At 43.9% G+C, this 57,671-nt stretch carries 57 protein-coding genes and 2 riboswitches (2 of these 59 running past the window's edge); of the genes, 30 read left to right on the top strand and 27 right to left on the bottom strand.

The genetic code is table 11. The features are described 5' to 3' along the window. On the bottom strand, positions 1–1,019 hold the 5' portion of the coding sequence (locus H9659_RS10505; protein ID WP_191690241.1) for a sigma-54 interaction domain-containing protein. The gene continues 358 nt to the left of window position 1, outside the view; 1,019 of the gene's 1,377 nt are visible here — the first part of the coding sequence; its start codon is at positions 1,017–1,019; the stop codon falls past the left edge of the window. Between the two features lie 119 nt (positions 1,020–1,138). Beyond that, positions 1,139–1,183, top strand: a riboswitch (PreQ1 riboswitch). An 8-nt stretch (positions 1,184–1,191) separates the two neighbouring features. On the opposite strand from H9659_RS10505, the gene H9659_RS10510 reads away from it, so the two are divergent. The 3 genes from H9659_RS10510 to H9659_RS10520 all read left to right on the top strand — a co-directional run bounded on the left by H9659_RS10510 (position 1,192) and on the right by H9659_RS10520 (position 4,126). Continuing rightward, positions 1,192–1,677, top strand: a complete 486-nt coding sequence (locus H9659_RS10510) for a QueT transporter family protein (protein ID WP_191690243.1) — start codon at positions 1,192–1,194, stop codon at positions 1,675–1,677. Positions 1,678–1,690: 13 nt separating this feature from the next. Beyond that, positions 1,691–1,921 (top strand): excisionase family DNA-binding protein, encoded by a 231-nt coding sequence (locus H9659_RS10515; RefSeq protein WP_191690245.1) that lies wholly within the window; start codon positions 1,691–1,693, stop codon positions 1,919–1,921. Positions 1,922–2,626: 705 nt separating this feature from the next. Then, complete coding sequence (locus tag H9659_RS10520) at positions 2,627–4,126, top strand: BCCT family transporter (RefSeq protein ID WP_191690248.1); 1,500 nt, start codon at positions 2,627–2,629, stop codon at positions 4,124–4,126. Between the two features lie 47 nt (positions 4,127–4,173). Here the strand turns inward: H9659_RS10520 and H9659_RS10525 are convergent, their stop codons facing one another. From H9659_RS10525 to H9659_RS10535, 3 genes are all read right to left on the bottom strand, one after another. Continuing rightward, on the bottom strand, positions 4,174–5,463 hold the full coding sequence (locus H9659_RS10525) for an O-acetylhomoserine aminocarboxypropyltransferase/cysteine synthase family protein (protein WP_191690250.1): 1,290 nt from the start codon (positions 5,461–5,463) through the stop codon (positions 4,174–4,176). 115 nt (positions 5,464–5,578) lie between these two features. After that, positions 5,579–5,693, bottom strand: a riboswitch (SAM riboswitch). A 354-nt stretch (positions 5,694–6,047) separates the two neighbouring features. Then, positions 6,048–6,713 carry a hypothetical protein gene (locus tag H9659_RS10530; protein WP_191690252.1) on the bottom strand — a complete coding sequence of 222 codons (666 nt, stop codon included), beginning with the start codon at positions 6,711–6,713 and terminating at the stop codon, positions 6,048–6,050. A gap of 139 nt (positions 6,714–6,852) precedes the next feature. Continuing rightward, positions 6,853–7,119, bottom strand: a complete 267-nt coding sequence (locus tag H9659_RS10535) for a metal-sensitive transcriptional regulator (RefSeq protein ID WP_191690254.1) — start codon at positions 7,117–7,119, stop codon at positions 6,853–6,855. A gap of 243 nt (positions 7,120–7,362) precedes the next feature. Between H9659_RS10535 and H9659_RS15455 the strand changes: the two genes are divergently transcribed. The 3 genes from H9659_RS15455 to H9659_RS10550 all read left to right on the top strand — a co-directional run bounded on the left by H9659_RS15455 (position 7,363) and on the right by H9659_RS10550 (position 9,918). Continuing rightward, positions 7,363–7,584 (top strand): DUF2187 family protein, encoded by a 222-nt coding sequence (locus H9659_RS15455; protein ID WP_225217776.1) that lies wholly within the window; start codon positions 7,363–7,365, stop codon positions 7,582–7,584. 128 nt (positions 7,585–7,712) lie between these two features. Further along, positions 7,713–8,939 carry a peptidase T gene (gene pepT / locus H9659_RS10545; RefSeq protein ID WP_191690258.1) on the top strand — a complete coding sequence of 409 codons (1,227 nt, stop codon included), beginning with the start codon at positions 7,713–7,715 and terminating at the stop codon, positions 8,937–8,939. Between the two features lie 13 nt (positions 8,940–8,952). Then, a complete protein-coding gene (locus tag H9659_RS10550; RefSeq protein ID WP_191690260.1) occupies positions 8,953–9,918 on the top strand; it encodes a DMT family transporter in 966 nt (321 codons plus the stop codon). A 50-nt stretch (positions 9,919–9,968) separates the two neighbouring features. Here H9659_RS10550 and H9659_RS10555 read toward each other — a convergent pair whose 3' ends face one another. The 6 genes from H9659_RS10555 to H9659_RS10580 form a co-directional block, all read right to left on the bottom strand. After that, a complete protein-coding gene (locus H9659_RS10555; protein WP_191690351.1) occupies positions 9,969–11,057 on the bottom strand; it encodes an ABC transporter substrate-binding protein in 1,089 nt (362 codons plus the stop codon). Between the two features lie 27 nt (positions 11,058–11,084). Continuing rightward, positions 11,085–11,858 carry an ABC transporter ATP-binding protein gene (locus H9659_RS10560; protein WP_191690262.1) on the bottom strand — a complete coding sequence of 258 codons (774 nt, stop codon included), beginning with the start codon at positions 11,856–11,858 and terminating at the stop codon, positions 11,085–11,087. 4 nt (positions 11,859–11,862) lie between these two features. Further along, positions 11,863–12,687, bottom strand: coding sequence for an ABC transporter permease (locus H9659_RS10565; RefSeq protein ID WP_404828979.1), 825 nt, complete (start codon positions 12,685–12,687; stop codon positions 11,863–11,865). A gap of 91 nt (positions 12,688–12,778) precedes the next feature. Next, the gene (locus H9659_RS10570; RefSeq protein ID WP_191690264.1) at positions 12,779–13,858 is read right to left on the bottom strand and encodes an AI-2E family transporter; all 1,080 of its coding nucleotides are present in this window, start codon (positions 13,856–13,858) and stop codon (positions 12,779–12,781) included. Positions 13,859–13,978: 120 nt separating this feature from the next. Beyond that, positions 13,979–14,662, bottom strand: a complete 684-nt coding sequence (locus H9659_RS10575) for a DUF4956 domain-containing protein (RefSeq protein WP_191690267.1) — start codon at positions 14,660–14,662, stop codon at positions 13,979–13,981. Further along, positions 14,631–15,440, bottom strand: coding sequence for a polyphosphate polymerase domain-containing protein (locus H9659_RS10580; protein WP_191690269.1), 810 nt, complete (start codon positions 15,438–15,440; stop codon positions 14,631–14,633). Before H9659_RS10580 ends, H9659_RS10575 begins: the two co-directional genes overlap by 32 nt. 176 nt (positions 15,441–15,616) lie before the next feature. Between H9659_RS10580 and H9659_RS15575 the strand changes: the two genes are divergently transcribed. Further along, positions 15,617–15,739, top strand: a complete 123-nt coding sequence (locus H9659_RS15575) for a hypothetical protein (protein ID WP_263618293.1) — start codon at positions 15,617–15,619, stop codon at positions 15,737–15,739. A 107-nt stretch (positions 15,740–15,846) separates the two neighbouring features. Then, positions 15,847–16,662 (top strand): flagellin N-terminal helical domain-containing protein, encoded by an 816-nt coding sequence (locus H9659_RS10585; protein ID WP_318240719.1) that lies wholly within the window; start codon positions 15,847–15,849, stop codon positions 16,660–16,662. 37 nt (positions 16,663–16,699) lie between these two features. Here the strand turns inward: H9659_RS10585 and H9659_RS10590 are convergent, their stop codons facing one another. After that, positions 16,700–17,107 carry a hypothetical protein gene (locus H9659_RS10590; RefSeq protein WP_191690271.1) on the bottom strand — a complete coding sequence of 136 codons (408 nt, stop codon included), beginning with the start codon at positions 17,105–17,107 and terminating at the stop codon, positions 16,700–16,702. A 230-nt stretch (positions 17,108–17,337) separates the two neighbouring features. Here H9659_RS10590 and H9659_RS10595 point away from each other — a divergent pair, with 230 nt between their 5' ends. After that, positions 17,338–17,517 carry a CsbD family protein gene (locus H9659_RS10595; RefSeq protein ID WP_191690273.1) on the top strand — a complete coding sequence of 60 codons (180 nt, stop codon included), beginning with the start codon at positions 17,338–17,340 and terminating at the stop codon, positions 17,515–17,517. A 169-nt stretch (positions 17,518–17,686) separates the two neighbouring features. Here H9659_RS10595 and H9659_RS10600 read toward each other — a convergent pair whose 3' ends face one another. Further along, a complete protein-coding gene (locus H9659_RS10600) occupies positions 17,687–18,190 on the bottom strand; it encodes a general stress protein (RefSeq protein ID WP_191690275.1) in 504 nt (167 codons plus the stop codon). A 155-nt stretch (positions 18,191–18,345) separates the two neighbouring features. Here H9659_RS10600 and H9659_RS10605 point away from each other — a divergent pair, with 155 nt between their 5' ends. After that, positions 18,346–18,651 carry a DUF3243 family protein gene (locus H9659_RS10605; RefSeq protein WP_191690277.1) on the top strand — a complete coding sequence of 102 codons (306 nt, stop codon included), beginning with the start codon at positions 18,346–18,348 and terminating at the stop codon, positions 18,649–18,651. A gap of 21 nt (positions 18,652–18,672) precedes the next feature. Continuing rightward, the gene (locus tag H9659_RS10610) at positions 18,673–18,912 is read left to right on the top strand and encodes a hypothetical protein (protein WP_191690279.1); all 240 of its coding nucleotides are present in this window, start codon (positions 18,673–18,675) and stop codon (positions 18,910–18,912) included. Positions 18,913–19,283: 371 nt separating this feature from the next. Here the strand turns inward: H9659_RS10610 and H9659_RS15735 are convergent, their stop codons facing one another. Continuing rightward, the gene (locus H9659_RS15735) at positions 19,284–19,580 is read right to left on the bottom strand and encodes a hypothetical protein (RefSeq protein ID WP_404828980.1); all 297 of its coding nucleotides are present in this window, start codon (positions 19,578–19,580) and stop codon (positions 19,284–19,286) included. A 489-nt stretch (positions 19,581–20,069) separates the two neighbouring features. Here H9659_RS15735 and H9659_RS10620 point away from each other — a divergent pair, with 489 nt between their 5' ends. Then, complete coding sequence (locus tag H9659_RS10620) at positions 20,070–20,978, top strand: EamA family transporter (protein ID WP_191690281.1); 909 nt, start codon at positions 20,070–20,072, stop codon at positions 20,976–20,978. An 86-nt stretch (positions 20,979–21,064) separates the two neighbouring features. Beyond that, positions 21,065–22,258, top strand: a complete 1,194-nt coding sequence (locus H9659_RS10625) for an alanyl-tRNA editing protein (protein WP_191690283.1) — start codon at positions 21,065–21,067, stop codon at positions 22,256–22,258. Between the two features lie 61 nt (positions 22,259–22,319). On the opposite strand, the gene H9659_RS10630 is transcribed toward H9659_RS10625, so the two are convergent. Beyond that, a complete protein-coding gene (locus H9659_RS10630; RefSeq protein ID WP_191690285.1) occupies positions 22,320–23,300 on the bottom strand; it encodes a c-type cytochrome in 981 nt (326 codons plus the stop codon). Between the two features lie 597 nt (positions 23,301–23,897). On the opposite strand from H9659_RS10630, the gene H9659_RS10635 reads away from it, so the two are divergent. The 6 genes from H9659_RS10635 (at position 23,898) to H9659_RS10660 (ending at position 29,812) form a co-directional block, all read left to right on the top strand. Then, positions 23,898–25,262, top strand: a complete 1,365-nt coding sequence (locus H9659_RS10635; protein WP_191690287.1) for an alanine/glycine:cation symporter family protein — start codon at positions 23,898–23,900, stop codon at positions 25,260–25,262. A gap of 139 nt (positions 25,263–25,401) precedes the next feature. Then, entirely contained in the window at positions 25,402–26,352 is a 951-nt protein-coding gene (locus tag H9659_RS10640; RefSeq protein ID WP_191690289.1) for an ABC transporter ATP-binding protein, read from the top strand. After that, positions 26,349–27,866 carry an osmoprotectant update ABC transporter permease/substrate-binding subunit OpuFB gene (opuFB, locus tag H9659_RS10645; RefSeq protein ID WP_191690291.1) on the top strand — a complete coding sequence of 506 codons (1,518 nt, stop codon included), beginning with the start codon at positions 26,349–26,351 and terminating at the stop codon, positions 27,864–27,866. The genes H9659_RS10640 and opuFB overlap by 4 nt, the downstream gene beginning before the upstream one ends. 160 nt (positions 27,867–28,026) lie before the next feature. Continuing rightward, positions 28,027–28,743 carry a 3-ketoacyl-ACP reductase gene (locus H9659_RS10650; protein ID WP_191690293.1) on the top strand — a complete coding sequence of 239 codons (717 nt, stop codon included), beginning with the start codon at positions 28,027–28,029 and terminating at the stop codon, positions 28,741–28,743. A 265-nt stretch (positions 28,744–29,008) separates the two neighbouring features. Then, positions 29,009–29,221, top strand: coding sequence for a hypothetical protein (locus H9659_RS10655; RefSeq protein WP_191690295.1), 213 nt, complete (start codon positions 29,009–29,011; stop codon positions 29,219–29,221). Between the two features lie 126 nt (positions 29,222–29,347). Beyond that, entirely contained in the window at positions 29,348–29,812 is a 465-nt protein-coding gene (locus H9659_RS10660; RefSeq protein WP_191690297.1) for a hypothetical protein, read from the top strand. A gap of 128 nt (positions 29,813–29,940) precedes the next feature. Here H9659_RS10660 and yedF read toward each other — a convergent pair whose 3' ends face one another. The 9 genes from yedF to H9659_RS10705 form a co-directional block, all read right to left on the bottom strand. Continuing rightward, on the bottom strand, positions 29,941–30,180 hold the full coding sequence (gene yedF, locus H9659_RS10665) for a sulfurtransferase-like selenium metabolism protein YedF (RefSeq protein ID WP_191690299.1): 240 nt from the start codon (positions 30,178–30,180) through the stop codon (positions 29,941–29,943). Then, positions 30,170–31,378, bottom strand: coding sequence for a selenium metabolism membrane protein YedE/FdhT (yedE, locus tag H9659_RS10670; protein ID WP_191690300.1), 1,209 nt, complete (start codon positions 31,376–31,378; stop codon positions 30,170–30,172). Before yedE ends, yedF begins: the two co-directional genes overlap by 11 nt. 296 nt (positions 31,379–31,674) lie before the next feature. After that, complete coding sequence (locus H9659_RS10675; RefSeq protein ID WP_191690302.1) at positions 31,675–35,886, bottom strand: S8 family serine peptidase; 4,212 nt, start codon at positions 35,884–35,886, stop codon at positions 31,675–31,677. A gap of 246 nt (positions 35,887–36,132) precedes the next feature. After that, on the bottom strand, positions 36,133–36,492 hold the full coding sequence (locus H9659_RS10680; RefSeq protein ID WP_191690304.1) for a protease inhibitor I9 family protein: 360 nt from the start codon (positions 36,490–36,492) through the stop codon (positions 36,133–36,135). 202 nt (positions 36,493–36,694) lie between these two features. Continuing rightward, complete coding sequence (locus H9659_RS10685; protein ID WP_191690306.1) at positions 36,695–37,312, bottom strand: NAD(P)-dependent oxidoreductase; 618 nt, start codon at positions 37,310–37,312, stop codon at positions 36,695–36,697. A 421-nt stretch (positions 37,313–37,733) separates the two neighbouring features. Next, entirely contained in the window at positions 37,734–38,138 is a 405-nt protein-coding gene (locus H9659_RS10690; protein ID WP_191690308.1) for a disulfide oxidoreductase, read from the bottom strand. Beyond that, positions 38,128–38,772 carry a DsbA family protein gene (locus tag H9659_RS10695; protein WP_225217777.1) on the bottom strand — a complete coding sequence of 215 codons (645 nt, stop codon included), beginning with the start codon at positions 38,770–38,772 and terminating at the stop codon, positions 38,128–38,130. Before H9659_RS10695 ends, H9659_RS10690 begins: the two co-directional genes overlap by 11 nt. 52 nt (positions 38,773–38,824) lie before the next feature. Then, on the bottom strand, positions 38,825–39,604 hold the full coding sequence (locus H9659_RS10700; RefSeq protein ID WP_225217778.1) for a M56 family metallopeptidase: 780 nt from the start codon (positions 39,602–39,604) through the stop codon (positions 38,825–38,827). A gap of 72 nt (positions 39,605–39,676) precedes the next feature. After that, positions 39,677–40,090 (bottom strand): BlaI/MecI/CopY family transcriptional regulator, encoded by a 414-nt coding sequence (locus H9659_RS10705; RefSeq protein ID WP_191690314.1) that lies wholly within the window; start codon positions 40,088–40,090, stop codon positions 39,677–39,679. A gap of 358 nt (positions 40,091–40,448) precedes the next feature. Between H9659_RS10705 and topB the strand changes: the two genes are divergently transcribed. Together topB and H9659_RS10715 are read left to right on the top strand one after the other, a co-directional pair. After that, entirely contained in the window at positions 40,449–42,590 is a 2,142-nt protein-coding gene (gene topB, locus H9659_RS10710; RefSeq protein WP_191690316.1) for a type IA DNA topoisomerase, read from the top strand. A 286-nt stretch (positions 42,591–42,876) separates the two neighbouring features. Continuing rightward, on the top strand, positions 42,877–43,746 hold the full coding sequence (locus H9659_RS10715) for a cation diffusion facilitator family transporter (protein ID WP_318240720.1): 870 nt from the start codon (positions 42,877–42,879) through the stop codon (positions 43,744–43,746). 127 nt (positions 43,747–43,873) lie between these two features. On the opposite strand, the gene cls is transcribed toward H9659_RS10715, so the two are convergent. After that, positions 43,874–45,328, bottom strand: coding sequence for a cardiolipin synthase (cls, locus tag H9659_RS10720; protein ID WP_191690360.1), 1,455 nt, complete (start codon positions 45,326–45,328; stop codon positions 43,874–43,876). Positions 45,329–45,525: 197 nt separating this feature from the next. On the opposite strand from cls, the gene H9659_RS10725 reads away from it, so the two are divergent. From H9659_RS10725 to H9659_RS10765, 9 genes are all read left to right on the top strand, one after another. Next, positions 45,526–45,945 carry a MarR family winged helix-turn-helix transcriptional regulator gene (locus H9659_RS10725; RefSeq protein WP_191690318.1) on the top strand — a complete coding sequence of 140 codons (420 nt, stop codon included), beginning with the start codon at positions 45,526–45,528 and terminating at the stop codon, positions 45,943–45,945. A gap of 41 nt (positions 45,946–45,986) precedes the next feature. Next, a complete protein-coding gene (locus H9659_RS10730; protein WP_191690320.1) occupies positions 45,987–47,453 on the top strand; it encodes an MDR family MFS transporter in 1,467 nt (488 codons plus the stop codon). A gap of 115 nt (positions 47,454–47,568) precedes the next feature. Further along, positions 47,569–48,552 (top strand): MBL fold metallo-hydrolase, encoded by a 984-nt coding sequence (locus H9659_RS10735; RefSeq protein WP_191690322.1) that lies wholly within the window; start codon positions 47,569–47,571, stop codon positions 48,550–48,552. Positions 48,553–48,654: 102 nt separating this feature from the next. Beyond that, positions 48,655–49,866 (top strand): hypothetical protein, encoded by a 1,212-nt coding sequence (locus tag H9659_RS10740; RefSeq protein ID WP_191690324.1) that lies wholly within the window; start codon positions 48,655–48,657, stop codon positions 49,864–49,866. A 27-nt stretch (positions 49,867–49,893) separates the two neighbouring features. Then, on the top strand, positions 49,894–51,024 hold the full coding sequence (locus H9659_RS10745; protein ID WP_191690326.1) for an ABC transporter permease subunit: 1,131 nt from the start codon (positions 49,894–49,896) through the stop codon (positions 51,022–51,024). Between the two features lie 39 nt (positions 51,025–51,063). Continuing rightward, a complete protein-coding gene (locus tag H9659_RS10750) occupies positions 51,064–51,954 on the top strand; it encodes an ATP-binding cassette domain-containing protein (RefSeq protein ID WP_191690328.1) in 891 nt (296 codons plus the stop codon). Continuing rightward, positions 51,935–52,633, top strand: a complete 699-nt coding sequence (locus H9659_RS10755) for a hypothetical protein (protein ID WP_191690330.1) — start codon at positions 51,935–51,937, stop codon at positions 52,631–52,633. Before H9659_RS10750 ends, H9659_RS10755 begins: the two co-directional genes overlap by 20 nt. A 266-nt stretch (positions 52,634–52,899) precedes the next feature. Continuing rightward, positions 52,900–53,262: a DUF485 domain-containing protein gene (locus tag H9659_RS10760; protein ID WP_225217779.1), complete on the top strand. Its 363-nt coding sequence runs from the start codon at positions 52,900–52,902 to the stop codon at positions 53,260–53,262. A gap of 15 nt (positions 53,263–53,277) precedes the next feature. Further along, a complete protein-coding gene (locus H9659_RS10765) occupies positions 53,278–54,819 on the top strand; it encodes a solute symporter family protein (RefSeq protein WP_191690332.1) in 1,542 nt (513 codons plus the stop codon). 352 nt (positions 54,820–55,171) lie between these two features. Here the strand turns inward: H9659_RS10765 and H9659_RS10770 are convergent, their stop codons facing one another. The 3 genes from H9659_RS10770 to H9659_RS10780 all read right to left on the bottom strand — a co-directional run. Then, complete coding sequence (locus H9659_RS10770) at positions 55,172–55,570, bottom strand: hypothetical protein (RefSeq protein ID WP_191690333.1); 399 nt, start codon at positions 55,568–55,570, stop codon at positions 55,172–55,174. Between the two features lie 73 nt (positions 55,571–55,643). Then, on the bottom strand, positions 55,644–56,978 hold the full coding sequence (locus H9659_RS10775) for a sensor histidine kinase (RefSeq protein WP_225217780.1): 1,335 nt from the start codon (positions 56,976–56,978) through the stop codon (positions 55,644–55,646). Positions 56,979–57,019: 41 nt separating this feature from the next. Then, on the bottom strand, positions 57,020–57,671 hold the 3' portion of the coding sequence (locus H9659_RS10780) for a response regulator transcription factor (protein WP_191690337.1). 26 nt of this gene lie beyond the right edge of the window; the window shows 652 of its 678 coding nt (coding positions 27–678); its start codon lies off the right edge, out of view; the stop codon is at positions 57,020–57,022.

A 57,671-nucleotide genomic window follows, 5' to 3' on the forward strand; every position in this document is an offset into this window, starting at 1 on the left:
TCCATCCGCTTGTTGTAAAAATGGATGAAGTAATCGACGAACGGTTGAATATCCTCACGGCGATCCTTCAACTCAGGTAATTTCACTTGTAAAACTGCCAGTCGGTAATAAAAGTCTTCACGCAGCTGCTGATTTCGGATCAATTCTTCAGGATCTTCATTCATCGCTGAAATGATCCGTAAATTGACTGGAATTTCTTCTGTCCCTCCGACACGGCGTATCCTCTTGTCTCCGATTGCTTTCAATAAGCGTGCTTGCATCTCTTGCGGCAGTACATTGACTTCATCTAAAAACAGCGTTCCTCCATGTGCTTTTTCAAAAATCCCAGGGATGGACACAGACCCTGTGACGTCCTGGCTTTCTATTCCAAACAGCACGCGGTCCACCGCTTCTCCTGCGAGTCCTCCGCAATCTAGCGCTACAAAAGGCTTGGCGAAACGATTACTTAGATTGTGTATGCTTTGAGCAATTACATTTTTCCCTGTTCCCGTTTTCCCATAAAGTAAAATACTCGTATCACTTTTTGCTAATCGCGGCAATCTCTCTTTTAAGGCAGTCATGATCGGGCTTGTCGCAATCACGTCATCGATTGTGTATTGTGTCCCGTTTTTTCTATAAATAGGATGTCCCGCATAAGCCTCAACATGCTCAAGATCATCTTTATCGAAATAATGGGTAGAAAATTCAATCGCTCCAATTACTTTCCCACCATCCTCGATAGGATATGTGGAACTCTTACAAGTATATGCGCTTCCCGTTTTCGTAATAAGACGTTGCTCAATGTTCGTCATGGCTTGTCCTGTTCGAAGTACTGTCATAACAGTACTATTCGTCGCATCCAGATTTGTGTAAAAACTCAGTATATTTCGCCCGATGAAATCTTCAGGGCGATGTCCGAGCTTCACGAGAATCGATAAATCTGCAATGTCATAGTAAAGGGTCTCTCCTAAATCGTTCACGACCAGCACATTGTCGTAGCCTGACAGTAAATCCAACTGTCCTCCACCTATATGAGTCATACAGCTCCTCCTGTTCCTAAAGCTGTTTTCTTGTAAGTGTACCCGACAATGCACTCGCTAACAATCTCTTTTGCTCACTGTACGAACTCCTTATTAAATGCTAAACTGAGAAGCGTTCAAATTACGTGGTTCGAGACCCTCCCACGAAAAAAAACTAAGGAGCATGTCAGCAATGAAAACTAGAACACTCGCAATAAACGGCATCATCGGCGCACTTTACGTCGCAGTCATGATTGTCATCGCACCATTCGGCTTTACCAACATTCAGTTCCGTCTAGCCGAAATTTTTAACCACCTGGTCGTCTTCAACAAGAAATACTTTGCAGGCATCGTCATCGGTGTCTTTGTATCGAACTTACTACTCTCGGAAGTCGGCCCTATCGATCTTCTGTTCGGTGTCGGCCACACGATTCTCTCATTAAGCATTACCATTTTCCTTATAAAGAACATCTCGAGCCCTGTGAAACGGATGCTGGTCAATACAGCCGTATTTACGACAACGATGTGCATCATCTCTTGGCAGTTGTATCTAGTATTAGGCTTGCCGTTCTGGGCTACGTGGGGATTCCTTGCCATCAGTGAATGTATCGTCATGGCGATTGGAATTCCACTGATGCATACATTGAACAAACGGATATCACTCTCAAAATTGATTTGACGGAGGTTGAAGTATGTATCTGACAATTGAAGAGACTGCTGTCAAACTCGGAATGCCTGTTGAACAAGTACGTCAATATGTGTTGGACAAGCGAATTCGTTCCGTACACGATGGCACGCAGTTTTTGATAAACGAGGAGCAATTCGGTCTCTACTTTGAGCAATTAGAGCAGCTCAAGCAACAAATCGACGAGTGGCGCAACGAGCCGATACCACCCGATCGTGATATTAAAGACGAAGACTAAAAAAGTGCGAGGTAATCAGAAATACTGATTGCCTCGCATTTTCGTTTTCATCAGGTTAAGGTGAAAAGCCTTTTTTAGTCGCTTACGAAGTTCAAGAGCTCCCTGGAGGTTTATGAGCACTTTTCGCCATTTATGAGCATTCCTCCATGTTTATGAGCACTTTCACTGATTTATGAGCATTCCTCCACGTTTACGAGCACTTTTACTGATATATGAGCGTTCCTTCACGTTTATGAGCACTTTCACTGATTTATGAGCGTTCCTTCACGTTTATGAGCACTTTCACTGATTTATGAGCGTTCCTTCACGTTTATGAACACTTTCACTGATTTATGAGCGTTCCTTCACGTTTATGAGCACTTTTACCGATTTATGAGCATTCCTCCATGTTTATGAGCACTTTTACCGATTTATGAGCGTTCCTTCACGTTTATGAGCACTTTCACTGATTTATGAGCATTCCTCCATGTTTATGAGCACTTTTCATGATTTATGAGCATTCCCGTAAGTTGTTGCACCTCGCAGAAACATTAGTTATAGGATTGCCCGTTTTTTGGTTTACCTTCATCGAATACCGTGAATAATAGAAACAGTTCATAAGCTTAGAAACCTACAGTGGCGTGCTGGCGGTACGGTTGCACTTCTTCAAAATCAATAGTATAGTGGTAAACTGCTTGTGAAAACTATCTTCGCTAAGGGGGAACTATGAGAAAAATATCAAATGTTTTTTATATAACGATTGGTCTGATCGTGTTGGCCGTCGGCTACGGAGTTATTGATCCAGAACGTTTTGAAGCGGGAACTGGCATCGTCAAAAACTTTGTATCCACTGCGTTCGGTTGGTACTACATGTTATTAATGACACTACTATTCGGCGTCAGTCTCTACTTGATTTTCAGCCCATATGGAAAAATCCGGCTGGGGAAAGACACGGATCGCCCGCAATTCTCCACAATTACCTGGATTGCCATGCTGTTTTCTGCTGGAATGGGGATCGGACTCGTCTTTTATGGCGCTGCTGAACCACTTTCACATTTCGCCATTGACCCTGCAACTGCAGAGGCTGGAACGAATGCAGCTTTCAAAGAATCCATGCGTCAAACTTTCCTCCACTACGGACTACACGTCTGGGCACTCTATGGAATTGTTGCGCTCTGCTTAGCATATTTCCAATTCCGTAAAGGGGAACCAGGATTAATTTCAGCAACACTGAAGCCGATATTTGGCGATAAAATGAAAGGATTCTGGGGGACAATCATCGATGTTCTCGCAGTCTTTGCAACGTCATTCGGCGTCGCCACATCTCTCGGCTTTGGCGCTGTTCAAATTAATGCCGGCCTGAACTTTCTGTTCGGGTTTGAAATCGGCATACGGTCCCAATTCATTATCATTTCAGTCGTTACCGTTTTGTTCATCATGTCTGCGTGGTCAGGACTAAGTAAAGGAATACGCTATTTGTCCAATACGAACCTTGTACTAGCCCTCGCATTACTTGGGTTCATGCTTATTTTAGGACCTACTTTGCTCATCATGAACATCTTTACAGATTCAATCGGAGGTTATATCTCCCACTTCATCGACCTGAGTTTGAGTACTGCGCCGTTAAATGCAGGAAATCGGGAATGGCTCGATACTTGGACGATTTTCTACTGGGCTTGGTGGATCTCTTGGGCACCTTTCGTCAGTATGTTCATTGCTCGTGTTTCAAAAGGGCGCACGATTCGTGAATTCATGGTAGGGGTTTTACTAGCTCCGAGTATTCTCAGTTTCGTCTGGTTCTCCGCATTCGGGACAACTGCGATTGAAATACAGAAATCCGGCGCTTCAGATCTTGCATCTGTTGACACTTCACTTGTGGTTTTCCAGATGTTTAGCCAGCTTCCATGGGCGACGATTACTTCCGCATTTGCGATTTTACTCATCGCCTCCTTCTTCATCACATCTGCCGATTCGGCGACCTTTGTACTTGGAATGCAGTCTACTTATGGCTCGTTAACCCCGCCTAACAGTGTGAAAATAGTATGGGGGTTCATACAATCCGGAATTGCGGTTATCTTACTCTCTGTAGGCGGTCTATCCGCCTTGCAGAACACGATAATTATCGCGGCCTTGCCGTTTTCGTTCATCATCTTATTTATGGTCGTTTCACTCTTCAAAGAACTGAAAAAGGAAGTTAAAACGAACAAGCATATGAAACATAAATAAGCAAAACACCCGAGTCCAGATGAGGATTCGGGTGTTTTTTTTGCAGATTATGCGTTAATCGGTACAGCCTTTTCAATCGCCTGCGCCAGATCTGCGATGATGTCATCTGCCGCTTCAAGTCCAACCGAGAGACGAATGAGTTCCTCAGTGACTCCTGAATTTTGCAAGTCTTCACCAGACAGCTGCTGGTGCGTTGTGGAGGCCGGATGAATAATTAGCGACTTCGCATCACCCACGTTAGCTACATGTGACCAGACGGCCACATTGTCGATTACCCGGCGCCCCGCGTCGCGTCCGCCTTTGATTCCGAAAACGATAATGGAACCTGCCCCATTTTTCAAATACTTCGCCGCAAGATCCGCCGTTGGATGGTCGTTGAGACCTGTGTAGGTTACCCATTCAACAGAAGGATGATCTTTCAAGAATGTTGCAACCTTTTGTGCATTCTCGCCGTGACGCTGGATCCGCAAATGAAGCGTCTCCAAGCCTTGCAGGAAATTAAATGCACTGTCAGGATCGAGACAGGGTCCGAAATCACGAAGTCCTTGCACACGGAGTTTTGTCGCAAATGCAGCGCCTGCCGTGTCAATTCCATAGCGTAAACCATGATACGATTCGTCTGGTTCTGTGAAACCAGGAAATCTCCCTTGCGTCCAGTCGAACCTTCCTGCATCTACCGCTACACCGCCAATTGTAGTTCCATGACCGCCAATCCATTTCGTTGCAGAATGGATAACGACGTCAGCGCCAAATTCAATCGGATTGCATCCATATGGGGACGCAAATGTATTGTCAATTAAAAGGGGAACGCCATTTTCGTGTGCGATGGAAGCGACTTTTTCAATATCCAGCACTTGCAAGCTCGGATTGCCGATTGTTTCAGCAAATACACCTTTCGTTTTTTCCGTAATGGCACTGCGGAAGTTTTCCGGGTCGGCCGAGTCGACAAATTTCACCGTGATTCCGTACTTTGGCAACGTGGTGGCGAACAGGTTGTACGTACCGCCATAGAGGTTTGCTGCTGCAATGATTTCATCACCGGCTTCAGCAATATTTAAAATCGAAAATGCAATTGCCGCCATACCGGATGAGAGTGCAACGGCTGCAGCGCCTCCTTCTAGTAACGCGATACGTTCTTCAAATACAGCGACTGTCGGATTCGTGATACGCGTGTAGATGTTGCCCGCTTCTTGAAGCGCAAACAAGTTTTTAGCATGGTCCGTATCACGAAATACGAATGAAGTCGTTCTGTGAATAGGAACTGCTCGTGAACCTGTGGTTGGATCGGGTTCTTGACCACCGTGCAGCAAAAGTGTTTCGGGTTGAAAATTCGTCATTTACATAACCTCCGGAAATTAGATTGATGGAACTGCGCACACCGGACGGGTGATGGGGAAACTAAAAAAAATCCCCTTCTACCTAAAGAAGAGGATCTGCCATTACTGGCACTTCCCCTTATCTTTCAGATCCAAAATGGATCTGTAGGAAGTAGCACCTTTGCAAGCTGGTAAGCTTGCCGGTTGCCGGGCATCGCAGGGCCTAGTCCCTCCGCCGCTCTTGATAAGAGTATGTGACTTATTCAGTTTTCCATCTTGGAATTGAGTATACGTGCTTGAAAATAGAAAGTCAACAGTTAAATCTAAATTATTAGATAGTTATGATGTTACAAATCAGACAGGCGCTTTCCGCGGGCCCGATTTGCCGTATTTTTGCGTTCTTTGCAGAAAATTAGGCATCCCATTGCTCCTAACGCTACGCTTTTTCTGCAGGGTCTTCAATCTTCGCTGATTCCGCAGGAGTCGCCGTCTTCCACTACAATCAACGGATTCTCATAGGACATACAACTACATTGAACAAGAAGGATAAAGAAAAACCCGCAAACCAAAGTCTTGGCAGACATCGGCTAGCGGGTGGGTATTAATTATTGAGCTGCGCCGTAGAAGATTTGGCCGCCTTTTAGGTTGATGATTTTGAGCATATTCGTGCGTTTTACGTAGATGCTTTTGAATTGTCCGCGTCCGTTTGCATCTTTTAATAGGATTGTGCGGTTGTTGTAGTTGTCTGAAACCACTACAGGTGTAAGTGTGCTGAGGTTGACGTGTGCTGAGAGTGTTTTATATTCCGGTAGATTGCTGATTACGTTTGCAGGCTTAGTTAGTGATGCATCAGGCTTCACTTCAGGTGCTGGGGCTGGGGCTGGTGCCGTTGTACTTGCTTTCACAGTCGTTTCAAGAACCACACCGCCTTTTAAGTTAATGACTTTGAGAAGCCCTGTCTTTTTCACGAAGACACTCTTGTACTGAGTACGGCCGTAGTTGTCAGAGAATAGAATCACCCGTTTGGACACGTTGTCTTCTGTTACACGCGTAGTGAAGCTAGTGGGGTTGATGACGGAAGCAATTGATACATACTCTTCCAGACCTGTGATGTCCTGGTTCACTTGCTGACCGTAGTTGGAGTTCTGTTGAACGTGTGCGTACGAGCTCTGTGAATTTGTGTTTTGGTCTGCGTGTGCAAATGTCGCTGCTTGAGCACCTCCTGTGGAAATAAGTAGTGCGCTTACTGCTGTGATCAATGTCTTTTTCATCTTGTTCCTCTCCTTTTCCGTTTGGGATACTTATATCATAACCCTCTAGTCTGAGAAGACGCTGAGATGATTATTAGGACTTGATGAGAAAATCGCGAGCGGACTTTAATGTTTCATCCCACAAAAAAAGAGCCTGCTGTTAGCGGCTCTTTACTAATAGGTCGACAGCTTCTTTGACAAGCTCTTCCTTTTTTTGCGGATGATCCGACAATTCTTCGTTTTCCATACAGGCAATCAGGTTTGTACTGACAATCAACCCAATGGTCCGATCGATTCCTGAGCGAGACGCAGATAGCTGCGTAATGACATCTTTGCATTCATCACCAGCTTCTATCATCCGTAGGACTCCGCGAATTTGACCTTCTATTCGTTTTAGACGATTGACTACTTTTGCATCGTATTCCATGGATCTGGCCTCCTCTCTTCATTACCTCCATGATATACCCCTTCCGGTATGAGGTCAATGAATCATCCTCCTTCGACAAGAAAAGCGCGAAATTGTTCGAATTATGCTATACTTATAGAAGTGTTAACATTTTTATTGTTCCCCACCATTGGGCCAACCGCACGACACACTGTCTGTTTTTCTGAATGGCCATGGGTCTTCACAATTCGTAAGAAATCGAAACAGACTAGAGGAGGGATTCGTTTGGCTTTTCCGCGTAAGGAACATCCTGTCTCTGATTTTATCGCAGCGCGTAAGATCGGCGAAAAAATTTCATTCACTCGTAATGATGTTTTCGTTATTGGGACAATCCACAAAATCTTAGAGAACTCAGTAATTGTTGAAATTTCTGAAGAGGACGCCGATCTGATTGGAGCAGCTTCCACGCTGACCGTTGTCGCTCACAAAAATTACACAGTCGAATAATCTAGAGAGTACCGGCTTCAACTCCCGACAGACTGAGTCAGTTCTGTCGGTTTTGTCGTCTGCTTTATTCATGGAGATCGCATGAGAGTACTCTTTAGTACATAGAATTGAAAGGGGATTGTCCTATTATGAAAGAACAATTATTGGAACGTTTCATTCGCTATGCAAAGATTGATACTGAATCCGATGAGAAGAGTCAGACAACACCTTCCACAACGAATCAGTGGGATTTGTTGCATCTATTGAAGGAAGAACTTTCAACGTTAGGTATGGAAGAGATTACGCTCGACGAAAACGGGTACTTATTCGCTACACTTCCCGCCAATACAGACAAGGAAATCCCTGTAATCGGGTTCCTAGCACACGTGGATACTTCACCTGATTTCACAGGGAAGAATGTGAATCCACAGCGTCATGATAATTATGACGGCAGTGATCTGGTTTTAAATGAAGACACAACCCTTTCAGTCAGTCGATTCCCCGAGCTCCAAAACTATATCGGACAGACATTGATTACTACGGATGGCACGACGCTTCTTGGTGCTGATGATAAAGCAGGTATTGCGGAAATCATGACAGCGATGGCTTATTTCCAAGAGCATCCTGAAGTGAAGCACGGTAAACTTCGTGTTGCCTTCACACCGGATGAAGAAATCGGGCGTGGTCCCCACAAATTTGACGTGGATGCTTTTGGCGTCGATTTTGCGTATACGATGGATGGCGGTCCGCTTGGTGAGTTACAATATGAAAGTTTCAATGCAGCCGGGGCGCGGGTCACGTTCAAAGGAACAAATGTCCACCCAGGAACTGCAAAAGGGAAAATGATCAACTCCATTTTACGTGCACAAGAATTCCAAGCGGCAATGCCTGCTTTAGAGATTCCTGAGTTGACAGATGGGCGTGAAGGTTTCATCCACTTAATGGACATTCAAGGATCTGTTGAAAAGACCGTGTTGGACTATATCATTCGTGACTTCGATAGGGATTCGTATGAAGCACGCAAAAAACTGTTCTTTGACACAGTCGCTCAGATGCGATCGGATTATGGCGAAGAAGCGGTGGTACTGGAATTAGAAGACCAATACTTCAATATGGGCGAGAAGATTATGCCGCATATGGAAATCGTCGATATCATTTCAGAAGCATTCAGCAACCTGGGGATTACACCAATCGTTGAACCGATCCGAGGCGGGACTGACGGATCACAGCTCTCCTATATGGGTATACCAACACCTAATATTTTTGCCGGTGGGGAAAACTTCCACGGTCGCTATGAATTTGTCTCTGCCGAAACAATGGAAAAAGCGGCACAAGTGATTATTGAAACTGTAAAGTTGTACGAATCTCGCGCATAAGGGGGACGTTACCATGAAAGGCATCTGGCTCGGCGTACTGGCCGCTGTATTTTTTGCGGTTACATTTGTTCTGAACCGCTCAATGGAGTTATCAGGGGGCAGCTGGATGTGGAGTGCGTCACTCCGCTATTTCTTCATGGTTCCGTTTTTGTTTGCAATTGTTGGCGCACGAAAGGGGCTCGGGGCGGTTAAGCATGAAATGACCACCAAACCGTGGCCTTTTTTTGCATGGAGTTTTGTCGCGTTCGTGCTATTTTATGGTCCTTTGACGTTTTCAGCAGCATACGCGCCCGGCTGGCTTCTTGCGGGAACTTGGCAACTGACGATTGTTGCGGGGGTCCTGCTAGCTCCTCTGTTTTTCATTACTATAGAAACGGCTAACGGTGAACACCGTGTCAGACAGCGGGTTCCCTTACCCTCGCTTCTGATTTCACTGGTCATTCTTGCAGGTGTGGTCTTGATACAAATTCCGCATGCGCAGTCGGTCACAGGAAAAGCGCTGGCATTCGGGACGTTGCCTGTCCTTGTTGCCGCAATTGCCTATCCGCTTGGAAATCGTAAAATGATGGAGTTGCTGGGCGGGTCTCTTGATACGTTCCAGCGGGTGCTTGCCATGACACTGATGACGTTGCCTATTTGGATTGCACTTGCCATCTATGCATGGGCTACCGTCGGGCTTCCATCTTGGAGCCAGCTCGGTCAGTCTTTTGTCGTCGGGGTGAGTTCAGGTGTCATTGCGACGACCTTGTTTTTCATGGCAACTGATCTCGTCCAACATGACCAAGGACGGCTTGCTGCGGTTGAAGCGACACAGTCATTGGAACTCATATTTGCGATGGCTGGCGAAATGATACTCCTTAACCTGATGCTCCCTGGTCCACTTTCATTAGCGGGGGTGGCAGTCATTATTATCGGCATGTCCCTTCATAGTTGGCAAACAGCTGTTGCTGCGAAAAAGCAATTACATGAAATCCCATAAAAAGACTGCCCGAACGTCAGACAACCTGACGTTTCGGACAGTCTTTTTGATCACTTCGTAGCCGCCTCATATTCTCCAAGTAATTCCACTGCCTTTTCTGCTAAAGACGTATCGATCGCTTTATCGAAATCGATGTCTCCAATAATCGCACCATTCGCTTTATACATATCATATTGTTTTTTAATGTCATCCACGAACATTTTGCCATCCGGATCGAGACCCGTTACAAAGACTTTATCCCATAACTCTGCGTCTTTCAGCGCTGTGTGCTTCACCATGATGTCGATGATCGCATCCTCTTCTACCTCTTCGAAAAATGCGTCGTTATAGTCCCGAACCCCTTGTAAGTAGGCAGCCATGAAGCGGAGGGACAATTCTTTGTCCTCCATGAACTGCGGCGATGCCAGAACCATTGCAATCTGTGATTCGGGAGCATAGTCTGTTGCATCTCCGAAACGTACGTGGAATCCTTTGTCAATCCCCTGCGCGATCAATGGCTCTATATTGAGTGCAGCATCGATCGTTCCAGAGTCAATCGCACCGAGCATCGCGCCGAAATCCGCGATGTGGACGTACTCTACATCGCCCTCCGTGAGCCCTGCATGCTTCAGCATTTCCTCATAGATATATCCGTCAATCGAGTTGCGGGATGACACTGCAATCTTTTTCCCTTTAAAATCCGGATAGTCTTTGATGACGTCTTTCATGTGATTGCCGATGACGAAGGAAAAATACGATTCACCTGGCATGTTGTGGCCTTTGTCCGCAATAATCCGCACGTCAATGCCTTGTGCGATTGCGTTGAAGAAAGAAGCGGTGGAAACCCCTCCAGCGATTGAGACCTCCCCAGCCGCGAGTGCCGGAAGCATATCATCACTATTCGCAAAATCGGTAAATTCCACGTCAATGTTGTAGTCATCGAAATAACCACGTTCTTTCGCAATGTAAAATCCAGCTCCAGATGCTGCCCCATCTTCTGCAATGACAACTTTCGTCCGTTTTTCAAGCGGTGTCAGCTGACCTGTTTCAGCTTCTTCGCTAGGCGTTGTAACAGGTTCAGGCTTCGACTGCTCTTTTTCTGCGCATCCGCCAAGTACAGCAGCGACACTTAATACAACTGCAAGCCAACCAACTTTCATCCACTGTTTCACACGCTTCCCCTTTCGTCACGTTCTCGATTTCTGCACTTCTTTTTGCAGATGCTGCCAGATGTCGACAAACTGCGCTGCCAGTTCCGGATCTTTCCGAATCTCTTCGATCTTTCGCGGACGCGGCCGATCGACTCGAACTTCCTGAATGATTTGCCCCGGTTGCGCACTCATGAGCAAAATCCGATCGCTGAGCATGAGCGCTTCGTCGATACTATGAGTGATAAACAGCACCGTTTTTTTCGTTTCTGCCCAAATACTCAATAATTCTTCTTGAAGGATGAATTTATTTTGTTCATCTAATGCAGCAAAAGGTTCATCCATCAGCAAGATCTCAGGATCATTTGCAAACGCACGAGCAATGCTGACACGTTGCTTCATGCCTCCAGACAGTTCACTTGGGTAAAGACCCGCAAATTGTGTGAGCCCGGTTTTCTCCAAATAATAAGCGGTTTGTTTTGCAATGATGTCTTTTGGTGCTTTACGCATCGCGAGCCCGAATGCCACGTTGTCCTCCACTGTCATCCAAGGCAGAATCCCTTTTTCTTGAAACACCATGGATTGCAACGGGCGCTTCGACTGTTCAGCATTGATCTTGAAATTTCCTGCGCTATGTTTTTCAAGTCCCGCTAAAATGCGCAATAGTGTAGTTTTACCACAACCGCTCGGACCGACCAGACAGACGAATTCACCGTCTTCGATCGTGAGCGAAATATTTTGTAACGCTGTCACACTTCCCGTTTTCTTCACGAACACTTTCGTCAAATCTTCAATTTCAATTTTAGGGGGCATCTGTTCACCTCCACGGCAGCAGTTTTTTCTGAAGACCCCTCAACAGCAACGAGAACAAATAACCAAAGAACGAAATCATGATCAACCCGACAAACATATTTTGGAGTAAAAATGCTTTGTACGACGTCCAAATCAGATAGCCGATACCTGAAGTCGCCCCCATCATCTCCGCAGCCACTATCGTTAATAACGCAATCGCCTGCCCCATCTGAATTCCTTCCAGCATGACCGGCAGTGCTCCAGGCAATGCTATTTTAAAAAAGAATTGAGACTTACTCGCCCCATAGTTGTTTGCGACATCCAGGTATATTCTATCGATGTTGAGGACACCCGCAGCGGTATTGATGACAACTGGGAAGAACACACTTCCTGCAATTGTGATGACTTTCGACAAGTCTCCAATCCCGAATAGAATGATGATGATCGGGAGCAGCGCGAGTGTTGGTATTGGCATGAGTGCCATCACAAGTGGCGAGACAAAGTGCCGGATTGGTGTGAATAGCCCCATCATCAGACCGATAATGATACCGGGAATCACCCCTGCGAGAAATCCTAGCGCAATCCTATACAGGGAGACACCGACATGTTGAGCGATCGCTCCGCTCATCAGCAGTTCCCAAAATGTTTGCAGAATGGCGGTCGGCGGCGGGAAGAAACGGATATCCATGACACCGGTTCGGGAGAGGACTTCCCATAGTACGAGTAACAAGACTGGAGAAACAATCGTGAGCAGTTGTTGCAGACGTGCTTTCGTTTGTTGACGTTTCCATTCTGCTCGTTCCACACGCACAGGATCTTGCACAATTTTACCTGATTGAGTCACTTTCACCACCTCACCTCAATCTATGCACCGGCCTACTAGGCTGGGTGGGCAATTGCACAAAAAACCTCCGCATCCAGTTTGGGATGCAGAGGTTTTTTCACACTGTCTTCGTAGCGGTTTTTTGTATGTCTTTTCTTGCTGCGTAAATATTAGTAACGATTACTTTAGCCACTCCATAAACAGGTACAGCTACGATAATTCCGACAAATCCTGCGATATTACCAGCTGCAAGCAGCAGTGTAATGACGGTTAGCGGGTGAATATCGAGAGATTTCCCCATAACGTTCGGGGTGATGAAGTTACTGTCCACTTGGTTGGCGATTAACGTAATCACTGCAACCCAAATGACTAATTTCGGGTCTTGCGTAAATGCGATCAAAATCGCAGGCATTACAGCAATCCACGGTCCGATAAATGGAATCAAGTTCATAAATAATGTGAAAATGGCTATGAGCAACGCATATTGCAGACCAATGATCCAATAACCGATTAAAATAATCGTTGCTAGAATCGCACTTATTAAAAATTGACCTTGAATGTAGCTGCGGAGCACGTGATCAATATCATGTAGGGTTTTCTTGACCCACTCCCGACGCTTCCCGCTGAAGTATTTGTATATTTTAGGAGCAAATTTCTCATGATCCTTCAACATGAAGACGAAGAAGAAAGGCACAAGGACAAGCAAGATGAGCGCTTGGACGAACGATTGCAAAAATGTAACAATCCAACCACCAAATTTCAGCGCATACGACTGGATTTTATCCGCTGCACTGTTTAGAGATTCCTCAAGTTTCGGGGGTAGGTCTTTCTTCTGTTCGAGTGCCACATCTACTACATGGTTAAAATCCTTCGCAAGTTTAGGTCCATTGTCGACCAACGTGTTCACCTGGTCTGTTATGGGAGGCCCGACAACTGCTGAGAACGCATAAACCCCGCCAATCAAAATGACGAAGATGATAAGAATGCTCCCCCATCTCGGCACTTTCCGCTTTTCAAGAAAACGTTGAATGGGTTCGGTCATGTAGTACAGCACACCCCCCAGAACTAGCGGAAGAATGATGGCTTTGGCAATAATGCCGATTGGTGCAAAGATGTAATTGATCTCTAAAAAGAATTTAATAATCAATAGTGCCAGCAAAATGGCAACGCCTGATTGAAACCACAGTTTCTTCGTCAAAACACAGCCTCCTTCCCAATTACTATATTGTTTAGTTGTTATTAGTATACGAGTTTCCGTGCATGGTGTCGAACACGGCACAAAAAAATCATCCCTATTTAAGGGATGACCTCGTTTTGGTTAGTCGCGCATTTCCAAGTAAGAAAGAGAGACTTTCAAGTTGGCATTGCGTTCACGGATTGCATCCAGCAATACTTGGTCTTTTGTATCGACTTTGCTGCGGATTGCGAATGTATATAAGATCATCGTACCTAAATTTGTTGTCTCCACTTGTCGCAACTGATAGTAGTCAGTCTTTTCCTCCAACACATCATCCAACAAGCTCTCGTGGTTTAAATTTTCGGGGACAGTCACTTTTAAAATCTGCGTATCTTTTCCTTTGCCATAATCGACTTTGTACAACAGGTAGAAAATTAGACTTGCGAATAGTGTTAATGCGATTGCGAGCGGAAACTGGAACAATCCCGCTGTCATCCCTACACATAAACCGAAGAATATGTAGGCAATGTCTTTCGCGTTTGTGACGGCGCTCCGGAAACGGATGAGTGAGAATACAGCGAACAAACCAAATGCAACACCTGCATTGCCGCTCACGACGTTCATCACAACAGATACGACAACGCTCATCATAATAATCGTATGGACAAAAGCTTGTGAATAGCGTTCTCCTGTAAACGTGATTTGGTACACTTTCGTAATGACTAAACTAAGTACAAATGCCAATGCCATTGCCGCCAAACTCATCCAGATAGTCGGCGCACCTTCAAACCCATTAGATGTAAACAAGCTCGTGATCTGATCCATCTTCCATTCCTCCAATTGTTGGTTGTTCTAATTCTTTCGGTTCCGAATATCCTGTTTGAGGCAGTACTTCCCCATCCAACAATTCAATACTTGTACAGAACTTGGATGCACTGCGTTGCTCGCAGTTCAAGTCTTGCAAGATTCGCGCCAGCCATAGTGGTACGGCGTGATCCACTTTGACTTCTAAAACAACGAGGTCCTCGTCGATGAAATGATTCCCATAAGAACCGTTTTCGATATGTAAGTCGTCGTTTCGACACTTCAAATCAAAATCGAACGTAATACGTAATTCAGGATCCGTCACACCATGCAGAGCATGACGATGATAACTTACCACCATTTCAGGTTTTAAGTTGTAAAGTTTCTTGAAGTAATCGATTTCCTTCATGACTTGCAGATTGGAGGTTTCCATATCTGACAAATCTCCCTTTGCTTCCCCTTCAAGATAGCGGTATGCCTCTCGAAGCGGCAATAGCAACCGACGTTTGTTGACTACATTTTTGTGTTTCTGTTTCACTTCAAAAAAAGCAGTGCTGTCCAAATCCGCCTCGTCGTACACACGCAAACGTAGTTTTTGACGATACTTCAATTTGTTTTTCGTTTCAAAATAAATCGATTTCTCGGGGCTGTCGAAGTATAAGCTAGTAATAGTATATCTTCCGTCTGTCCCGTTTTTATCATTTCGCATTCTAGTTCCAATACGATCCACCAATTCTTCATACTGCCGGCGTGTGATCAAATATTTTTGTTCTTTTCTGCTAAAGATCTCGATCGCCATGTGAGTCCCTCTCTTTCAACTGTTTTCCCTCTGTACATTCAACTTTACAAGACCGAAATGTGAACTCCATGAAGGATCCATTAAAAAACGGTGAGAACGCGAATGATTTGTATACTTTCTACGAATGTGGGTAGGTTATAGAAGAATCGAATGTTTATGGGAAGGAGTGTTTCATTATGAAAAAGACGGCACTGGTGGCTATCGGTCTTGGAGTGGCATACTTAATGCGCAACGAAGATTCCAGGAATAAGATGATGAATCAACTTGACTCATTTGCAGGAGGCAGTTCTTCAAAGTAAGCTCTGCTCTAGATTCGCTGTAGGCAGCTGGGGGATATCCCTGGTTGCTTTTTTGTGTTCATTATTCAGATTATTGACCGATGTTAAGGTAAAGGAAGGTGAATTCTTTGCTAGGTCAATGGCAATCGACAGGTCTCATGGTCATTCGTAACATGAATACTCAACATTCCATTGCTGCCACCTCCATGCGGCGTCTTTCCACGGGGTTACGCATTAATAGTGCGGCAGATGATCCTGCAGGTCTTGCGATTTCCGAAAAAATGCGTGGTCAAATAAGAGGACTGGCTACGGCACAACGAAATATACAGGATGGAATATCGCTGATTCAAACGGCGGAAGGGGCTCTGGATGAGACACATGCCATGTTGCAGCGCATGCGTGAATTGAGTGTTCAAGCTTCTAATGGAACTCTGACAGATGAAGACCGCAAAATGCTCGATGAAGAGTTCCAGCAACTGAAAAAGGAAATTCAACGAACTTCCAAAGACACGGAGTTCAATACAAAGCCACTTCTAGATGGCTCCCAAACAGATTTAAAGATCCAAGTTGGAGCGAACGCCGGACAAGCAATCTCCATTGGTATCCATTCCATGAGTTCAGTCTCTTTAGGACTCAATGACGTGTCGATTGCGACTCAACAGGACGCGGAAAAAGCGATTGGAATGTTGGATAAGGCAGTTCAAACTGTTTCTTCCGAACGGGGAAAGCTCGGTGCGATCAGCAATCGACTGGAACATGCATATAACAATGCCATGACGATGGAAGAAAATTTGACCAGTGCGGAATCCAGAATCCGGGATGCGGATATCGCAAAAGAAATGATGTCACTGACAAAGGCCAATTTACTTGCACAAGTGGGCCAGTATGTATTGTCTCTTCATATGCAGCAAGCCCAATCCGTTTTACAGTTGTTGAAACAATAAAACCCGCCTGCCTATTAAATAGGCGTTGGCGGGTTGTTTAAACGAATCGATTTTCAAAGCCTAGTATCGGAATACGGTCTTCCTCTACGTTAATACTATGAAAAGGAAGTTCAATCATATATTCTTCACTACCGTATGGTTGCAATTCTAATTTTTTCACAGCAAAAGCGTTATTAGTCACCAGCTTTACCATACCAGTGTGAGAATCGATTCCTTCGATTGCAAATCGATGTCCTCCCAGCATTGCATAAGGCACGATTTCATAAGCGTCTTCTAACTCTTTCAGTTCCACGGGTCGAAGCAGTGAAGTCGTAGAGCCGCCTATAAGTGAAAAGCCATTTCTCAGCTCATCTGGATTTGTCGTTGCTAAGTAGATTTGTTTGTTTCTAGAACTGATTTCGTATTCTTTTCCGTTCCATCGTGCAAATCTCCCTTTGCGAATCATCTCATCACCTCCGAAAAGTCCGTAAAAGTTTAAAAAGTGTATATCTATAAGTATACAAATACTCGTAAGTTTTCAATAGCTTGGTTCGAACTATTTTGTCTTGAGAGTGAAGGCGCATTCTTCAAGGACTTTGTTAGTTGGTAATATCTATACCCTTTTCCAATCGGTGTTTAACCTATCCCAAGCAGGGGTATAAAATAACCACATACAACTTTAGGAGGTTTTTAGATATGGCAGATCATGGTTTTTCAGACAAAGTAAAAGGTGCAGTAAACAAAGCAAAAGGCGAAGCAAAAGACCAATACGGAAATGCAACTGGCGATACTAAAAAGCAAGCAGAAGGTAAACTGGATAAAATGAAGGGCGAAGTGCAAGAGAAAGTTGGAGAAATGAAAGACAACCGCCATTAAGTTAAAAAAGTAGTTGTGAGCAGGTTGGTACTATACCACTTGCTTGCAACTTTTTCATGTAACATTACACTAATGTTCTATAATGATAATGGTTTCCGTTAATAAAGTTTTTCAACCTCACCATATGTTTTCATAACAAAACCCGACTTAATGCGAGTCGGGTTTTGTATTAGAGATGATTCGTATTAATACGCGGGTACCTACCGGCGTTCTCTTCGGTTTCCGCATCTTCACCTGCATTTTCAAGTGGGACTCCACTATCCGAAATCACGCTAGAGCTGTCTGATTTTGGAACCTCCGTCTTAGCGTTCTCACCGGATGGATCTGGAGAGCGCGGCGCTTTCGGATCATCCAATACAAACAATGCTACTCCGCCATCTTTGACTTCATTGTAAAACGCTTGCGTTTGCTGTTCGTTAAAACCAAGCTGCTCTAATGCTTCCTTCGCTGGCTGATCATTAGTAAAGAAGTATTTCATACGGCCAAGAAAACCATCCTGTTCTCTAGTCACCAACACGATATCCGTTTGGTCTTCAAGCATTCGATCGTTATCTTCTAAATTGGACACCGCCAAAATTTCGTCTTTCGCGTAGCCGAACGACTTCAGTTCAGTGATTTTAATCAAGACATTATCAATAGAATGGAATGTCCCCACATACCGTTTTTGCTTCATGACTCATTCCCTCCCTTCGTCACAAAATTGTTCAGTCCCTGTGTTCGTATGTATTCCCCATAACAGCACTTTTAGAAACACTTATTTTGTAAGGTTTATTTTTTGGTGATTAGTCAATACTGTATAGTATCAAATAGAAGGAGTGGACGCTTCCTATGGACGTTAAAGGCAAAGTTGAAGGCGAATTGAACAAAATGGACAGTGAGAAGAAAGAAGACATCCTAAAGAACTTTACATCGTTCAAAGATTATCTCTCAGACAAAGTGCACAAAGGTGAAAAGTTAGGACTCAGTGAGGAACAGCTGACAAAAGCAACGGAATATGTTGCAGGGTACTTGGCTAAGCACGAGGAACCTAAAAATCGCGAGCAATACGTACTTCAAGAACTTTGGAAAGTCGGAGACAAAGAAGAACAAAAAGCACTGTCCAGTCTTTTACTAAAACTCGTCAAAGCGGAGTAACTCCTAAAAGGAGGATTATTCATGAATAACAAGAAGAAGTCTTTTACATCCGAAGATCGAAAAGAGGTTGTTCAACCTTATTTGGATAACCCAGATGCGGTAAAAACTGAAAAAGAATCCCTTTTTGATATGCATGAAGATATGCAAACAGTCGATGCTGTACCGGTTGAAGACTCTCGTATGGAATGGGAAGAAGAAAAGCAAGAAAACCATCGCAAATCTAAAGACCAATCATCGAGTGAAGAAAAGTATAACAGTTAATCATCACAGCATCAGACACCCTCTCAGTTGGAGGGTGTTTCAGACTTTAGACAAAAGGGTTGGGAATCGATTTGATTTCCAACCCTTTTGTCTTTTTGCATCGTTGACTCTGAAAATGAAGGCTAACAGGCCGTTGATCTCCGTTCCGGACGGGCGCTTTCCGGGGGCTTGCCCTCAGCCTCCTCGTCGCTTCGCTTCTGCGGGGTCTTCGCGCTGCGCTGATCCCCAGGAGTCGCCGTCCTCCACTTCAATCAACTGAATTTCCCATGAGACATTCACATCTTTCAAGCAAAGAATGTAGTTTGCGGACTCCTTGTCCATCTAGCAAGTCTAACTAGATGTAACCGAAGACTTGAGAAACCTATATGAAATCAAAGAAGTCTTCGGAAATGTAATGAGATGGTTGAACGCGTCTTCGCCGATGCTAAGGAGAAGCATAGTACGCGATGGACACCCCAAAATGCGCTTAGTGTATTGAATTTATTGAGTACAACAGCATCTATGCTAGGTCTCCCGTATATCGAATATAGTCTTTCAACCAACGGATAAATGAAGTAAAAACCAATGGCTGCATCTATTTTACGAACCATATGGTCTTGCGAAACTACCTGTTCGATCGCAAGCATTTCCATCTGTTCCCCTTCATTAACTTGATTCTTCGTCATCATTTCCATCATCTCATTTGATAGTTGGGAGATCCTGTTGATTGTAGCGGAGAGCGGCGACTCCGGAGGGATCAGCGAAAGCTGTGACGAAGAACAGCTTTTGCGAGTAAAAGCGAAGCGTTAGGAGCACGTGTTTTCGAAGACCCTGGACTGAGCAAAGCGAGGGAGATGAGTGCTGCCTTAATTTCAGCAAAGTTCGCTAAAATACGGCAAATCGAACTCTTCGTGGTTCGATTGACTGAGAGCAAGCCCCTCGGAAAGCGTCCGCTCGCAGCGGAAATCAACTTTTTATTGTTAATTCCTTCGAAAAAGAAAAAAGACTGTAGGTAAGCCCCATGATTTCTGGAGTTTGTCTACAGTCTGAGACACCCTCTCAGTTGGAGGGTGTTTTTTCATGTTTTCATTTCCCGGGAAATACAATGAAGTCTGACATCTAATGTATCAAACTGGTAATCTGCGTGGTATACTAGTTAGCTTAGGAGGAAATGCTTTATGAAATTCTGGATATATCCGCTACTTGTAATCGTTGCTTCCAGCAGTTACGGGATTCTTTCATCTATTGTCAAATTAGCCATTAAAGATGGTTATTCGGCTTCTCAAGCTGTTACTAGTCAGTACTTCATCGGTTTTCTAATCGCTGTTTTACTTTTCGTTATCATTCAACACAAACGCCCCCGCTTTGGCGGAGGCTGGACACTCATACTTGCAGGATGTTTTACTGCTTTAACGGGTATGGTCTACGGAAAAACGATCGAGTATATGCCAGCTTCGCTAGCAGTTGTCATGCTTTTTCAATTTACTTGGATCGGTATGCTGTTTGACTGTATCGCAAGTCGTCGTTTACCGAAGAGGGTAGAAGTGATTTCACTCGTTTTCCTGTTCTCAGGGACAATTTTTGCAGCAGGGATCTTGAATGTCGATTTAAGCGGGATTCCTTGGCAAGGTTGGGCTTTCGGGTTAGCTTCTGCAACAAGTTTCGCCTCATTTGTGATGGCAAACCAGAAAGCAATAGAAGGAATGGATATAACTACCCGGCTGTTATTCACTTCATTTTTTGCAGCAATTGTTGTCCTGTTTTTCCAATCGCCCGAAATCGTTTGGACGGGACAATTATTCACTTCAAGCCTTTTATTATACGGATTGGTTCTCGGCTTATTCGGGATTATCATTCCCATCTATCTCTTTTCTATCGCTGTTCCAAAAGTTGGAACAGCGATGACCTCGATTCTGAGTGCCATGGAACTTCCGGTCGCGATGACCGCTTCTGTAGTATTGGTCGGGGAGCATATTACGTTCTTACAAATCATTGGGATCTTTATTATACTAATCGGGATGACGTTACCCTCTCTTTCCCAACGGAGACTTAAACGTCCTCCACACAAAACGTCTGGACTGCTCTAATGCGGCCCAGACGTTTTTGCATATAGGACAGCAACCCCGTACAATGTATACATACAAAAAGAGTCAAGGCAGAGAGGAGTTTTTGGATGTTACAAAATCGTCTATATTATCAAGATCCTTACCGCACAAGCTTTACGACCACAGTGACGCAGCACGCCATCGACGAACAAGGAAGACCGTTCGCCGTACTGGAAAACACTGCTTTTTACCCTACCGGTGGCGGGCAGCCTCATGACATAGGATATATTGCAGATATTGCAGTCGTGGATGTGGAAGAAGTTGACGGAGAAATTCGGCACTACTTGGAAAGTCCCTTAAGCACTGGCGGAACGATTTCAGCAGAAATTGACTGGTCCCGAAGATTCGATCATATGCAGCAACATACCGGTCAGCATATTTTAACAGCTGCTTTCGTCGAGCTTTTCAACTATCCTACCGTCAGTTTTCATCTTGGGCGAGAACTAGTAACCATCGACCTCGCGACTGAACACGTCTCTGCTGATGAATTACATGCAGCCGAAACACTTGCCAACGCAATCATCCTCGAGAATCGTCCAATTGAGCAGAAATGGGTGACACAAGAAGAGCTATCCGCCTATTCGCTACGTAAACAAGTCAGTGTCGATGAAGAAATCCGTCTCGTGATCATTCCGGATTTTGACACAAATGGATGTGGAGGTACACATCCAAGCTCCACTGGACAAATTGGATCGTTAAAGATCCTTTCCACTGAAAAGCAGAAAAAGAATACACGCGTCCATTTTGTATGCGGCGGACGAGTCCTCGATCAGCTTGGTGCCGTTCATGATGAACTTTCAGTTGTTGCACGACTACTGAGTGCCCCATTAGGACAAGCGGCTGAAGCTACGCAAAAACTGCTGGAAACGCAGCATCTGTTGGAAAAGCAGTTAGAAGCCGCGAATGAACAGTTGCTTGACGTTGAAGCGGCCTCCCTTGCAGCGCGAAAGACTATTGTCATTCGACAAATCTATACAAATCGGTCCATGCAGGAGTTGCAGAAACTTTCCCGTAAAACACTCGCTCTTTGTGAAAAGGCCATTGTTGTACTTGTTTCGGACGATGGAGAGAAGCTTCAATTCGTAGTTTCGCGTACGAATTCTCTTGTACAGGATATGCGTACGGTTTCATCCATCGCCCTGCCTGCAATAGAAGGAAAAGGAGGCGGCTCTGCGTCCACCGTTCAAGGAGGCGGCGCACGAACCATGCCTGCCGAAGATCTATCAGAGTTACTTGAGCGTTCCATTCCGATTCATGCATAATTATCCCATACAACCAAAAACCCCCGCTATCGCTTTATTTGCGTTAGCGGGGGTTCCTTATTCACTCTTTCTTACCAATAACTGCTTCCCAGTCGATTGTGCCGGCTTTAATTTCATCGCGACGTTCTTTTGTCATCGAGTCACTCGGACGTCCGCCATTCGGCCAGTCTCCTTCGTGGTTAGCGAACTCAGGACGATCTTGTGAAAGGATGAATGCAGATACATCTGAGACTTCCTGATCAGAAAGACTCCCTGGGTTTCCAACTGGCATATTGTTATGCACGTAACCTGCCATTTTAGTCAAGCGTGCAATGCCTGCACCGTCATTGAAGGATCCATCTCCCCATAATGCAGGGCCCGTGTTTGAACCTGTTCCACTGCCATCTCCCGCATGACATGTCGCACAGGATTGCTGGTACACCTTTTCCCCATCTGCAACACTCGGAATCGGCATATCGTCTACACTATTCTGATGACGCCAAGGCAGTTCAGCACCGACAGGGATCCCTTCAGAAATGTACGTCATATAGGCAACCATCGCTTTTAAATCCGGGTCATTGCTTTCAAATTTCGTACCATTCATACTTCGTACCATACACCCATTAATACGATCTTCTAAAGATACAACTTTTCCAGAACGCCCGATATACATTGGATACACCGCAGACATTCCTACAAGAGAAGAAACTTCACTGTCTAAGCCTGCTCCTGCATGGCAGCTCGTACAAGATAGTTCGTTCACTAATTTCTCACCGTCTTCCGCAGTCGGCGCTTCACTTCTTAATACAGTTGAAGTATCGTTCACCAGGTCATATCCACGCTTGATAGCATCTCCGAGTTCATCATCCGGCACGTCATCCATGGAAGGTGGATTATGTTGGATTTCACCACTTGCAGCACTTTCCGATCCGGATTCTGTTACATCTGCTATCCCTTCATCCTCAGCTGCTTTGTTTGTTTTTAATTGGAAAGACATAAGAACGATTGTAAGTGCAAAAACAGCTACCAATACAGTTAGTACTAAAGTTGAGGTTTTTCTCATTTTTACCTCCCCCTTTCTTTGTGACTATTGTATCAAAGAGAATACAATTAAGCTATGATATTAAAGTAATTTGGTTAGAAATAGGGAATTCCCTTAGTAGTAGTTTCATTCAAGAAAAATGCTTTTAATGGGGACTTTATAGATATTCCATTCACTTTTTCGTTTCTCCCAATTAATTGAAAACCAGTCAACTGGCTGTTCCTAATTTCTACAAGCGTTTCTATGGACCTATTATTTCAGCGTCATGCTTCCATACTGTTTTCAAATACTCTTGCTCTTGAGATAAGATGAATACTCCGCTACTCCTAGGACTGGAATTGCACCTAGAATTATTTCAGCACAACTTTTCCCATCACCCTTACTTCCTTTCTCGCACTAAATAATAAAATTATTTAAATATTGCATTTTTTAGAATAGCTTTTTTATAACTGGAACAATAATAGACAGTATATTCTGTTATACATAAATAATTGACAACTCTTTTATTATTTCACTAGTATAGTATTTAAACCAATTGGCAATTCCAAATTCACCACTAGTTCAGTAAATACGATCGGCAACTTCCACGCACGATTTCAAGCAAAGGGGATGGTAAATTTGAATGCGTTTACAAAATGGGTAGAAGTTATTTCAGATTTTTTATGGGGAGCACCGATTATTGTACTGCTGATTGGCGGAGGACTTTTTCTAACCATCCGTCTCGGTTTCTTTCAATTCAGGTACATGCCGCACATTCTTCGGCAGACTTTCGGAAAGATCATGTCGAAAGGCTCTGGAGACGGAACACTAACGCCGTTTCAGGCGACAACTTCAGCACTCGCTTCTACGATGGGCGCTGCTAACATTGTCGGGGTTCCTGTTGCGATTGCTCTCGGGGGGCCAGGCGCAATTTTTTGGATGTGGCTTGTTGCCCTCATCGGGATCGGCACAAAGTATTCCGAAGTCGTACTAGGTATCAAATATCGAGAAAAGAACAAAGCTGGGGATTATGTAGGCGGTCCTATGTATTATATTAAAAAAGGACTTGGCTGGAAAAAGGTTGCGTATATTTTTGCTTTTGCATTGATGATCGAAATTATTGCCAGTACAATGGTTCAATCCAATTCGATTGCCACTACAATTGAAAGCTCGTTTGGATTACCTCCTTACATTACCGGAATTCTTGTTGCACTTTTAGTAGCACTTGTCTCCTTCGGAGGAATTAAAGCAATTGGACGTGTAACAGAACGACTTATTCCTTCAATGGTGGTCTTATATATTGTCAGCGCACTTATTGTAATAGCTTTCAATATCACAGAAGTGCCCGCGGCATTCGGACTCATTTTTACATATGCGTTTCAACCGTTATCTGCGGCAGGAGGATTTGCAGGAGCTGGTGTTGCGGCAGCCATCCGGTGGGGGCTGGCACGGGGGCTATACTCAAATGAAGCAGGGATCGGAACCGCACCGATTGCACACGCTGCTGCAGTGAATAATCATCCGGCGAAGCAAGGTTTTTGGGGTGTATTTGAAGTCATAGTCGATACACTCATCGTTTGTACCATGACGGCGATGGTAGTATTGACTACAGGTGTATGGAAAGTCATTGACGCTAATAATGCTTCATCCATGGTGACAGAAGCGTACAGCACAGTTTTTGGGGCAACTATTGGCGGGATCATTATTTCTGTTGTCCTTTTCCTTTTCGTCATCACAACCGTCGTTGTCATCGTCTATTACGGAGAAAAGCAGGCGGAGTTTCTATTTGGTACTGGATTTTCAAAAGTGATGCGCCTCGTTTACATTATCGCCATTATCGTTGGGGCACTTGGCGGACTCCAATTCGTCTGGAAATTCCTTGATTTGCTGCTCGCAATCGTTGTCGTACCAAACGTTATTGCTGTATTGTTCTTGAGTGGAAAAGTGCGTGAAGTGACAAATGATTACTTTACGAACCTCTATCCGATAGAAAGAAAAAAATAATAGCATAGATTCCTCCCTCCAGTCGTACAACTATCTGTACGATGGAGGTTTTTTTTATACATTTAAGGATATAGGTATATAGAGCACTTTCTAGCCAATAGAGAGTAAGAGAGTTTGTGGAAAATAAGGAGCGGTGCCGATGATTCAGTTTAAAGATGTATCTAAGTCCTACGATGGAAAAACGAACGTCGTAGAATCAGTGAATTTCGAAATTGCAGAAGGAGAATTTTTTGTTCTGATCGGACCAAGCGGCTGTGGGAAGACCACGACACTAAAAATGATCAATCGTCTTATCCCATTGTCAGACGGAACCATTCGTATTCATGATAAAAAGATTAGTGACTATGCCATTCACGAACTCCGCTGGCAAATCGGGTATGTCCTGCAGCAGATCGCCTTGTTTCCTCACATGACAATTGAAGAGAACATCTCGATTGTTCCTGAACTGAAACAATGGAAAAAAGACCGTATCCACAAGCGCGTGACTGAATTGCTGAATATGGCCGGGTTGGATCCCGATACATACAGAGGACGTAAACCTAGTGAATTATCCGGTGGACAGCAACAAAGGATCGGAGTTGTACGAGCGCTTGCTGCAGATCCCGATATTGTTTTGATGGACGAGCCGTTCAGTGCACTTGATCCAATCAGCAGATTGAAGCTGCAAGAAGACTTGCTGCATTTACAGAGGACGATTAGAAAAACGATTGTATTTGTTACTCACGACATTCAAGAAGCGATGAAACTAGGAGATCGGATCTGCATTATGAAGGACGGCAAAATCGAACAGCTCGGGACACCTGAAGAGATTACAGCAGCCCCCGCTACACCGTTTGTCCAACAATTTATCGGAAGTGGCGGCACTCAACCGTTTGTCATCCGGGACCACATGACACCTGCGTCTGAAATCCCTGCACCCGGGGCTCCATCGTTAGCAATCGATGCTGGATGGAGTACTGTGCTGGATACACTATTGGTCACCGATGTGGTGGCTGTCGTAGACAATGAATTCATCGTCGGCACGTTATCCCGTGAATCATTGCTCGCCTTTTTAGCGGCACAGGAGAAAGAAAGGACGGCGACGGTATGAGCCATTTCTTTGAAGTGTTCCAAGATCGAAAAGGAGAATTGGCCGGTGCGCTATTAGAGCATATTCAAATTTCCTTGATTGCACTCGTTTTTGCAGTCTTGATATCCATTCCACTCGGAATATATCTAACGAACAAAAGACGGATTGCAGAGAGCGTCATCGGTGCAAGTGCAGTGTTACAGACCATCCCGTCCCTCGCCTTGCTCGGATTACTTATCCCGCTTCTCGGTATCGGGAAAGTACCTGCCATTATCGCACTCGTTGCATATGCGTTATTGCCGATTCTGCGCAATACATATACGGGGATCAAAGAAGTCGACCCATCATTGATAGAAGCTGCCACTGCAATGGGGATGACGACGTGGAAACGACTGATCAAAGTGGAACTTCCCCTTGCGATGCCTGTCATTATGGCTGGTATCCGTACATCGATGGTGCTTATCGTCGGAACCGCTACGCTTGCTGCCCTTATTGGAGCGGGTGGACTAGGTGATTTGATCCTTCTTGGGATTGACCGGAACAACCCGTCACTTATTATAATGGGAGCGATCCCTGCGGCACTTCTAGCACTCGCATTCGACTTTTTGCTTAAGAAATTCGAGGGTCTTTCATTCAAACGGGCTGCTACCGCTCTCATCGTATTTTTCGTTGTTGCCTTGCTCGTCATTGTGTTGCCATTTTTGTCAGGACGTTCGAATAAGCAATTAGTGCTCGGTGCGAAACTCGGTGCTGAACCGGAAATCCTCATTAATATGTACAAACTTCTTATCGAAGAAGAAACTGACCTGACTGTCGAACTGAAACCCGGGCTAGGTAAAACTTCGTTCGTATTCAATGCGCTCAAATCGGGCAGCATTGACATGTATCCCGAATTTACGGGGACAGCTCTTTCAGAATTTCTGAAAGAAGAAGCTGTCAGCAATGATCGCAAGGAAGTGTACGAACAAGCGCGTGATGGCCTTGCCGAACAATTTGACATGACACTGCTTCCACCGATGTCGTATAACAATACGTATACATTGGCGATTTCCAAGCAGTTTGAAGAACAGACCGGTGTGAAGACCATTTCGGACTTGGCTTCAGTCAAAGCGAATGTAAAAGCTGGATTCACTCTTGAATTCAATGACCGCGAAGATGGCTATAAAGGAATTCAAAAGCTCTATGGTCTGGAGTTCCCTTCCGTGAAAACGATGGAACCGAAATTGAGGTATCAAGCGATTGAAACCGGTGACATCAACTTAATGGATGCCTACTCGACGGATAGTGAATTGAAGGAGTATGAAATGACAGTACTAGAAGACGATCAGGAACTATTCCCGCCCTATCAAGGAGCCCCTCTCTTGTTGGAAAAAACGCTCGAGAAGTATCCAGAGTTAGAAGATGTATTAAATAAGCTCGCAGGAAAAGTGACGGATGATGAAATGCGGGACATGAACTTCCGCGTAAATTCCGACGGGGAAAATCCAGAGGACGTGGCGCGTGAGTTTCTTGAAAACGCCGGATTACTGGAGTAAAGAACAGGATAGTTCCTCATCCCAAGACAGTCGGTTTTTAAGTCACACCCCTTGTCGTCAACGGAAGAATGAGATGGCAACCAAGCCATTTCCTTAGTATGCATCCATCTCATTTGCTATACTTCATAAGTCAGAAATACAGATGAAAAGGAGCAAATCCATGCAACCCATTACAGGTAAGAATGCCATCATCACTGGTGCAGGACGAGGTATCGGACGTGCTACGGCAATCGCATTTGCAAAAGAAGGAATCCATGTTGGACTAATCGGAAAGACCGTAGCTAACTTGGAAAAAGTAGCAGAAGAGTTGCGTCAATATAACGTGAACGTTGTATTCGCTTCGGCGGATGTGTCCGATCAGGAATCCACCACAACGGCCGTTCAGCATATTAAATCAGAACTTGGACCGATCGACATCCTTGTGAATAACGCAGGTATCGGGAAATTCGGGAAATTCCTGGAATTGTCTCCAGAAGAATTTAAAAATATCATCGATGTTAACCTAATGGGCGTTTACTATACGACTAGAGCGGTACTGCCTGAAATGATTGAAAGACAGTCTGGAGACATCATCAACATCGCCTCCACTGCCGGTCAAAAAGGAGCTCCAGTTACAAGTGCTTATAGCGCATCTAAGTTTGGAGTCCTCGGGCTTACTGAATCACTTATGCTCGAAGTTCGTAAACACAATATCCGGGTCAGTGCGCTTACTCCAAGCACTGTTGCAACGGATTTGGCATTTGACGAGAAATTGACAGATGGGAATCCGGAAAAAGTAATGCAGCCGGAAGATTTAGCAGATGTCATGGTCGCACAGTTGAAACTTCACCCGCGCGTATTATTGAAATCCGCGGGACTGTGGTCTACGAATCCATAATCGATGTAAAAAAGGACCCACAGCGGGTCCTTTTTTATAGAAAACATTTCATCTGCCATTGCTGTTACAATTTCAAAAGCAACTTCCGCTTCATAATCCCTGCTCTGCTGACGTCCCATTTTTTGAGCAGGAGTTTGGTTTATTTATTACTACGTTGAAGAGGAACCATAAGGCGTAATCTCTCTTGGCACTTTCTCTTCCTGTAACTTGGATTACTCTGCAATTCGTTCTATTTTTACGGTATACTGGCAGGTGATTCAGATGGATGCATCCACTCGTGTTATTCCAAGTGATGAAATACTTGCCGACACGCGGAACACCGATATCTTGGCATATTACAATCTTTTTGCAGTATTTCATAACGGTTATTCTATGCTATCTTATCATCTGGTTCTTCCACCGTTTCGTCCCTTTTGCAAGCTTCATCTTCGGAAAATTACCGAAGGATGCAAAATTGTTCTGGCAGATTAAAGAATAGCGATGGTCGCACAGCAACTCAACTCCTGTGAAGATATACTCTTCACAGTTTTTTTGAGGACCGACCCCATTCTTCAGTTTTCTTTTTACGCAGAATTGATTATCATTAACTAGGGAGGCGATGAAAATGAAAAAAGCAGTCATTTTACTAGTAGCAAGCATCATGCTTGCTGCGTGCAACAATGAGGACAAGTCTGAGAACACTTCAGATTCCAATAAAAAGCCGGCAGCTACGGAATCATCGCAGGAACAATCAGGTTCGGAAACAGCAGATGAGGAGCAGGTTGGATTGGAAGAAGGATTAAAAGGAGATTCTACTGAAGTCGAGTATGAAGACATAGCCAAAGGGGACGTCCCTGCTAATAAAAAAGTAAGTTTTACAGGAACGGTTTTTAAGGTGGAAGAAGGACGATACGGACTGAAAAAGGACATCACCGATTCTTCTGAAGAGGTACTTTGGGTCGATGATCTCCGTTTAGGTGAACGCACCGAAATTCCCGAAGGCACTAATGTGACGGTTTTTGGTAGTTATACCGATACGGATGAGCAAAATGCGCCTAAAATGCGCGCCGTATTCATAGACATGAACTAATTTGAATTTAAAAAAGGTGAACCTCCATTCCCCTGCTTAGTCGTTCGGGTTTTGTGAGGTTCACCTTTTTTTGATCATCCAGTCCGCCACTTTCCTCTTTTGGACTTCCGAGGGGTCACGGTTTCACATCAAGCATAAATATAAAAAAGATACTCTTGACCGTTCTTAATAGGATCTTGTGCAAATGTGTAGCCATGGGCAATCGCTTCTTCCGGTACATTACGGAAAGAGCCTGGACAATCCGTGATGACTTGTAATAACTCTCCTTTGTTCATGCCCTCCAGTGCTTCAAGTGTATAAATGACCGGATAGGGACAGGATTCCCCTCGTAGATCGAGTGTGAAATCGGCTTCTTTGTTAGCTTGCATGTTGTTTCCCTCCTCTTTTCATAGCCAATTGGCGATGATAGCGTTTTTCCCGATACACCGTTAATGCATATAGTACGCCTAACATTGCGAGTGTTGCAAGGATAGCGCCGACAGGGCCAAACGAATCCAGCAGATTAATTTTCGTTCCACTTTTGACCAAAGTATTATAGACGCCTAGATGATCCCAAGCATACGCAAGCAAAGTGGCACCAATGACATTCCCCGCAAATACAGGTAAGAACAGGACTTGTCCTTCCATGAGCCGATACATCATACCGGTTTCACATCCAGAAGCCATGACAATACCGAGACCGAACAATACGCCACCGACAAATGTGCTTAGCGCTGCGATTTGAGTGATTGGCGTTAAGTCATATACGGAAATAATAATCACCGTTAGTACAGAACTCATAGCCATACCAACGATAATCGCTTTTGCCATAACACTGCGTCCTACGAGGAACAGATCACGGAAAGCGGAAGTGAAACAGATTTGACCGCGTTCAATGAGAATTCCGAATGCGAGTCCGAATAGCGCACCTAGCCCAAGCAATTTTTGTCCAGTTGCGAAGAAATAGATCATCAAGCCAAGATAGACAATTGCAATCGCGACTCCCACATAAGGCTGGATGACCCGTTTTTTCACTTTAGTTGGTTTGGCAGCACCGCGCGTTAACGTCGGCTTGCCTTTCCACCAGCGCATCTTTGTCAATTTGGCCCCAAAGAACGTTCCGATTCCAGTCGCCACGATGAAAATCCAAGAGTGAAATGAGAACTGAGGAACTCCTGTGAAAAATGCAGCCAAGTTACAGCCGAGTGCCAGACGTGCACCGAATCCCGCAATGATTCCACCGACAAGCCCTTGGACATATCGGCGTTTCTGTTGCGGAAGCCGGATTTTGAAGTTATTGCTTAATAACACCATCATCAAAGCACCGATAAACATTCCCCAGACAATCCAGCCATCCGGGCGGCTCCAAGTCGTTCCTTTCAGGTGCACCATGTCATAATATGCCCATCCGGAAATATCCACCCCGAACAGTTTCAGGAGATCCCCCCCGAGTCGAGTGAATTCACCAGTGACAGCCCAAACTGTTGAAGTCAGACCAAAATATAAGGCACTCAGAACCCCTGCAATGAGTAAAACGACATAAGGATTCCAATACCGTTGAAAAATAGGTCGAATTAAAGTTTTCATATAATGGTTCTCCTCCAATAAAGTACTTTTCTATTTTAGTCCTTATCAAAGAGAAAGCAAGTTTCGGAAAATTCTTCTTATAAACAGAAGTGACGTGGAAGGATTCATTGAGTTGGTTTCGAAACCTTGCTTCCTTTTGAATGGAATGATTTCCAGGAGTATCACCAAGGTTTTCGGCTTTTCGTGTTGCCATACAAATTATTTGGTACGAATCGTTGTTAGATCTTATCCTAGCAAGACAGGCAGCCCCCATTGGGGGCTGCCTGTCTGTTTTCATACTATATAAAGCACTTTTTTCACTTCATAGGCTCAAGTCCTAATGCCTTTAAGAAATCATTCAAGCCTTTTGAACCGAGTTTTTCAAGTGGCTTCTTGTTTTTGGCATCGTCGCCGACTTTCAAGAAATTCTTTTCAATGTAGCGAATATCGGTTTCATCTACAATTCCATCCTTATTAATGTCTGTACTCAGATGGTTCTTACCGTATTGTGCAACCACACGCATAACATCATTTATATCTATAACACCGTCATTGTTAACATCTCCAGCAGGTGCTGGCACAGCATTCACCCAAAACTCTTCCCCCACAAATTCACCATTGTACTCGACTCCAGGACGGATTGTCCGTTGTTTGTTCAAATGACCTGGTACTTCAAAGTAAACAGTATATTGTTTGTCCGATACGGGCATATCGTAGAAGAAGTATTCACCGTATTCATCCACTTTTGCATGATAGATTTTTCCACTTTCAGCTTTTGCATATACTTTGGCGCCCATTTTGTCATAATCTTGTATATCCAAAAATCCGTCATGGGTAAACGCTTCCGGTGTGATGAAACCTGACAATATGGAATGCTTGGGTACGACTTCAAATGGATTTGCAAGAAATACCGGTAAATCTTGCAGTTCTGTTTCACCATGTTTCTTATATTTGAAGGCATCAACACCTAATGCGCCTGCACCTTCATAATACGCATCACTGACCATTGTAAACGTCACGTCAATGAAGGGACTGTCTCCCGTAAACCCATTGAATTCCTCACTGGATTGTAGGGTCGCTCCAACGTGAAGCATGTCATACCAATGCCCTTTATCAATCTTAGGGTCATCTACCTGAACTTCAATACCATTTTCATCTGCAAACTTCTTAAATTCATCATTCAACGTCAAACCTTCAAACTTAAAGATTTCGTGATCATATTCCACTCCAAATGTTCCTGACAATAAATTCTCAACTTGTGACAGATTCAACGTCATCGTAAATCGATCATCGAGATATAATTTTTCTTTGTCGTATGTCTGTAACGCATATGAAGTCCCTTTTTTAATGACCGTATACCTCGTTAGACTTCTCGTATCCGCATTCGAAGCCAAGTCCACAGGTGCTAAATCGATTACAACAGGACCCTCTTCAATTTCCTCCGGCAATACACCAAAACTCATGGCACCATCCGGAGCAACTCCAAGTGCACTTGGAAACGGGCTATTTTGATAAACTGTGACAATGTTGCCAGATTGGTCGTATGTTAAACCTTTCCCATTCAAGAGATCCACCGTCGAGTCATAAATATTTGTGTGAACCCAAAAAGCATCGAGACCAAATTCTTTTGTATACATGGATTCATCAACTTCAATAATGCCTGGTTGATGATCTAGGAATTCTATTTCAGGTGGCGTGTTGTCTACCACTACCACTCTTTCCATTGAGTATTCGGAACCATCTTTATCCGTACCCATTAGTTCATAGAGATAATCGCCTTCAGGTAAGCGGACCCACTCAGTGCCAATTGGGTTCTTGGAATCTCCCGTGAATGGAAGAATGTTGCCCATGAAACCTTTGGATGAAATATAATCCAGGTCCGGCTTCAAGTCATAAAACGTACCAACTATTCCTAGCGGCTCGTTTGTTTTAGAGTCTTTAATAACCAAGTCAACCGTTTCCATTGGGCTTTTTAAGTTCAACTTCAAACCCATAAATGGAAGCAAGAACGGATGATACTTCCACACGTTCGGAACTGCTGGTCGATCGAATTCCATGGAAGCGAATCCTTTGCTGGAGATACGAAGCGCAAATGGAATTTGGTGGGTTGCACCGTCCCCATCTGAAATTCGGAGATACCCCTCATACGTTCCGAATGCTGCTTTTTCAGAAGCACTAATTTCCGCTTCAAATTCCACCACTTTACCGCCTGCTACTGTCATCTTATCTGGAACATTCAATACGACGCCATTGGCAGCTGCATCTTGTCGATTATCATTTGCTTGTAAGAAATCCACTTCAATCGAATAGGACTTCTCCGCGTCTGCATGGTTAGCTAATTTGACTTTTTTCGTATTCGTAATGGCTTCACTTTCAGAAATATAATAACTACCGAAGCGAAGAGATCCTGTTTCGTGTTCCAGTGTAGTCGGTTCATCATCCTCGACCATGCTGATTTGATCCACCACAGTTACAGCTGTGTCTGCATATACAGCATCGTACACATTGATACGCCCTGCTCCCACTTCGTAGACTGAATAATCCTCTTTCATATCGACTGAACTGTTCATCAATGCCGCCTTGACTTCGAACGGCGTGTAATCAGGATGATGTTGCAAGATAAGTGCTGCAGCTCCCGCCACGTGTGGCGCCGCCATTGAGGTTCCTTGAATTCGTGCATAAGCACTCTCATAGTTATTGTCAATGGGATCGTTTACATACGCTGGGTATGTAGAGAAAATGGATACCCCAGGTGCAACAAGATCCGGTTTGATATCATAACTACTTGCGACAGGTCCTCTGGAGCTGAACCCTGCCAAATAATCTCCTTCAGATTTGATATTGCTCAATTCTCCAAATGTAAAATCACTATTTTTCTTGGCGGACTCTACTAATTTCAGACCGTCTTCATTAGATACCCGGAAGGAAGGTAAATAGGACTTGTTTTCTCCCACGTAATAAGGTATTTGACCTTCTGAATCATTGAATACAATGACTGCTTTAGCGCCTGCATTCTTTGCATTCATGAACTTTTCACCAAACGAAAGCTGCCCTCGTTGAATCAATGCAATTTTCCCTGTTACATCTTTTCCTTCAAATCCATCTTCCCCACCAAAACCTACATAAACTAACGGATACGATTGACCTTGAAACTCCTCAATCTTATCGGAAAAGTCTTTTGCCAATAATCTCACGTCACTAAACGATAATTCTTCAGTCGATGCAGCATACGTTGGCGAGATTTGTGCTACATCACTTGCTCCAACAGAAATCGGGAGTGCTGCAGTTCCTGGTGCTCCCACTGTTTGTGCATTAGGTCCAGCGTTTCCTGCTGCTACGACACTGACTACACCGGAAAGCATCGCATTATTCACTGCAATTGACACAGGGGACAATGGGTCGTTCGCTGAAGTTCCTAGAGAGAGGTTGATGACATCCATTCCATCACGGACCGATTTGTCGATTCCACCCATTACCCCAATCATGTCACCCATTCCGTATGGTCCTAAGACACGATAGCCGTATAACTCGATCCCCGGTGCGACACCTTTAACGGCGTAGTCTACGTCGTTTTCTTGTTGTCCAGCAACTGTCCCAGAAACGTGTGTACCGTGGGATGTATAATAACTGCTTTCATACGGGTCAAATTCAGGCTGACCTGATTTCAACCAGTCTTTATAAGTGGTTTCCATTGGATCTGCATCATCTTCTACAAAATCCCAACCTTTTACACTATCCGGGTCGATTGTAGCCGAATCTTTCCCCTCTGCAGACTGATAGCCATTGTAGACACTTGCTAAGTCCGGGTGATTATAATCGATTCCTGTATCAATGACACCGACTTTGATACCTTCGCCAGTAATCCCATCCGCGTGCAATCGATCCACACCGATCTGAGGGATACTATCGATCATTTTGGGTTCAATTGTTTCTTCTTTAATTTCAGGTAGATCTACCTTCACTTCTTCGTTTTTCCATACTCTCTTCACTAAACCAGTCTTCAGTATTTCCTTTATCGCAGTGCCAGGCATCGTAACAGCCACTCCATTGAACGCATCACGATATTCTCTCGTAATTTCTACGTTGTTCTTCTCAATAGAATGAGAGCCTAACGTATTGTAAGGCTGCTTTTCCAAGCTCTTTATCACTTTCTTAAATTCACTGTGGGACGCCTCCACTTTGTTCTCTGCATCCTTTAAAGAGACAGCGTTTCGTTTTTCCTGAAACTGACCTTTAGCGACTGCTACCTTAGCAGGATCTTGTTTGAATTCAATAATGAGCTCTACCTGCGCTTCGCTTTTTTGATTAATTGCCGGATGAACCGTAAATCCAACTTCTTTATCGAGTTCTTGGATGGCTGCACGCTGCTCTTTAGTTAGATTGCTCAAAATTTCCCTTGCGCTGTTTGCGCTGTTTGCACTCTGTTTTGCTTCAATCGGAAGTGCATGTGTCCCTATTAATGAAGCTGTAACTAGAAATGTAGACATAGCCACTGTCATAAAACGCTTCGTCATTCGTTTGTTCATCATCTTCTTCCTTTCTGATTTCAGAGTTTTTTTACGTTCTATCCAAAATCACTTCTTTTAGATCACACCCTTTTCTAGTAACAATTTGGATACTCCTATGTTAAGCGTACCAATAATCGTCAGCTTGTAAATTGGGGTAATTTATTTAATCCGAATATTCCATTATCAACAAGCATTTTAACCACACGAAAAACCCATCTGTGTGTATCTTCACATCCAGATGGGCTATTTCTTATCATGTATGATTTGTCACATTATAGAGCTTTTAGGTATCCTCATTTCACGATTTGGATAAATGGCTTTGATCACTTGAGAAGATAACAGTTTCTGGATCGCGATTCCTTGAAGTTCTAAAGCGACACCATTTAAACTGTTTTTATATAGGTGCATGATTGTATATGGATACTGATTCTCCGCCAATATTGTGGCAAGCTCGCTCTGAAATTCTTTATGGCTGTGGTCGACTTGTTCTTCCGCTTCTTCCAAAGGCAAAAAAGGATCCACTGCTGCAGCAACATGTGCAGGACTTATCCTGAATTCAATGATGACTTGAACAAATGCCTTCGTATGCAAATCCACGACCGGATCGATGTAGATCATCGTGTTCATTCACTGTCCCTCCTTATGTGTTCTCAAGCTGTATTCTATTAATCCGTAGCATATCCAAAAAGTTCTCCCAGCCTTCTAATTGCTCGCTCAAAGAATCCGTCTTTTGCATACGATGCATCATTAATAGATGAACCACTCAAAGGCCAAGTACTGGCACATCCCTAAAATGTGTTAGTACTTGGCCTTCTACTTTTCTTGCTATCTAGTCGCTTAAAGCAACAGACTGATGGATAAATTCTTCATTAACAATAGCCTGGTATAAGAAGTCGGCGACATCCGCACGAGAAATTGTGCGACCGCCTTTAGGAACCCCAGTTGCCTCTTTGCGATATGACCCTGTCAACGGTTTGTCGTTGAGTCCTAGAGGTCTTGCAATCGTCCATTGTAAATCATTATCTTTTAACACAGCCACTGCATTATGATGATCGTCCAGTACATTTCCAAGCAATTTCATCGTAATTTTTCCGATCATCCCTGGTATTTCTTTATCAATTCCCGCGGAAGCCATGTAAGCGATTCGCGACACTTGCTGTTCCTTCATACCTTGAACGATGTTTTGCGTCATTTCATGAAGTAATGTCGATTTTCGTAATCCAGTCTCCGTTCCAAGTGTTGAAATAACAGCATCATGCCCAAGAATCGCTTTTTTTACTGCTGATGCATTTGTTGCATCTCCCTGTATAATCGTAAGGTTCGGATTTGAAATGTTTAAGTTACTTGGGTTTCTTACGAATGCTGTGACCATATGGTTGTCAGAAAGCGCTTGCTCAACAAGCAACTTCCCCGTTTTTCCAGAAGCTCCAAATACGATGAGTTTCATATGTTCCCTCCATCACCCATTTAGTTACTTTCTATTTGATTATTAATATTCAAGAAATGGAAGCATCCCCACTCCTATAGAGGAAATGAAGGTGTGAGGCAGTTTGGAGAGATATTTGAAAATAAGGATACATTTTCAAGCACCAAAACTTTCTACTAATTCTAGTGAGTCAGGAAACAGAAAGGAGTATCGATGTATGCCAACTACTAGAAAAGAAAGTTTTTATCTTGGGAGGAGTAAAAGACTTCTTTCCATACAATTATTCAGCAACCTCAAAATATTCTTTAGCAATAAGAATTGATGTCAATTGCTCTTCTGGCACCTCATCTTCAAAATAGATGGTTTCCACAGGACAAATCCCTATGCAATCGCCCGTCAAGTGCAGCAGCTGCACTTGACACGAAAAACTGCTAACGAGCGATCACTTCCGTTTCCAGAGGACGAGCATCATAATTGTAATAAATACAAAAGCTATCAGCGACAAAAAAGGAATTGTTACAAATCCGAACCAATTTATATATTGCCCTGAACAAGGCACTCCACTTGTACATACACTAAACTCGTGTAGTGAAGGAATCTTTTGATAAGCATAATGATAACCAGACATTAGCACACCTATTAACGACATTGGAAGTACATACTTAACAATATCCCGATCGTTCCTATAGAATGCGATGCCTAGGAAAAGAACGAGAGGGTACATCAAAATACGCTGATACCAGCAGAGCGTACAAGGAACGAACCCCATCTGTTCACTAAAAAACAAACTTCCAATCATCGCGGTGAGCGATGCTAACCAAGCAAATAGCAATGGTTTACTTACCATCCGCAGCCGCCTCTTCCACCATTTTTGTAAAGTCATTCATAGTGCGGCCCTTAAATTCTTTTCCACCAATAAAGATCGTTGGGGTTGAAGACACTTTCAGACTATCTGCCATTTTCATATCTTTCTTCAACGCTGCTTCACCTTCATGATTCTGATACGCGGAAAGTACTTTTTCCACCTCTTCGGAACTTGCGACATCAGCCAGAAGTTCTTTCAGAAATTCTTCGGTGAAATAGTTGATTTGTTCAGCATCTGGTTGTTGATTTTCGAACAATAATTCATGGAACTCCCAAAATTTTTCATCTCCAAGCTCTTGATAAACCGACTCTGCAAATTGAGCAGCTGTCGTTGAATCAGCAGCTATAAATGAATAATTCATAAAGTACAGTTTCGCTTTTCCAGTTTCAACTAATTCTTTGTAAATAATCGGTAAAAGATTATCATTAAAATCTTTGCAACTTGGACATTTATAATCACCGAACTCAACAATTTCAACTGGCGCAGACTCTTCACCTAAAAAAGGTTGACCCTCATAATCCAACACAACCGACTTTTCGCTAACATCGGTTAAAACGATAATCCCTATGATACATACAGCCACTAACCCGATAATCCAAAAAATTTTCTTCGACAACACAAACACTTCCATTTCAAACTACATTTAGTAGTGTATTTAAGTAAAGAATTTACAAAAGCACAAAAACAAAGAGCATACAAATCAGACTAAAAACTAAAAATGAAAGACACGCGATTTTCACCGGAAGCTTCATCTGAAATTCCATAAACGGATTTAAAAGATATTCGATCCGATAATTAACTGACGTATCTGCAAATGATGCATGGACAAAAGGAATTTTTTCTTGCTTGCCCACTTTCAACATTTTCAGAAGTGCACTGCCTAAATTCACAGATGTGGCTTGTTTTTCAATTGCAAATTCATCTGCCAATAGTTCTTTAACTATTCTATATTTCTGATTAAACCACTTCAGAATAGGGATATACCATAACGTCGATGAGCATAGTGACATCAAAAAGTTTTTTAGCGGATCTCGATTTTCTTTATGATACATTTCATGATACATAACTGCTGTAAGTTCATCATCAGTCAAAATTTTTATCAAACCTGTTGATAGGACGATTCTAGGCCGAAAAAGTCCCATTGTAATTGCAATTGCCGCTGGATGTGAGATCACCAGGAAAGCATTTTTTCCACTGCTGTATGACTCATTCATCTCGATTGTGAGCGCATTTTCTTTATATAGCTCGAATCGTTTTTTCATTCTCATTGTATGGAACCCATGCGATGCCATCTTCCACACCAAAAATAACAGCGTATATATAACAAACACATCAAGAACGTATTCAAGAAAAGATAGACCGATTACTTTAAGCCAACTGTGACAAACTGCAACAACATTAAATCGGACGTTCCAGCCTGCAAACATCGAGAGAATGTAAATACTCATTTGAACTATTATCATTCCTGAGATGATAAGTGATCCGAGAAGCATAAGGGTTGAGTGACGTTTGGACATACTTTAAACGTCCTTTTTCAATTCTTTAATTTTTTTTTCAAGCTGTGCAACCAGATCATCATCCACGTCTTCAAGCGCATCAAGCATATGACTTACAACAACCGATCCAAACTCCTCCATCAGCTCATTTGTCATCTCTTTTGACTGCGTATTCAAAAACTCGGTTCTCGAGGTAACCGGTTTATACAAGGAAGATCTCCCCTCGGGTCTTTTTTGAAGAATCCCTTTCTCTGTTAACCGATTCATCACTGTCATGACTGTATTGAAGTTTGTCGGTTTTTCTTTTTCAAGGACTTGCTGAACTTCTTTAATTGTCCGCTCACCGTCATTCCATAAGACGTCCAAAATCTTCGCTTCAAGGGGTCCAAAAAAGCGGTTCAATCCACTTTCATTGATTTTAAACTTTCTTATCCTCACTAGCTTTTCACCTCACATTACTCATTGTAGTGTGAAGTAATTAACCCGTCAAGTATACTTAGTTGAAATTATTCCATCCATTGAGCAGTATATCTTTTCAATAAAATCCTGTTTCACCCTAGGCAGCGAGTACTTGCATTTATACTTATACTGCAGTTGTTCCTTTGTAAACCCGATGCGCTTCGGCAATGTCGACGGTCTCTATGTCAATGGTCGGTTCCTGTATGACCATGCTGTAGCATAGATATGTAGTGTTGCATGAATGTAACTATATAAGCTGAATAGCAACCCCTTTCAATATGTGAGATAATCAATCTAACAGAACCAACGTACTAAACACGAAAATCGAGGTGCCACCATGAAACCCGTCATACTAGCCGAAAAACCATCCCAAGCAAAAGCCTACGCTGATGCCTTCACTGCCCGCAAACACGAAGGCTACATGGAAATCCACCCATGCCCGACGTTTCCGGAGGGGGCTTTTTTGACGTGGGGTGTCGGACATCTGGTGGAATTGAAAGAACCGCATACCTATAATCCTTCCTGGAAACGCTGGTCACTCGGAAGCTTGCCGATTTTGCCGGAGCGCTACGAGTTCCAAGTATCGAAGGGCAAATTCAAGCAGTTCCAAGTCGTGAAGAAGCTTATTAAGGGAACGGATACTGTCATTAACGCATGTGACGTGGATCGCGAAGGATCCAATATCTTCTATAGTATTTACGATCAGACGGGAGCTCGCGGACAGACTATAAAACGCTTGTGGATCAACTCCCTTGAATCCGATGAAGTGATTAAAGGGTTTGAGAACTTGCGTGACAATAAGAAAGACTTGCAGATGTATGAAGAAGCGAAGTCCCGCCAGATCAGTGATTGGCTCGTTGGCATGAATGGTTCTCGGCTGTACACGTTGTTATTGAAAGCGAAAGGAATCGAGGAGGTATTCCCGATCGGGCGCGTTCAATCTCCGACCGTCTATTTGATTTATCAGCGGCAGCGTGAAATTGAGACGTTTGTGTCGGAACCATTCTTTGAAGCAGAGGCACTATTTACAGCGGCGAATGGAACGTATAAAGGGAAAGCCAAGTTGAAAGAGCCGAAGCGGGAACTGATTGCAGACGCGCTGAATAGTCGCGGTATCACGAAACGGACACCGGGTACTATCTCGGAATTGAAGACAACGGATAAGCGCATGCCGCCGCCCCAGCTGCATTCCCTTTCAACGCTGCAGGCAACTGCCAATCGACGCTGGAAAGCAAGTCCGGCCACTGTGCTGAAGACGATGCAAACGCTCTATGAGAAGAAACTCGTGTCGTACCCTCGTACGGACACGCGGCATATCACGCCGAGTGAATTTAATTACTTAGCGGCGTCCGTCGAGAAATACCAAGAGCTCATCGGCCAGCCTTTCGAAATCGCTTCGAAGACACCGAAAAAGCGGTTCGTTGACAGTTCCAAAGTACAGGAACACTATGCCATTATCCCGACGAAAAAAGTTCCCACGGCAGCCGCGATTGCAAGACTGGCCCCATTGGAACGCAACTTATATGAAGAAGTCGTACGGACTGCACTCGCGATGTTCCATCGCGATTATTTATATACAGAAACAAAAGTGACGACGGACGTCAATGGACTTCCCTTCTTTACAACCGGGAAAACGGAGGTGGACAAAGGATGGAAGGAACTGTTTGCTGCACCTCCGAAAAAGGGGAAGGAAGCGGAAGAACCTGCTCTGCCGCCTCTCGTTCAGAACGAAACGGTTCAAAGCGAAATCGGGATTAAGGAAGGGGCAACTCAGCCGCCTAAGCCCTATACGGAAGGTCAGCTGATCGCGATGATGAAAACATGCGGAAAGCTTGTGGAAGACCAGACGGAAACGGATATTTTGAAAGAAATCGAAGGGCTTGGGACGGAAGCGACGCGCAGTAACATTATCGAGACGATTAAGAAGCATGGGTATATTTCTGTTACGAAAAACATTGTGTCGATCACCGATAAAGGACGCGTCCTCTGTCAGGCAATTGAAGGCAGCCTGCTTGCGAGCCCCTCAATGACCGCCAAATGGGAAACTTATTTGAAGAAAATAGGAAATGGCGAAGGGACCGGCCAACACTTTTTAGGCAGCGTGTCGAAGTTCATCTATAAACTTCTCGAAGACGTTCCGATACAGCTGGAACAACAAAAAATCGATATTGTGCTGCCCCCGTCGAAATCATCCAGCCGCAGATCCTACACTGCTACTGAAGTGGCCCCGTGTCCGAAATGCGGAAATGGGATGATCGTCGCGAGAAAAGAATTTTACGGCTGCAGTAACTATAAAAACGGCTGTAAACAGACGTTCCCCGGATTGTTTTTGAAAAAGAAACTGACACAAGCACAAGTCAAACTGCTTTGTACAACCGGTAAAACGAATGTGATCAAAGGATTTACAAATTCCAGCGGCCAGAAATTCGATGCCATGCTTGAATTGAAAGAAGGCAAATTGAACTTAGTGTTTGTTTAACCGCAGAATACAATTCGTTTCTGTTCATTTAAATTGCCTACTGTTCCTGCCCGTGCTAGAATTGTAAAACGCCTCAACTCAAGAGAGTGATAAAAATGAGACACGTGACATCTGACCTTAACCTATATTTTAAATCTCCTAACCCTCGACTATTATCAGTCGAGGGTTTTTGTTTCGTGAGGGAAAGAATTCGGCTACAACTATTATATTCGTAAAATGAGGTGATCGTACAATCGTCTAAGACATAGCTTGTTACCTATTGAGTGACTAGAACGGAGTGAACGTATTGGAAGATCAAAAGTATAAAGACCTTAAGTTGGGCGAACGCGGGGCTATGATCAGTATTATTGCATATATATTTCTTTCCATAGTGAAGCTGGTTTTCGGATATATGAGTGACTCGGCTGCATTAAAGGCAGATGGATTGAACAATGCTACTGATATCGTTGCCTCCATTGCTGTTTTCGTAGGATTGAGAATGTCCCAAAAACCCGCCGACAAAGATCATGGTTATGGTCATTGGAAAAGTGAAACAATCGCTTCCATGGTCGCTTCGTTCATTATGTTGGCCGTTGGTATTCAAGTATTGAATGATGCATTCTCCTCCATGTTTCAGGAGGGGAAAGAAAGTCCAAATATTTGGGCTGCGTACGTAGGTGTTTTTTCTTCAATTGTGATGTACTTTGTATACCGGTATAACAAACATTTAGCCGAAAAAATTAATAGTAAAGCAGTGATGGCAGCTGCAAAAGATAACATATCAGATGCTTGGGTCAGTATAGGAACAGCTGTAGGTATATTCGGCTCACAATTGAACATGCCATGGCTGGATACGCTGACCGCGATTATTGTCGGCCTATTAATATGCAAAACTGCTTGGGATATCTTCAAACTCGCTTCGCACGAACTTTCAGATGGATTTGATATAGATAAAATCAAACTATACCGTGTGGTGATTAACGAGGTAGAGGGCGTTGCGGCTATTAAGGGAATCAAAGGCAGATACTACGGAAACAATGAAGTACTGGATGTTATTATTATCGTGGACTCCTCTTTGAATATTCAAGAAGCCCACGATATTGCCAGCCAAGTCGAAAAAGTGATGATAAATGAATATGGTGTGTACGACGTTCATGTCCATGTCGAACCAGAATAATTCACCAAGAGACTTTTACCGATTTGATACACATTGTTTGAATCCTATTTATTCCATACCTCCACGTACGGAAAAACCCGGAAGCTACTCTTAAATAGAGGACAGCTTTCGGGTTTATGTCTTAAGCTTATAGCACCGGAGACAGAAGACGAGAAATACCTTCTTTGAATTTGATGACGATTGACCGCTCTGCATACCGTTCAGGCGTCAGTTCCGAACTGACTTCCATGTCTTTCAAGAACAATACAGATAGCTGTTTCGCTACGTTTTCATCATAGACGATTGCACTCACTTCAAAGTTCAAATGGAAACTCCTCGAGTCGATGTTCATTGTCCCCACCGCCGCCACTTCCTCGTCAACGACAATTGTTTTCGCATGCAAGAACCCATTTTCATAAAGCAGAATCTTTGCTCCGTAATCCAGCAAATCTCCTGCATACGCCCATGTTGCCCAATAGACAAAGGGGTGGTCGGGTTTACACGGAATCATGATTCGCACATCGACTCCGGACAACAGCGCTATTTTACACGCATCCATAAAGCTCGTATCGGGAATGAAATAAGGTGTTTGGATATAAATACTTTTCTTTGCGGACACTATCAGTTTGATGTACATATTTTTCAAGTGCTCCGTGACTGAATCCGGCCCGCTCGAAACCACTTGGATTGGGCTCGTCCCCTGTTCCGGCACTTGACTGAATGTATACTCTCCCCATTCACCTGGCTTGTTATCACCAGCCCGATGCCAGTCCAATATGAACTTACCTTGAATGTGATGGACGGCTTTCCCTTGGATGCGAAGGTGGGTATCCCGCCAGTACCCGAACTTTTTGTCCAGCCCGAGATACTCGTCCCCTACATTGAATCCGCCAATGTATGCAATACGACCATCGATTATGACCAGTTTCCGGTGATTCCGGTTGTTCACACGGAAGTTGATCAATCTGAAAAAGGATGGGAAGAATACCTCGACTTCCCCACCGGCCGCCCGCAGTTCATCAAAAAATTTAGGCGATGTCTTTTTAGACCCGACCTCATCGTATAAGAGCCGAACCTTCACTCCCGCCCTCGCTCTTTCTGTCAAGGCATTACGGAGTCTAGTTCCCAATGCGTCTGATTGGATGATGTAATACTGAATATTAACTTCCTTCTCAGCTGCTTGAATATCTGCGATGAGGGAATCGAATTTCTGATGGCCGTCATCAAAGATCTGAATTTCATTATTCGTGGATAATAACGCATCCGACGATATCAAGTTCATATGTATCAATTCAGCATGGCTCTTAAGCAATGGAGACTGTTGTATGGTCTCTAGATAGACTGTCGATAGCTGCTGATCGACTTCCGTATCAATTTCCAATCTCTCTTCATCCGTCAGCTTGTAGAAGTTCTTCTGCTTCATATTTCGTCCGAGGAATAAGTAAATGAAAAATCCGGCGATGGGGATAAACACCATCACTAATATCCATGCCCATGTATTTCCTATATCCCGTCTTTCAAAAAACAATACTCCTATCAATAATAAAAGATTGATTACAATCGTAACGGATAAAAACAACGAAACTATGTATCCTATTCCCATCATTACACCTTCCTTCTCGTTTTAATTTCTTTTTATTCGTAAAGTACCTTCTATGGATAGTACTAATCACTATAACACGTACTCTTTGAAAAGAAATATGATCCTTATAACTATTTTTCTACTGTCCTACTTTAAAACTTGCAAAACTTCGTTAAACGATTATAATTAGTTTCACTTAACAACCAGGAGGTGTGCACGTGAAACTATTGCATGCGTTAGACGAATTTTATTATGAGCAAATCTTGAAAAACCTCCGGGAGATGAACCAAAATAAGGTATATGGGAATTTGACTTATAATAGTTTGCTGTATTTGGAAATCATATTGTACAACAAAAATTGTACGGCTAGTTTTCTTGCGGATACACTGCACGTCGCGCGCTCTGCGGTAACTGTAAAAGTAAATGAATTAGTGTCCAAAGGGATTGTTATAAAAACACCAAGCAGCACTGACAAGCGCGTCAGCTATTTAACTGTCAGTCCTGAAATTGCGGACGATTACAAACAAATGGACCAACCACTGAATCAGGCTATCGCTGAAATTGAAGAACGATTTTCAGAAACGGAAATTGCCTCTTTCATTGAAATGCTAGGGATTATCCGAAAGCATCATCAATAGGAGTTGCGCCAAAAAAACACAAATATGAAAGAGGTCTTTGCATGGAACAGAAACAATATGAGTACTTAGCGGATAACCCGAATGTGAAAGTGCTTCCCATTATGTTAACGCTCATTATCGGCGCATTTTTCGCCATTCTAAACGAAACATTATTGAATATCGCTCTCGTCACCCTCATGGATCAGTTCTCGATTTCGTTGAGTACTGTTCAATGGATGGCAACTGGATTCATGCTCGTCATGGCCATTGTCATTCCCGTTTCTGCGTTGCTTCTTCAATGGTTTACAACGAGGCAGCTGTTTTTAGGAACGATGGCTGTGTTTACGCTAGGTACCATTATTTGCGCGAGTGCTCCTACATTCTCGATTTTACTCGTTGGGCGCTTGATCCAAGCTGTAGGAACTGGCTTATTGATGCCAATCATCTTCAATGTCTTCCTATTGATTTACCCTCCTGAACGACGGGGAAAAGTGATGGGGATGATCGGGCTCGTCATTATGTTTGCTCCTGCCATTGGACCCACACTATCCGGCGTCATTGTTGAATATTTAGGTTGGCGCTATTTGTTCATCCTCGTCATCCCATTTGCGTTATTCTCGATTGTGTTTGCCTATAAGTATTTGGTCAATGTTTCCGAAGTTACGAAGCCTAAAATCGATGTCATTTCCCTGCTATTCTCGACAATCGGATTCGGTTCCATTGTCTATGGCTTCAGTTCCGTCGGGGAAAGTAAAGAAGGATTTGCAAGCCCGACTGTTTGGCTGTTCATCGGCATGGGAATCATCGGCATCGCACTGTTCGTGTGGCGTCAGTTGAAGCTGGACGAACCGATCATGAATATGCGCGTATTCCGTTATCCGATGTTTTCACATGCTGTCGTGATGTTTTTGATCATCATCATGGCGATGTTCGCCTCGGAAATCATTTTGCCGATCTATATGCAAGGTCCGCTCGCTCTCACTGCAGCGACAGCCGGATTGGTTTTGTTGCCGGGAAGTATTTTAAACGGCATCATGTCGCCATTCATGGGCGCTCTATTTGATAAATTCGGGCCGCGCGTCTTAATGATCCCCGCTACACTCGTGTTAAGCGGCACGATGTTCATGATGAGTCAATTGACTGTCGATACACCTGTATGGGTTGTGGTGGTCAGCTATATCCTCATCATGCTATCCGTTTCTGCCATCATGATGCCTGCTGAAACGAATGGACTGAACCAGTTGCCGAAACGTCTCTATCCGCACGGGACTGCCGTGATGTCGACACTGCAACCTGTTGCGGGTGCCATTGGGGTTTCCGTGTTCATCAGCATCATGAATGCACGCCAGTTACATGTGTTACAGAAATCCTCGACTCCGACAGATCCTGCAACAATCAATCTAGCGTTAGTATCAGGTGTTGAACTGGTATACTTCATAGCGTTTGCGATGTCGCTAGTCGCTGTTGTTCTGTCGTTTGTTGTGTACCGTGCGAAGCCGAGTGAAGACGAGGAAACTTCAGTCCTATAAACTGTAATGGAAGTAGCAGGTGCCCAAATTGGGTGCCTGTTTTTCTGTTTACTGGGTTCCACATGCATGTAATCGACAAGTCGACTACACTTATTTGTAGAAGGAGTGGTGACAGATGAATCGAAAACGATATCGGAACTTAGACCCGACAGCACGCCCCGCCACATTTAGTGAATTGGTGCGCTGGCAAAAAGAGCGCTTTAAGAAACAGAAAGATATGAGCTTCATGATTGGACAGGCTCCCGATAAGCAGCAGGCATTGCTACACACGAATCAGGATAAGTTAACGATTACTTGGATCGGGCATTCGACGTTTCTCATACAGCTTGCTGGTTTGACGATTGTGACAGATCCCGTTTGGGCGAGCCGTATGGGGGTTGGTCGAAGGTTGGAAGAGCCAGGCCTCTCGCTGGATGAAATCCCGCCAGTCGATATTATTTTGCTCTCACATTCGCATTATGATCATATGGATGTCCCCTCACTGAGGAAGCTGAAAGGGACTCCTGCCGTACTCGTTCCTGAAGGACTTGGTCGTAAAGTACGCAAGCTGATGAAGGCAAATCGAGTGTACGAACTTCCTTGGTGGGGGCAGGTACGCATTGGTCTTGTAGAATTCCACTTTGTACCGGCTCAGCATTGGACGAAACGTACGTTGACTGATACGAATACATCGCATTGGGGGGGTTGGATCATTCAACGGCATAAGAAAGATTCGTCTGAAGCGATACATGGACATGGATCTGAATCGGTTTACTTTGCCGGTGACAGCGGGTATTTCCAAGGCTTCCGTGAAATCGGCGAGAAATTCCCTGATATTACATACGCACTCATGCCGATTGGGGCGTATGAGCCCGAATGGTTCATGGGAACACAACATATGACACCTGAAGAAGCGATACAAGCTTTTATGGATGTCGGCGCTTCGGTGTTCATTCCGATGCACTACGGATCTTTCTATCTAGCTGACGACACGACTGAAGAAGCTCTGAATCGCCTACTTACTGAATGGATGCGACGTGGATTGGAAAATTACCATTTAAAGATGTTAAAGCATGGCGAGACGCTCATCAACGTTTTCAAAAATAAAAATTGCAACTGATTCGGAGTTGAAATTTTTAGAATACACTGTATAGTTAATACATGGATTTCCATTATACTTACAGTGAACCTATGATGAGTTTACTAAAAAGGGGAAGCTCGGATGAATCGCACCTATTTAATGCATGAATTTTTACTGACCGCCAAAAGCAAGCGAACGATTCCTTTTCTTCTGTTCATCAGTGTGTTACTTATCAGTTATTGTTTCCTCCTCGTTCCGAATCGAGAAACTAAGGAAACGTTCCACCCTGAAGAAATACAGGATTACTTAACCGGGTTGGAAGTGGAGCAGAACCAGCGCTTGAAGAGTGGAAATACTGGAATTGTTTTAATGACGGGAGATCCCGTTTTTGCGAGAAACGATTATCACCATGGATTGTTCAGTGCACTGCTCCACTCCTATGAAGATCGTAATTATCTTCGCTATCTCCACTTGCGCGCCTACTATCTTGAGTCTGATCCTTCCGTATATCTGCAAGACGAAAAACTGTTCAAACTTTCCCCATATCCCGGCAAAGACCGGGAGCATCTCTATCATCAGACGATGCTCCGCTATGAAGATTACTTGATGAATAATCGGCGCATTACGGAAGCTCTGCTATTTGAAAGGACAGGGTTCCAATCGCTGCAGACATTTCTGCATACGTATGGGTATTTTTTCTTCTTATTTTGTGCCGTTTACTTCAGCAGTGATATTTTGTCACGCGATCGCTCCCATAGGACGGTGTTACAAGGGCTGCCCTTATCCTGGTATCGACAGTTGAATCTGAAATCACTGGCTTCATTTAGTTATACACTTCTTGTTTTAGTAACTGTGCTTCTTACAGGCTTTTTAGTCTTATCCTCTCAATTTGGATTCGGCTATTCCAATTTGCACGTTCCCATTATGACTGCCCAAAGTACATTCTCTGCCGATGACTATGACGTAATGAGCATTGGGAAATTTGTAGGTATATCCCTCTCCGCTCTACCCCTATTACTATTTCTTTTCATACGTCTCAACGTTATATTCAGTTTGCTCATGAAAAACGAATGGCTCGTACTCTTGTCTAGCACATTAGTGATCTTTTCAGAGCGTCTTTTCGATGTCAGGACGACTCGGGAAATTTTAGGGATTGATATCAGCTATTTTCCGCAAACATATTTTGACTTCGGGAAAATTGTGACGGGAGAAAAGAACTTCTTATTAAACACAGAGACGATTAGCTTGGCTAAAGGCGTTGTTGTTCTCCTAGTAACAGCTGCAATCATCGAAGCAGTTCTATTTGTCCTCTCTCGTATAGTCAACAAACGAAGGCTCTATCGATCTCGATGAAATCATCTGATAAGGAATGAGACAACTATGAGATGGAACTACATCCTTTTTGAAATAAAAATGTTAGTGCACAATCGGAAGAATTGGTTACTCGGAATCGCAATGATCCTCTTCTTCCCGATTTACTATTTGCAATACAGTCAAACTGATATCAAAACGCTGCAAGATCAGAAAAACGAGGAAGCAGAGCAATTCCACTCTATTTTCAAAGCCTTTCCTGAAGAGATGCGAGAGACGAAGGAGGGGCAGAAGATTTACGATAACCTAACCGAGCAAGCCTCTCTCATCAACATGCAACGCTTCTATCTTTGGGATGAAGAAGACAACGACTTATACATTACGGACGGGCTTAGGCTTAATGAACTCCGGCTCGACTTGCACGAAGCTGGAAACAAAGGGATCCATCCAAATTACATTGTCGCGAAAGAAGAGATCCATAAAGAAGTGGCGTTGTTGGACTATTACCAGAAGCACCATATTTCCATCGTTCCCGATCCGTTCGTTGCAAGTAATTACATACCAGCTGCACTCGATACAATCAGCGGATTGCCATTTGGTCTCATTGTCCTGCTAATCGGCAGCAGTATGCTGTTACATGACCAGCAGAATCGCTCTCTATTGATAGGCCTGCCTGTCTCATTCTTACAGAAAGCGGTCAGCAAAGTGGGAATTCATCTGTTCCAAATCCTCGCTTTCCTCGTTGCAGGAATTGGCGCTTGCAGCCTGTATGTGGGATTGAAAACTGGTTGGGGCAGTTTCATCTCACCAGTTCTCCTCTATTCAAATGGTGATTTCACAGCCGTTTCAACTGTCCATTATGTACTTTTACAACTTCTGGCGTTTCTACTCATCAGTTTGCTGTTATTAGTAGCTTCCGTCTTAGTAAGCAGTATCACTAAAAACATGTACACTACCGTTTTATTCATCGTTTTCCTGTTACTGCTGCCCTCCCTGCTTCTTTCAGCAGGCATTGATGGTAGTTGGCTGCGACCGCTTGCCATGATTGATATCGGTGCTGTTTTAAGCGGAGAGGCTGCTATGAGGTTCGCAAGCACATCTATGGATTATAAGCATGCCTTCTCATGGTTCTTCGGCTTAACACTTACCGTGAATGCTGTGCTGTACATGAAGAACAAACTACAATACACCCCCCGTTGATCAGGACACGATAATTCGAACTAAAAAGGAGGGACGGCATTGCTGAAGCTTACAAATCTATCAATCGCCTATCAGAACAAAGTTGTACTGGATCACCTGAATCTCAATGCTGAAAAGGGAGAAATCATAGGGGTCGCGGCCCCGAATGGTACAGGAAAGACGACATTATTCAATATTATCGCGAATTATACAAAACCCGATTCCGGCCAGGTAGTTTTTGGGGGGAAATATACGTACCGGAATGAGAAGGAAGAGGTTTTAATCCATAAACACTTGACGACGTTTCCTGAACAGAAGGATTTGTTTGATGAACTGTCTGGCACCGATCATTTGAAACTGTATGCATCCATGTGGAATGGCACGTCAAAACACGTTCCCGCAGTCATCGATAAACTACAAATGAGGCATTACGTAAAAAAGAAAGCAAAAACGTATTCACTCGGAATGCGCCAGCGGCTCTGCTTTGCGATGATGATGGCTGCAGATACAACGGTGATGCTGATGGATGAAGTGATGAATGGACTCGATGTTACGAATGTCGCCCTGATTTCAGAGTGCTTGCTGGACATGAAACAAGAAGGGAAATTAGTTTTCGTTGCCTCTCATTTGTTGGAAAATCTTGATCTATATGCAGACCGGGTCATCTTCTTAAAAGAAGGTAAAATTGTCCACGAACAGCGTTTTACAGAAGATCGTGAAATCTATTTAAAGGCAGAGATGAACTCCTCTGATTACCATGAACTGAAAACGAAAATTGAACTTCCCGCTGCACATATGTACATTGCAGAGCATTTGCTCTGTATCCCTATGGGCGGTCTAACCTTATCTGAACAAACACGATGGATTGAGCGAATACTTAGCCTTTATGGGCATAATCTGACTGTAGGACCACTTGGGACGGTGGAGTATTATGAAAAATATTTTTCGTAATAGGGGCATGATGTTATTTGTCTGCTTGCTTGTAGCGGGTTGTCAGGCAAAACAGATCCCTATCACTGACCAAACAGTTCGATATGAACAGAACTCCGAGCTGACAGGTGATGAAAAAGATGAACTGATCAAACAAGTGAACCCTTCAATCTTTACGACTGTGGATCGCAACAATCGTGAAGCTCAGGCGATATCGGTTCCTGTTGTCCCTAAGTCCGGTAAGGATTTGAAACTAAAGACTGGTCGTTATATGATTACAGGCTATCCTACTGGTAATATTTCCGTTTTGGATTCCAAAGGTGAGCTGATTCTACGGGAGATTGTTGGAGATTATGCAGGTGCTAGAAGCCTGACAGTGTCTGTGGAAGAGTCCTATACTATTCGAGTGGATGGAGGATATGACTCTGTAGAAATTATTCTTTCACCCACATCTCTGATTACTGAACTGACTGCCGGCGTCTGGGAAGTAGGAACAGACATCCCAGCCGGAACCTATACGATATCTTTGGACCACGGCTATGGTTATTTACAAATACTCGAGAAAGAAAAGAATACGATATTATATGAGTTGATTGGCGGGACGATGGGCCGCACCGAAAGCACAGTGAAATTGAAAATGGGTCAGTGGCTACGTGTCACTGATACTTCGTTAATCACCTTCCGTCCCCGAAATCCTTAAATAAGCGAATGATTTTATTCTTAAGTGCTATGCTATTTTTTTGTTAGACCCGTGAATGCATTTTCCCAAGGCATTCACGGTTTTTAAGTCTCTTATCTGATGACAGCCACCCATTTTATATAAAAATAATATTGCTTATTTTCTGTCTATTTGATACGTTGGACAGACAGGATTGTTGGAAAGCGATTCACTGTTTGGAATTCATTGGGGGATGGGTTCTAAAGAAATCCAACTAATTCAAACAAATCTGTAAAGGGGATGGAGAATTGACGATCGAGTTGAAAGAATCGAAGTTGCGGAACGAACACGAGTTGCCGCGTACGACCGATGGGAAATTGGACTATGAACGAATCATAGAAACTCCTGAGTTTAAGCATCTGATCAAAAAGAAGAATCGTTTTTTAACGCCCTATGTCATTGCATTTTTCGCAATCTATCTCATGCTGCCTATTTTAACAGGATACACGTCAATTTTAGAAACCCGTGCTGTCGGCTGGATGACATGGACATGGTTGTACGCATTCGGATTGTTCGTGATGGTGTGGGTCTTTACTCAAATCTATGTGAAAAAAGCCCGTGATTTCGATAAAGATGTTGATCAGATTATCAAAAAACACGTTAGGGACTAAGGGGGGATTCCGTTTATGAGTTTTATTTCCATTGCAATCTTTTTTGCTGTAATTTTATTGACACTTTATATTACGTACTGGGCTGCGAAACAAACGCAGACTGCCAGTGACTTTTATACCGCAGGTGGTTCATTGACCGGCTGGCAGAACGGCATGGCCATTGCTGGCGACTATTTGTCTGCTGCTTCGTTCCTTGGAATTGCCGGTGCAATTTCACTGAATGGTTTTGATGGGTTTTACTACAGTGTCGGGTTCTTGACAGCATACCTTGTTGTGTTGTTCCTAATTGCCGAGCCGTTGCGAAACCTTGGCAAATATACGATGGCAGATATGATCGGTTCGCGTTTTGGTGCGAAGAAGGTCCGCGGAGCTGCTGCACTGAATACGATCACAATTGTGCTGTTCTACATGCTTGCACAGCTCGTTGGCGCAGGCGCGCTGATCAAGTTATTGTTCGGCATCGATTATTGGATTTCCGTTCTCATCGTGGGCATTATGATGCTCATTTATGTATTGTTCGGAGGAATGACCGCTACCAGCTGGGTTCAGATTGTTAAAGCCATTTTGCTCATGATCGGAACGACTGTGATTTCATTCCTCGTGCTGATGAAATTCAACTTTAACTTTGTAGGCATGTTTGACATTATGCGGACTGCGACTGACCACGGGGAGTCGTTCCTGCACTCAGGGGTTGTATATAAAGATCCGATCGGTTTGATTTCCGTGTTGCTTGCACTTGTGCTAGGAACTGCGGGTCTTCCTCATATTCTCATGCGTTTCTTTACGGTGAAAGATGCGAAGACTGCGCGTTCGTCTGTTGTCTACGCAGTATGGATTATAGGAATCTTCTACGTGCTGACAATTTTCCTTGGCTTTGGTGCGGCGAAGTTTGTTGGATCGAAAGCGATCATTGCAGAGAACGCGGCAGGTAATATGGCGGCGCCGATGCTTGCAGGCGTACTAGGCGGCGATGCCCTGGAGTCATTCGTTGCAGCAGTAGCATTCGCCACAATTCTCGCAGTAGTGGCAGGACTCGTGTTATCCGGTGCTTCCGCCATTGCCCATGACCTATACGCCGAGATTATCATGAAAGGTAAAGTGACGGAGAAGCAACAGGTGAAAGCGGCTCGTATCGCCGCAATCAGTGTCGGAGTCGTATCAATCTTGTTGGCACTTGGTTCTGAAAAACTGAATGTAGCCTTCCTAGTATCGCTTGCGTTCTGTATCGCTGCGTCCGCGAATGTACCTACGATTTTAATGACGATCTACTGGCGCAAATTCAATACGACAGGAGCGGTTGCATCCATGCTGACAGGTTTGATCACCGCGCTCGTGCTCGTTGCTGTCAGTCCTAACGTGATTAACCCTGTTCCAGGAGCTGCGTTCTTCGTGGGAGAACCACTCTTCCCGTTCGTAAACCCCGCGATCATCTCGATTCCAGCTGGATTCCTAGCTGCTATTATCGGGACATATATTGGAGCAAAACGTCATGAAGAAGCTGAAGTTGCATATGCAGAAGTTCGTTTCAAGGCGGAAACTGGATATCGCGGGTTGTGAGTTTATGGCGTATGTGAATAGATAGTTGAATACCTGAGAGTCTGTCACTGTTTCGTGATAGATTCTCAGGTGTTTTTATTTTGGGTAGATTTGAGGGAAATGAGCGGGTTCCCTTGCGTTACGAGCGGGTAGCGGACTGAAACGGGCGGGTTCTCTCGTGTTACGAGCGGGTAGCGGACTGAAACGGGCGGGTTCCCACAAGTTACGAGCGGATTCCGGATCGAAACGGGCGGGTTCCCACAAGTTATGAGCGGATTCCGGATCGAAACGGCCTATAACAGTGAGACTCCCCCTTTGCCGATACGTATTAAAAAAGCCACCCCAACAAATAGGGGCGGCCCAATAGGTTAACTTATCGTTTCTCTGTACGATCTATTAAGAATGTCATAACTACGAATAGCGCAAAAGCGAGTAATAGAATCGTGCCGCCTACGATGTAAAAGACAAGCGCGAATGTCTCATTGATGTCAAACGGACGGATGAATTGGAACCACATCCCTGTAGTCAATCCAATTGATCCAATAATTGCTGTCCAGCCATGAACTGCCACTAGTTTCGCTGCACGAACGCGGTAAATTTTATAAAACACGCCCCATGAAAATACGGATAGCCAGCCTACTAGTAAGATGTGTGCGTGAATTGGTTTGAATGCATACGATCCTGATCCCGCCATGTGTGAACCAAGCACCGTTCCAACCAATCCGAATATCGCAGCAATTCGTATTAAGCGTATACTCCATTTTTCCTGCATATCGCATTCCTCCTGTGTCGTTCTGATTATCTTCATCATACCTTCTCAACATGAACGCAAGATGTACAGCACATTACAACTTGGGAAGGACAATCGTAAAAATGGTACCTTTCCCTTTTTCACTTGTGACCGTGATTGTGCCATTATGGAGCTCAATCACTTGCTGGACAATAGATAATCCAAGACCTGTCCCTTCAGCAGCAATTGTCCGGGAATCGTCTTCCCGATAAAAACGATTGAAGATATGCGCAAGGTTCTCTTCTGCGATGCCAATCCCGGAGTCACCGATTTCTACAGTTATCGAGTTTTCATCCGCCACTAAAGATACTTCAATTGTGCCATAATCCGGCGTATACTTCAGCGCATTGGACATCAAGTTCTCCCACACTTTCTCAAGAAATGCAGGATCTCCGGTCAGCTCTGCGTCCTCAATTTCCATAGAGAGTGAAATCTGTTTTTCTTCAAGAAGCCAACGGTATTTGCGCACAGTCTCTCTCAGTTGTTCGCTCACGTCATACATACTAGGTTTCAAAGGACTCATCATCTGATCGAGTGACGTTAAAAGCAGCAGTTGCTTCGTTAAAGATGATAACCGATCGGTCTCTGACTGGATAACTTTTGCGTATCCCGCGCGTTCATCAGCAGGAAGTGATTCATCCATCAGCAAGCCTGCATATCCCTTAATGTTCAGTAACGGGGATTGAAAGTCGTGGGAAACGTCACTGATGAACTTCTTGCGGATCAAGTCATTCTCTCCAAGCCGCTCTGTCATTTTTTGAAAACTTTCTGCGAGCTGGCCAATTTCGTCTTTCTGATGAATCTGTAAGATGCCACTGAATTCTTCTTTCCCGACTTTCTTGGTCGCTAGCGTCAGCTGTGTAATCGGGCGGATAAGCCTCTTTGCAACAATCAACATCGCTAGCAGACTCGCAATCGCCATTACTATGACCATGCCACCTAACAAGAAATGTACTTCTGTAAAGAGCAGCTTGATATCCGGTCGCAAAAACAGGGCATACTCTTCCCCCTTATATGTAAATGGGACCCCGACTGTATTCGCGGTTTCATCCGAAAAAAATCCTGTGACGAACGTTTCAGTAGGGAAGTTTTTCATACCGTGATAGTCTCCCCCTTGGAGTACGGACATCACGTCCCCTTTATCCAAGTTATCGAGACGAAAAGACTGACCATAGCGCTGACCTTTTAAGTCTTCGTTAACAAGCAACAACTTGTATCCCGCTGCCGCTTGAGTTTTTAGGTAACGATTCAAATCTTCAGGCGATGTTTCTTCAATGTAACTTGCAAGCTGTCGCACGATATTCATATTTTTTTCATCATTGGATCCTTTTAAGTTTTGATGATAATACGTATTGACCGCTAAAAACGCTGTAAGCGCACTGAATGCCATGATCCCTGCTGTATACAGAAGAAACTTTCCATAGAGCGACCTCATACAGATCCCGTGTCCAGCTTATAGCCGACACCACGTATGGTCACGATGTTCAATTGTTCCGGCAGACCTTCCAACTTGTCCCGCAATCGCTTAATATGCACGTTCAGCGTCTGTTCGTCCCCTTCATAGTCGTATCCCCACACTCGATCCAACAGAACTTCCCGTGTCATCACCTGATTCGCATGGGACGCTAGAACAGACAGTAGTTCAAACTCTTTCAAAGGCAGCAACAACACTTTTTTCCCAATAGACACTTCATAAGTTTGCCGATTAATGGACAACAGTCCTGCTTGGATAAAGACATCGACCGCTTTGTCATAACGTCTAAGGATGGCACGGATACGGAACAGCAATTCCTTCGGCTCAAATGGCTTCACAAGATAATCATCAGATCCTGCTAGGAACCCCTTTTCCTTATCCTCCAATTCCCCTTTTGCCGTGAGCAAAAGAACAGGAATATCCCATTCCGAACGTAATTTCTTCGTCAGTGTATAGCCGTCCATCTCAGGCATCATGACATCGACCACCGCTAGATCCGGTGCCTCTCGATCCATAAGTTCAAGCGCTTCCCGTCCATTTTTCGCTTTTATCACCTTATAGCTGGCTGCTGATAACGTAATGCGTACCAACTCTAAAATATTCGGATCA

The organism is Sporosarcina gallistercoris, from assembly GCF_014836415.1.
Taxonomy (GTDB): domain Bacteria; phylum Bacillota; class Bacilli; order Bacillales_A; family Planococcaceae; genus Sporosarcina; species Sporosarcina gallistercoris.

Bases quoted from the DNA above. Each gene is read 5' to 3' on its own strand.
- H9659_RS10595 (WP_191690273.1), top strand. From the start codon at position 17,338: ATGGCAGATCATGGTTTTTCAGACAAAGTAAAAGGTGCAGTAAACAAA.
- H9659_RS10600 (WP_191690275.1), bottom strand. From the start codon at position 18,190: ATGAAGCAAAAACGGTATGTGGGGACATTCCATTCTATTGATAATGTC.
- H9659_RS10525 (WP_191690250.1), bottom strand. From the start codon at position 5,463: ATGACGAATTTTCAACCCGAAACACTTTTGCTGCACGGTGGTCAAGAA.
- H9659_RS10660 (WP_191690297.1), top strand. From the start codon at position 29,348: ATGAAAAAAGCAGTCATTTTACTAGTAGCAAGCATCATGCTTGCTGCG.
- H9659_RS10575 (WP_191690267.1), bottom strand. From the start codon at position 14,662: ATGGATCAGATCACGAGCTTGTTTACATCTAATGGGTTTGAAGGTGCG.
- yedE (WP_191690300.1), bottom strand. From the start codon at position 31,378: ATGAAAACTTTAATTCGACCTATTTTTCAACGGTATTGGAATCCTTAT.
- H9659_RS10530 (WP_191690252.1), bottom strand. From the start codon at position 6,713: ATGAAAAAGACATTGATCACAGCAGTAAGCGCACTACTTATTTCCACA.
- H9659_RS10655 (WP_191690295.1), top strand. From the start codon at position 29,009: ATGCATCCACTCGTGTTATTCCAAGTGATGAAATACTTGCCGACACGC.
- H9659_RS15575 (WP_263618293.1), top strand. From the start codon at position 15,617: ATGAAAAAGACGGCACTGGTGGCTATCGGTCTTGGAGTGGCATACTTA.
- H9659_RS10625 (WP_191690283.1), top strand. From the start codon at position 21,065: ATGTTACAAAATCGTCTATATTATCAAGATCCTTACCGCACAAGCTTT.
- H9659_RS10620 (WP_191690281.1), top strand. From the start codon at position 20,070: ATGAAATTCTGGATATATCCGCTACTTGTAATCGTTGCTTCCAGCAGT.
- H9659_RS10535 (WP_191690254.1), bottom strand. From the start codon at position 7,119: ATGGAATACGATGCAAAAGTAGTCAATCGTCTAAAACGAATAGAAGGT.
- H9659_RS10770 (WP_191690333.1), bottom strand. From the start codon at position 55,570: ATGCAGGAAAAATGGAGTATACGCTTAATACGAATTGCTGCGATATTC.
- H9659_RS10740 (WP_191690324.1), top strand. From the start codon at position 48,655: ATGAATCGCACCTATTTAATGCATGAATTTTTACTGACCGCCAAAAGC.
- H9659_RS10605 (WP_191690277.1), top strand. From the start codon at position 18,346: ATGGACGTTAAAGGCAAAGTTGAAGGCGAATTGAACAAAATGGACAGT.
- yedF (WP_191690299.1), bottom strand. From the start codon at position 30,180: ATGCAAGCTAACAAAGAAGCCGATTTCACACTCGATCTACGAGGGGAA.
- H9659_RS10685 (WP_191690306.1), bottom strand. From the start codon at position 37,312: ATGAAACTCATCGTATTTGGAGCTTCTGGAAAAACGGGGAAGTTGCTT.
- H9659_RS10555 (WP_191690351.1), bottom strand. From the start codon at position 11,057: ATGAAAGTTGGTTGGCTTGCAGTTGTATTAAGTGTCGCTGCTGTACTT.
- cls (WP_191690360.1), bottom strand. From the start codon at position 45,328: ATGGGAATAGGATACATAGTTTCGTTGTTTTTATCCGTTACGATTGTA.
- opuFB (WP_191690291.1), top strand. From the start codon at position 26,349: ATGAGCCATTTCTTTGAAGTGTTCCAAGATCGAAAAGGAGAATTGGCC.
- H9659_RS15735 (WP_404828980.1), bottom strand. From the start codon at position 19,580: ATGATGACGAAGAATCAAGTTAATGAAGGGGAACAGATGGAAATGCTT.
- H9659_RS10640 (WP_191690289.1), top strand. From the start codon at position 25,402: ATGATTCAGTTTAAAGATGTATCTAAGTCCTACGATGGAAAAACGAAC.
- H9659_RS10560 (WP_191690262.1), bottom strand. From the start codon at position 11,858: ATGCCCCCTAAAATTGAAATTGAAGATTTGACGAAAGTGTTCGTGAAG.
- H9659_RS10630 (WP_191690285.1), bottom strand. From the start codon at position 23,300: ATGAGAAAAACCTCAACTTTAGTACTAACTGTATTGGTAGCTGTTTTT.
- H9659_RS10675 (WP_191690302.1), bottom strand. From the start codon at position 35,886: ATGATGAACAAACGAATGACGAAGCGTTTTATGACAGTGGCTATGTCT.
- H9659_RS10735 (WP_191690322.1), top strand. From the start codon at position 47,569: ATGAATCGAAAACGATATCGGAACTTAGACCCGACAGCACGCCCCGCC.
- H9659_RS10515 (WP_191690245.1), top strand. From the start codon at position 1,691: ATGTATCTGACAATTGAAGAGACTGCTGTCAAACTCGGAATGCCTGTT.
- H9659_RS10520 (WP_191690248.1), top strand. From the start codon at position 2,627: ATGAGAAAAATATCAAATGTTTTTTATATAACGATTGGTCTGATCGTG.
- H9659_RS10730 (WP_191690320.1), top strand. From the start codon at position 45,987: ATGGAACAGAAACAATATGAGTACTTAGCGGATAACCCGAATGTGAAA.
- H9659_RS10510 (WP_191690243.1), top strand. From the start codon at position 1,192: ATGAAAACTAGAACACTCGCAATAAACGGCATCATCGGCGCACTTTAC.
- H9659_RS10690 (WP_191690308.1), bottom strand. From the start codon at position 38,138: ATGGTAAGTAAACCATTGCTATTTGCTTGGTTAGCATCGCTCACCGCG.
- topB (WP_191690316.1), top strand. From the start codon at position 40,449: ATGAAACCCGTCATACTAGCCGAAAAACCATCCCAAGCAAAAGCCTAC.
- H9659_RS10775 (WP_225217780.1), bottom strand. From the start codon at position 56,978: ATGGCATTCAGTGCGCTTACAGCGTTTTTAGCGGTCAATACGTATTAT.
- H9659_RS10745 (WP_191690326.1), top strand. From the start codon at position 49,894: ATGAGATGGAACTACATCCTTTTTGAAATAAAAATGTTAGTGCACAAT.
- H9659_RS10590 (WP_191690271.1), bottom strand. From the start codon at position 17,107: ATGATTCGCAAAGGGAGATTTGCACGATGGAACGGAAAAGAATACGAA.
- H9659_RS10550 (WP_191690260.1), top strand. From the start codon at position 8,953: ATGAAAGGCATCTGGCTCGGCGTACTGGCCGCTGTATTTTTTGCGGTT.
- H9659_RS10680 (WP_191690304.1), bottom strand. From the start codon at position 36,492: ATGAACACGATGATCTACATCGATCCGGTCGTGGATTTGCATACGAAG.
- pepT (WP_191690258.1), top strand. From the start codon at position 7,713: ATGAAAGAACAATTATTGGAACGTTTCATTCGCTATGCAAAGATTGAT.
- H9659_RS10580 (WP_191690269.1), bottom strand. From the start codon at position 15,440: ATGGCGATCGAGATCTTTAGCAGAAAAGAACAAAAATATTTGATCACA.
- H9659_RS10650 (WP_191690293.1), top strand. From the start codon at position 28,027: ATGCAACCCATTACAGGTAAGAATGCCATCATCACTGGTGCAGGACGA.
- H9659_RS10700 (WP_225217778.1), bottom strand. From the start codon at position 39,604: ATGAGTATTTACATTCTCTCGATGTTTGCAGGCTGGAACGTCCGATTT.
- H9659_RS10610 (WP_191690279.1), top strand. From the start codon at position 18,673: ATGAATAACAAGAAGAAGTCTTTTACATCCGAAGATCGAAAAGAGGTT.
- H9659_RS10765 (WP_191690332.1), top strand. From the start codon at position 53,278: ATGAGTTTTATTTCCATTGCAATCTTTTTTGCTGTAATTTTATTGACA.
- H9659_RS10755 (WP_191690330.1), top strand. From the start codon at position 51,935: ATGAAAAATATTTTTCGTAATAGGGGCATGATGTTATTTGTCTGCTTG.